General features: G+C 69.1%; 56 protein-coding genes and 11 pseudogenes (2 of these 67 cut by a window edge). 26 read left to right on the top strand and 41 right to left on the bottom strand.

Annotated elements, in window-relative coordinates; genetic code table 11:
- Both AAFF41_RS02495 and AAFF41_RS02490 read right to left on the bottom strand, forming a co-directional pair.
- On the bottom strand, positions 1 to 466 hold the 5' portion of the coding sequence (locus AAFF41_RS02495) for a PaaX family transcriptional regulator (RefSeq protein WP_319752226.1). Its footprint begins 395 nt before the window's first position; the window shows 466 of its 861 coding nt (coding positions 1-466); its start codon is at positions 464 to 466; its stop codon lies off the left edge, out of view.
- Between the two features lie 362 nt (positions 467 to 828).
- Complete coding sequence (locus AAFF41_RS02490; protein WP_343323367.1) at positions 829 to 984, bottom strand: hypothetical protein; 156 nt, start codon at positions 982 to 984, stop codon at positions 829 to 831.
- Positions 985 to 1,138: 154 nt separating this feature from the next.
- Between AAFF41_RS02490 and AAFF41_RS02485 the strand changes: the two are divergent.
- Together AAFF41_RS02485 and AAFF41_RS02480 are read left to right on the top strand one after the other, a co-directional pair.
- Positions 1,139 to 1,982, top strand: a pseudogene (locus AAFF41_RS02485) (RNA-guided endonuclease TnpB family protein); the annotation flags it as partial.
- Positions 1,983 to 2,703: 721 nt separating this feature from the next.
- Positions 2,704 to 3,363: an MSMEG_1061 family FMN-dependent PPOX-type flavoprotein gene (locus AAFF41_RS02480; protein ID WP_060894529.1), complete on the top strand. Its 660-nt coding sequence runs from the start codon at positions 2,704 to 2,706 to the stop codon at positions 3,361 to 3,363.
- A 443-nt stretch (positions 3,364 to 3,806) separates the two neighbouring features.
- Here AAFF41_RS02480 and AAFF41_RS51355 read toward each other — a convergent pair whose 3' ends face one another.
- Positions 3,807 to 4,466 carry a transposase gene (locus tag AAFF41_RS51355; RefSeq protein WP_425526272.1) on the bottom strand — a complete coding sequence of 220 codons (660 nt, stop codon included), beginning with the start codon at positions 4,464 to 4,466 and terminating at the stop codon, positions 3,807 to 3,809.
- Between the two features lie 519 nt (positions 4,467 to 4,985).
- Between AAFF41_RS51355 and AAFF41_RS02470 the strand changes: the two genes are divergently transcribed.
- Positions 4,986 to 6,224: a hypothetical protein gene (locus AAFF41_RS02470; protein ID WP_343323366.1), complete on the top strand. Its 1,239-nt coding sequence runs from the start codon at positions 4,986 to 4,988 to the stop codon at positions 6,222 to 6,224.
- 40 nt (positions 6,225 to 6,264) lie between these two features.
- Positions 6,265 to 7,137, top strand: a pseudogene (locus AAFF41_RS02465) (IS5 family transposase); the annotation flags it as partial.
- A 21-nt stretch (positions 7,138 to 7,158) separates the two neighbouring features.
- On the opposite strand, the gene AAFF41_RS02460 reads toward AAFF41_RS02465, so the two are convergent.
- Together AAFF41_RS02460 and AAFF41_RS02455 are read right to left on the bottom strand one after the other, a co-directional pair.
- On the bottom strand, positions 7,159 to 7,851 hold the full coding sequence (locus tag AAFF41_RS02460) for a VOC family protein (protein WP_343323365.1): 693 nt from the start codon (positions 7,849 to 7,851) through the stop codon (positions 7,159 to 7,161).
- Positions 7,852 to 7,922: 71 nt separating this feature from the next.
- A complete protein-coding gene (locus AAFF41_RS02455) occupies positions 7,923 to 9,380 on the bottom strand; it encodes an NF041680 family putative transposase (protein ID WP_343323364.1) in 1,458 nt (485 codons plus the stop codon).
- A 300-nt stretch (positions 9,381 to 9,680) separates the two neighbouring features.
- On the opposite strand from AAFF41_RS02455, the gene AAFF41_RS02450 reads away from it, so the two are divergent.
- The gene (locus AAFF41_RS02450; protein WP_425526228.1) at positions 9,681 to 10,130 is read left to right on the top strand and encodes a transposase; all 450 of its coding nucleotides are present in this window, start codon (positions 9,681 to 9,683) and stop codon (positions 10,128 to 10,130) included.
- Between the two features lie 51 nt (positions 10,131 to 10,181).
- Here AAFF41_RS02450 and AAFF41_RS02445 read toward each other — a convergent pair whose 3' ends face one another.
- From AAFF41_RS02445 to AAFF41_RS02405, 8 genes and pseudogenes are all read right to left on the bottom strand, one after another.
- Positions 10,182 to 11,168: a YihY/virulence factor BrkB family protein gene (locus tag AAFF41_RS02445; RefSeq protein WP_343323363.1), complete on the bottom strand. Its 987-nt coding sequence runs from the start codon at positions 11,166 to 11,168 to the stop codon at positions 10,182 to 10,184.
- A 64-nt stretch (positions 11,169 to 11,232) separates the two neighbouring features.
- Positions 11,233 to 12,987 carry a complex I subunit 5 family protein gene (locus tag AAFF41_RS02440; RefSeq protein ID WP_343323362.1) on the bottom strand — a complete coding sequence of 585 codons (1,755 nt, stop codon included), beginning with the start codon at positions 12,985 to 12,987 and terminating at the stop codon, positions 11,233 to 11,235.
- Positions 12,987 to 13,334 (bottom strand): sodium:proton antiporter, encoded by a 348-nt coding sequence (locus AAFF41_RS02435; protein WP_143610796.1) that lies wholly within the window; start codon positions 13,332 to 13,334, stop codon positions 12,987 to 12,989. The genes AAFF41_RS02440 and AAFF41_RS02435 overlap by 1 nt, the downstream gene beginning before the upstream one ends.
- A complete protein-coding gene (locus AAFF41_RS02430; RefSeq protein WP_319752195.1) occupies positions 13,334 to 14,071 on the bottom strand; it encodes an MnhB domain-containing protein in 738 nt (245 codons plus the stop codon). Before AAFF41_RS02430 ends, AAFF41_RS02435 begins: the two co-directional genes overlap by 1 nt.
- Positions 14,068 to 14,328: a Na(+)/H(+) antiporter subunit B gene (locus tag AAFF41_RS02425; RefSeq protein WP_319752196.1), complete on the bottom strand. Its 261-nt coding sequence runs from the start codon at positions 14,326 to 14,328 to the stop codon at positions 14,068 to 14,070. Before AAFF41_RS02425 ends, AAFF41_RS02430 begins: the two co-directional genes overlap by 4 nt.
- A complete protein-coding gene (locus tag AAFF41_RS02420; RefSeq protein ID WP_343323361.1) occupies positions 14,321 to 14,773 on the bottom strand; it encodes a monovalent cation/H+ antiporter complex subunit F in 453 nt (150 codons plus the stop codon). Before AAFF41_RS02420 ends, AAFF41_RS02425 begins: the two co-directional genes overlap by 8 nt.
- Complete coding sequence (locus tag AAFF41_RS02415; protein WP_319752198.1) at positions 14,770 to 14,952, bottom strand: hypothetical protein; 183 nt, start codon at positions 14,950 to 14,952, stop codon at positions 14,770 to 14,772. The genes AAFF41_RS02420 and AAFF41_RS02415 overlap by 4 nt, the downstream gene beginning before the upstream one ends.
- 476 nt (positions 14,953 to 15,428) lie before the next feature.
- Positions 15,429 to 15,605: pseudogene (locus AAFF41_RS02405) on the bottom strand (helix-turn-helix domain-containing protein); the annotation flags it as partial.
- A 9-nt stretch (positions 15,606 to 15,614) separates the two neighbouring features.
- Between AAFF41_RS02405 and AAFF41_RS02400 the strand changes: the two are divergent.
- The 5 genes and pseudogenes from AAFF41_RS02400 to AAFF41_RS02380 all read left to right on the top strand — a co-directional run.
- Positions 15,615 to 15,824 (top strand): annotated as a pseudogene (locus AAFF41_RS02400) (IS200/IS605 family transposase); the annotation flags it as partial.
- A 292-nt stretch (positions 15,825 to 16,116) separates the two neighbouring features.
- Positions 16,117 to 17,295: an AI-2E family transporter gene (locus tag AAFF41_RS02395; RefSeq protein WP_319752199.1), complete on the top strand. Its 1,179-nt coding sequence runs from the start codon at positions 16,117 to 16,119 to the stop codon at positions 17,293 to 17,295.
- 743 nt (positions 17,296 to 18,038) lie between these two features.
- A pseudogene (locus AAFF41_RS02390) lies at positions 18,039 to 18,500 on the top strand (HAD family hydrolase); the annotation flags it as partial.
- Positions 18,501 to 18,990: 490 nt separating this feature from the next.
- Positions 18,991 to 19,170 (top strand): CBS domain-containing protein, encoded by a 180-nt coding sequence (locus tag AAFF41_RS02385; protein ID WP_425526094.1) that lies wholly within the window; start codon positions 18,991 to 18,993, stop codon positions 19,168 to 19,170.
- A gap of 154 nt (positions 19,171 to 19,324) precedes the next feature.
- Positions 19,325 to 19,552, top strand: a complete 228-nt coding sequence (locus AAFF41_RS02380) for a DUF6480 family protein (RefSeq protein WP_319752200.1) — start codon at positions 19,325 to 19,327, stop codon at positions 19,550 to 19,552.
- A 231-nt stretch (positions 19,553 to 19,783) separates the two neighbouring features.
- On the opposite strand, the gene AAFF41_RS51350 is transcribed toward AAFF41_RS02380, so the two are convergent.
- The 3 genes from AAFF41_RS51350 to AAFF41_RS02370 form a co-directional block, all read right to left on the bottom strand.
- On the bottom strand, positions 19,784 to 19,918 hold the full coding sequence (locus tag AAFF41_RS51350; RefSeq protein ID WP_351522796.1) for a DUF6233 domain-containing protein: 135 nt from the start codon (positions 19,916 to 19,918) through the stop codon (positions 19,784 to 19,786).
- A gap of 180 nt (positions 19,919 to 20,098) precedes the next feature.
- Positions 20,099 to 20,782 (bottom strand): PP2C family protein-serine/threonine phosphatase, encoded by a 684-nt coding sequence (locus AAFF41_RS02375; protein WP_343323360.1) that lies wholly within the window; start codon positions 20,780 to 20,782, stop codon positions 20,099 to 20,101.
- Positions 20,740 to 20,979 (bottom strand): hypothetical protein, encoded by a 240-nt coding sequence (locus AAFF41_RS02370; protein ID WP_343323359.1) that lies wholly within the window; start codon positions 20,977 to 20,979, stop codon positions 20,740 to 20,742. Before AAFF41_RS02370 ends, AAFF41_RS02375 begins: the two co-directional genes overlap by 43 nt.
- Before the next feature lie 364 nt (positions 20,980 to 21,343).
- Here AAFF41_RS02370 and AAFF41_RS02365 point away from each other — a divergent pair, with 364 nt between their 5' ends.
- On the top strand, positions 21,344 to 21,898 hold the full coding sequence (locus tag AAFF41_RS02365) for a hypothetical protein (protein WP_343323358.1): 555 nt from the start codon (positions 21,344 to 21,346) through the stop codon (positions 21,896 to 21,898).
- Between the two features lie 63 nt (positions 21,899 to 21,961).
- Positions 21,962 to 22,498, top strand: coding sequence for a hypothetical protein (locus AAFF41_RS02360; protein ID WP_343323357.1), 537 nt, complete (start codon positions 21,962 to 21,964; stop codon positions 22,496 to 22,498).
- A 319-nt stretch (positions 22,499 to 22,817) separates the two neighbouring features.
- On the opposite strand, the gene AAFF41_RS02355 is transcribed toward AAFF41_RS02360, so the two are convergent.
- The 6 genes and pseudogenes from AAFF41_RS02355 to AAFF41_RS02325 all read right to left on the bottom strand — a co-directional run bounded on the left by AAFF41_RS02355 (position 22,818) and on the right by AAFF41_RS02325 (position 26,965).
- Entirely contained in the window at positions 22,818 to 23,108 is a 291-nt protein-coding gene (locus tag AAFF41_RS02355) for an N-acetyltransferase (protein ID WP_319752204.1), read from the bottom strand.
- 468 nt (positions 23,109 to 23,576) lie between these two features.
- Positions 23,577 to 24,065: a transposase gene (locus AAFF41_RS51345; protein WP_425526093.1), complete on the bottom strand. Its 489-nt coding sequence runs from the start codon at positions 24,063 to 24,065 to the stop codon at positions 23,577 to 23,579.
- A 1,144-nt stretch (positions 24,066 to 25,209) separates the two neighbouring features.
- The gene (locus AAFF41_RS02340; protein WP_319752205.1) at positions 25,210 to 25,386 is read right to left on the bottom strand and encodes a hypothetical protein; all 177 of its coding nucleotides are present in this window, start codon (positions 25,384 to 25,386) and stop codon (positions 25,210 to 25,212) included.
- Between the two features lie 85 nt (positions 25,387 to 25,471).
- Positions 25,472 to 25,597: pseudogene (locus tag AAFF41_RS02335) on the bottom strand (Rieske (2Fe-2S) protein); the annotation flags it as partial.
- Between the two features lie 176 nt (positions 25,598 to 25,773).
- Positions 25,774 to 26,242: pseudogene (locus tag AAFF41_RS02330) on the bottom strand (NAD(P)/FAD-dependent oxidoreductase); the annotation flags it as partial.
- A 411-nt stretch (positions 26,243 to 26,653) separates the two neighbouring features.
- Positions 26,654 to 26,965, bottom strand: coding sequence for a DUF3040 domain-containing protein (locus AAFF41_RS02325; RefSeq protein ID WP_343323356.1), 312 nt, complete (start codon positions 26,963 to 26,965; stop codon positions 26,654 to 26,656).
- A 235-nt stretch (positions 26,966 to 27,200) separates the two neighbouring features.
- Between AAFF41_RS02325 and AAFF41_RS02320 the strand changes: the two genes are divergently transcribed.
- Together AAFF41_RS02320 and AAFF41_RS02315 are read left to right on the top strand one after the other, a co-directional pair.
- On the top strand, positions 27,201 to 27,674 hold the full coding sequence (locus AAFF41_RS02320) for an SRPBCC family protein (RefSeq protein ID WP_319752208.1): 474 nt from the start codon (positions 27,201 to 27,203) through the stop codon (positions 27,672 to 27,674).
- 1,090 nt (positions 27,675 to 28,764) lie between these two features.
- A complete protein-coding gene (locus AAFF41_RS02315; RefSeq protein WP_319752209.1) occupies positions 28,765 to 29,214 on the top strand; it encodes an ATP-binding protein in 450 nt (149 codons plus the stop codon).
- A 191-nt stretch (positions 29,215 to 29,405) separates the two neighbouring features.
- Here AAFF41_RS02315 and AAFF41_RS02310 read toward each other — a convergent pair whose 3' ends face one another.
- The 4 genes from AAFF41_RS02310 to AAFF41_RS02295 all read right to left on the bottom strand — a co-directional run bounded on the left by AAFF41_RS02310 (position 29,406) and on the right by AAFF41_RS02295 (position 33,603).
- Positions 29,406 to 31,013, bottom strand: coding sequence for a carboxylesterase/lipase family protein (locus AAFF41_RS02310; RefSeq protein WP_343323355.1), 1,608 nt, complete (start codon positions 31,011 to 31,013; stop codon positions 29,406 to 29,408).
- Between the two features lie 15 nt (positions 31,014 to 31,028).
- Positions 31,029 to 31,664, bottom strand: coding sequence for a GOLPH3/VPS74 family protein (locus tag AAFF41_RS02305; protein ID WP_319752211.1), 636 nt, complete (start codon positions 31,662 to 31,664; stop codon positions 31,029 to 31,031).
- 113 nt (positions 31,665 to 31,777) lie between these two features.
- A complete protein-coding gene (locus AAFF41_RS02300; RefSeq protein ID WP_319752212.1) occupies positions 31,778 to 32,437 on the bottom strand; it encodes a response regulator transcription factor in 660 nt (219 codons plus the stop codon).
- On the bottom strand, positions 32,434 to 33,603 hold the full coding sequence (locus AAFF41_RS02295) for a sensor histidine kinase (RefSeq protein WP_343323354.1): 1,170 nt from the start codon (positions 33,601 to 33,603) through the stop codon (positions 32,434 to 32,436). Before AAFF41_RS02295 ends, AAFF41_RS02300 begins: the two co-directional genes overlap by 4 nt.
- Before the next feature lie 185 nt (positions 33,604 to 33,788).
- On the opposite strand from AAFF41_RS02295, the gene AAFF41_RS02290 reads away from it, so the two are divergent.
- Positions 33,789 to 34,082 (top strand): hypothetical protein, encoded by a 294-nt coding sequence (locus AAFF41_RS02290; protein ID WP_319752229.1) that lies wholly within the window; start codon positions 33,789 to 33,791, stop codon positions 34,080 to 34,082.
- A gap of 682 nt (positions 34,083 to 34,764) precedes the next feature.
- Here AAFF41_RS02290 and AAFF41_RS02285 read toward each other — a convergent pair.
- From AAFF41_RS02285 to AAFF41_RS02270, 4 genes and pseudogenes are all read right to left on the bottom strand, one after another.
- Positions 34,765 to 34,979, bottom strand: a pseudogene (locus AAFF41_RS02285) (IS256 family transposase); the annotation flags it as partial.
- A 153-nt stretch (positions 34,980 to 35,132) separates the two neighbouring features.
- A complete protein-coding gene (locus tag AAFF41_RS02280) occupies positions 35,133 to 35,768 on the bottom strand; it encodes a dihydrofolate reductase family protein (protein WP_343323353.1) in 636 nt (211 codons plus the stop codon).
- Complete coding sequence (locus tag AAFF41_RS02275; RefSeq protein ID WP_319752215.1) at positions 35,768 to 36,274, bottom strand: SRPBCC family protein; 507 nt, start codon at positions 36,272 to 36,274, stop codon at positions 35,768 to 35,770. Before AAFF41_RS02275 ends, AAFF41_RS02280 begins: the two co-directional genes overlap by 1 nt.
- A 3-nt stretch (positions 36,275 to 36,277) precedes the next feature.
- Positions 36,278 to 36,619 carry an ArsR/SmtB family transcription factor gene (locus tag AAFF41_RS02270; RefSeq protein ID WP_319752216.1) on the bottom strand — a complete coding sequence of 114 codons (342 nt, stop codon included), beginning with the start codon at positions 36,617 to 36,619 and terminating at the stop codon, positions 36,278 to 36,280.
- Positions 36,620 to 36,857: 238 nt separating this feature from the next.
- Here AAFF41_RS02270 and AAFF41_RS02265 point away from each other — a divergent pair, with 238 nt between their 5' ends.
- Together AAFF41_RS02265 and AAFF41_RS02260 are read left to right on the top strand one after the other, a co-directional pair.
- Positions 36,858 to 37,052, top strand: a complete 195-nt coding sequence (locus AAFF41_RS02265) for a hypothetical protein (RefSeq protein ID WP_343323352.1) — start codon at positions 36,858 to 36,860, stop codon at positions 37,050 to 37,052.
- A 42-nt stretch (positions 37,053 to 37,094) separates the two neighbouring features.
- Positions 37,095 to 37,442 carry a hypothetical protein gene (locus tag AAFF41_RS02260; RefSeq protein WP_343323351.1) on the top strand — a complete coding sequence of 116 codons (348 nt, stop codon included), beginning with the start codon at positions 37,095 to 37,097 and terminating at the stop codon, positions 37,440 to 37,442.
- A 119-nt stretch (positions 37,443 to 37,561) separates the two neighbouring features.
- Here AAFF41_RS02260 and AAFF41_RS02255 read toward each other — a convergent pair whose 3' ends face one another.
- The 4 genes and pseudogenes from AAFF41_RS02255 to AAFF41_RS02240 form a co-directional block, all read right to left on the bottom strand.
- Positions 37,562 to 37,846, bottom strand: a complete 285-nt coding sequence (locus AAFF41_RS02255) for a hypothetical protein (RefSeq protein WP_343323350.1) — start codon at positions 37,844 to 37,846, stop codon at positions 37,562 to 37,564.
- 87 nt (positions 37,847 to 37,933) lie between these two features.
- Entirely contained in the window at positions 37,934 to 38,494 is a 561-nt protein-coding gene (locus AAFF41_RS02250; protein ID WP_343323349.1) for a hypothetical protein, read from the bottom strand.
- A 999-nt stretch (positions 38,495 to 39,493) separates the two neighbouring features.
- A pseudogene (locus tag AAFF41_RS02245) lies at positions 39,494 to 39,801 on the bottom strand (transposase); the annotation flags it as partial.
- Between the two features lie 117 nt (positions 39,802 to 39,918).
- Positions 39,919 to 40,287, bottom strand: coding sequence for a hypothetical protein (locus tag AAFF41_RS02240; protein ID WP_319753395.1), 369 nt, complete (start codon positions 40,285 to 40,287; stop codon positions 39,919 to 39,921).
- A gap of 555 nt (positions 40,288 to 40,842) precedes the next feature.
- Between AAFF41_RS02240 and AAFF41_RS02235 the strand changes: the two genes are divergently transcribed.
- Both AAFF41_RS02235 and AAFF41_RS02230 read left to right on the top strand, forming a co-directional pair.
- Complete coding sequence (locus AAFF41_RS02235) at positions 40,843 to 41,703, top strand: LPXTG cell wall anchor domain-containing protein (RefSeq protein WP_343323348.1); 861 nt, start codon at positions 40,843 to 40,845, stop codon at positions 41,701 to 41,703.
- A gap of 183 nt (positions 41,704 to 41,886) precedes the next feature.
- A pseudogene (locus AAFF41_RS02230) lies at positions 41,887 to 42,455 on the top strand (hypothetical protein).
- A 323-nt stretch (positions 42,456 to 42,778) separates the two neighbouring features.
- Here AAFF41_RS02230 and AAFF41_RS51340 read toward each other — a convergent pair.
- Complete coding sequence (locus tag AAFF41_RS51340) at positions 42,779 to 43,018, bottom strand: RICIN domain-containing protein (RefSeq protein WP_415926028.1); 240 nt, start codon at positions 43,016 to 43,018, stop codon at positions 42,779 to 42,781.
- Positions 43,019 to 43,603: 585 nt separating this feature from the next.
- Between AAFF41_RS51340 and AAFF41_RS02225 the strand changes: the two genes are divergently transcribed.
- Positions 43,604 to 44,227: a hypothetical protein gene (locus tag AAFF41_RS02225; protein ID WP_343323347.1), complete on the top strand. Its 624-nt coding sequence runs from the start codon at positions 43,604 to 43,606 to the stop codon at positions 44,225 to 44,227.
- A gap of 18 nt (positions 44,228 to 44,245) precedes the next feature.
- Here the strand turns inward: AAFF41_RS02225 and AAFF41_RS02220 are convergent, their stop codons facing one another.
- Complete coding sequence (locus AAFF41_RS02220) at positions 44,246 to 44,470, bottom strand: hypothetical protein (RefSeq protein WP_415926029.1); 225 nt, start codon at positions 44,468 to 44,470, stop codon at positions 44,246 to 44,248.
- 194 nt (positions 44,471 to 44,664) lie between these two features.
- Between AAFF41_RS02220 and AAFF41_RS02215 the strand changes: the two genes are divergently transcribed.
- From AAFF41_RS02215 to AAFF41_RS02195, 5 genes and pseudogenes are all read left to right on the top strand, one after another.
- Complete coding sequence (locus tag AAFF41_RS02215) at positions 44,665 to 45,576, top strand: ADP-ribosylglycohydrolase family protein (RefSeq protein ID WP_343323346.1); 912 nt, start codon at positions 44,665 to 44,667, stop codon at positions 45,574 to 45,576.
- A gap of 76 nt (positions 45,577 to 45,652) precedes the next feature.
- Positions 45,653 to 45,940, top strand: a pseudogene (locus AAFF41_RS02210) (transposase); the annotation flags it as partial.
- A 595-nt stretch (positions 45,941 to 46,535) separates the two neighbouring features.
- A complete protein-coding gene (locus AAFF41_RS02205; protein WP_343323345.1) occupies positions 46,536 to 48,596 on the top strand; it encodes a glycosyltransferase family 39 protein in 2,061 nt (686 codons plus the stop codon).
- A 270-nt stretch (positions 48,597 to 48,866) separates the two neighbouring features.
- On the top strand, positions 48,867 to 49,007 hold the full coding sequence (locus tag AAFF41_RS02200) for a hypothetical protein (protein ID WP_319753388.1): 141 nt from the start codon (positions 48,867 to 48,869) through the stop codon (positions 49,005 to 49,007).
- Positions 49,004 to 49,282 carry a hypothetical protein gene (locus AAFF41_RS02195; RefSeq protein ID WP_319753387.1) on the top strand — a complete coding sequence of 93 codons (279 nt, stop codon included), beginning with the start codon at positions 49,004 to 49,006 and terminating at the stop codon, positions 49,280 to 49,282. The genes AAFF41_RS02200 and AAFF41_RS02195 overlap by 4 nt, the downstream gene beginning before the upstream one ends.
- Before the next feature lie 65 nt (positions 49,283 to 49,347).
- Here AAFF41_RS02195 and AAFF41_RS02190 read toward each other — a convergent pair whose 3' ends face one another.
- From AAFF41_RS02190 to AAFF41_RS02175, 4 genes are all read right to left on the bottom strand, one after another.
- A complete protein-coding gene (locus tag AAFF41_RS02190; protein WP_319753386.1) occupies positions 49,348 to 49,572 on the bottom strand; it encodes a hypothetical protein in 225 nt (74 codons plus the stop codon).
- Between the two features lie 193 nt (positions 49,573 to 49,765).
- Positions 49,766 to 50,320, bottom strand: coding sequence for a dihydrofolate reductase family protein (locus AAFF41_RS02185; protein WP_319753385.1), 555 nt, complete (start codon positions 50,318 to 50,320; stop codon positions 49,766 to 49,768).
- Between the two features lie 96 nt (positions 50,321 to 50,416).
- Positions 50,417 to 51,145 carry a helix-turn-helix domain-containing protein gene (locus AAFF41_RS02180; protein WP_319753384.1) on the bottom strand — a complete coding sequence of 243 codons (729 nt, stop codon included), beginning with the start codon at positions 51,143 to 51,145 and terminating at the stop codon, positions 50,417 to 50,419.
- Between the two features lie 1,179 nt (positions 51,146 to 52,324).
- A complete protein-coding gene (locus AAFF41_RS02175) occupies positions 52,325 to 52,891 on the bottom strand; it encodes a dihydrofolate reductase family protein (protein WP_343323344.1) in 567 nt (188 codons plus the stop codon).
- An 803-nt stretch (positions 52,892 to 53,694) separates the two neighbouring features.
- Here AAFF41_RS02175 and AAFF41_RS02170 point away from each other — a divergent pair.
- Positions 53,695 to 54,204 (top strand): hypothetical protein, encoded by a 510-nt coding sequence (locus AAFF41_RS02170; protein WP_319753382.1) that lies wholly within the window; start codon positions 53,695 to 53,697, stop codon positions 54,202 to 54,204.
- Positions 54,205 to 54,423: 219 nt separating this feature from the next.
- Here the strand turns inward: AAFF41_RS02170 and AAFF41_RS02160 are convergent, their stop codons facing one another.
- Positions 54,424 to 54,426 carry the final stretch of a cupin domain-containing protein gene (locus AAFF41_RS02160; RefSeq protein WP_343323343.1) on the bottom strand. The gene runs 498 nt beyond the window's last position, so 3 of the gene's 501 nt are visible here — the last part of the coding sequence; its start codon lies off the right edge, out of view; the stop codon is at positions 54,424 to 54,426.

The raw sequence follows: 54,426 nt of genomic DNA, 5'->3' as shown, positions 1-54,426 counted from the left end.
CGCGCGCCGGAGCCACCCACAGGCCGTTCAGCAGTGGGCCGAAGCCCGCCCAGATCAGCCGGGAGCGTAGGTCGTGCCGCTCGCGGCTCCATGCCTCGGGCAGCGAGAAGCCCACCATCGTCCACCGGCCGTCCCAGTCCCGGTTCACCGCGCCGGTCTGCCAGATACGGTCCCTTCCGTCCGTCAGCACCTGGACGGCGTGCGGTGTCAGCCCGAAGTAGGTCTTCCGGCCCTGGCGACGACGCTCCAGCAGGCCGCGTTTGACCATCCGGTTCAGGGTGGTCCGCACCGCCTCCTCGGTACTGCCCAACCTCCCGAGAGCGGCGATCACGCTCCCCGACGACACGGCGATCGGCCGCCCCAGCACATGAGCACCGAAGAAGGTCAGCATGAGGGACTGGGTACGCGGCTCGGGACCGCTCTCGGCGGTCGGTCCGGCGGCGACATCGACACTGGTCACCGGCACAGCGTAGGCCCGGGGCGAACGGGCTTTGCCAACGCCCAGAAAATGTGTCATTTCTGTGACGGCAATCGAAGAATAGCCCGATATTGGCGATCTAGGCACGGAGGTGGCAGGCGGGGGGATGGCCGCATTCCGGTGGACGGCCGTCCGACCGGTGGTCGTCTCCGCGAGAGCGGAAGCACGCGGCGCTCCAACGTGCCGACCCGCGATTGATCTTGGGGCGCGTCGGTCTGCCGGCTCGGCAAGCGGGTGGTTCAGCAGGCCGTGGCGCGGACGTACACCAGCTCGGTGCTCGCGTTGTGCCGGGTGGGTCGTTCTGCGGCGCGATCGGAGACCAGGGGGTCGATGGCGAGGTGGGTCTCGCCCTAGGTCTCGCGGCGGCCGGTGTACCACTGGAGCGGGCGCCACCGGCGGACCTCGGCGCTGGCGTGCTCGACGCGGATCCGGCACAAGGACTGGCGTCGTTTCATCTCACGCCGGCCGTACCGCTCGGCGACCGGCCCCTCGTTCGGAGCCTTCATCTGTTCCCTCCGTGGATACTCCGTCCTTCAGGGCGGAGAGGAATCGGACTCCTGCGGAGTAGGGCAGGGAAAGATGATCCGCCGTCAGGGCGGATCGTCGTTCGCGGCCAACTTCCCGCAGATAGCCACTAGTTGATGCGACAGTTTGTGAGTTGTGACCACTTACGTGAAGCGGGCGTATCGGTACCGCTTCTGTCCGACGGATGCGCAGGCGGCCGAGCTGTCGTGCACGTTCGGGTGCGTGCGGAAGGTCTACAACCTGGCGCTCGCCGCGCGGACCCAGGCGTGGGTGACCCGTCAGGAGCGGGTGAACTACAACGCCACCTCCGCGATGCCGCTTCAGCAGGCCTGCGGCACCTGTAGACGGTGTTCACCCGTTTCTTCGGTAAACGGGCCAGGTACCCGCGTTTCAAGTCGCGCATGACGTCGCGCAGGAGTGCGGGGTACACCTGTACACGAACCTGCTGACCCTCTCGACCGGGGAGAAGATCACCAGCCCCCGGCACGAGCGCCGGGACCGTGCCGCTCCGGCCAGGCAGCAGCGTCGTCCGGCGAAGAAGGAGAAGGGCTCGGCGAACCGGGCCAGGGCCCGGCTGAAGGTCGCGAAGATCCATGCCCGGATCGCCGACCGGCGCCGCGACAGCCTGCACAAGCTGGCCACTCGGCTCGTTCGTGCAAACCAAACGATCGTGATCGAGGACCTGGCCGTGCGCAGCATGGTCAAGAACCACCGGCTCGCCCGTGCCATCAGTGACGCGGCATGGGGCGAGTTCAGGAGCATGCTGGAGTACAAAGCCCCGTGGTACGGGCGCGAGGTGATCGCTGTGGACCGGTGGTTCCCCTCCTCCAGGCTGTGCTCCGCCTGCGACACCCTGCGGGAAACGATGCCGCTGCACGTCCGCACGTGGACGTGCGACTGCGGTGCGACCCACCACCGCGACGTGAACGCGGCGCACCTCGTTGGCCAGGCCGCGGTAGCCGTCGTCGACCTCGGCTCACACGCCGGGGTGCTGGTGGAACTGCTCGGCGATGCCCTCGGTGCGCACGGAGGCCTGGTCGTGCATCCGGCCTGGGCGCCGGGCTCCGGACCACGGGGTGCGGCCCTGGCCGTCGCTGATCGTGGTCGTCTTGACGATCTTCTGCCTGCGCTTGCCGGAGACGAAGGCCCGTCGGCCGGGCCGACCCGCCCGTGGGCGGCGACCTGGGTCTCCATCCCGTCGATCCGCAAAGTGACGTCCTCGGCCGCGGCACAGGCGAACACGTCCTCCAGGGTCCGCAGCCGGATGCCGAGCCGGTCGGGGACGGCGAACCCACGGTCCGCCGGCAGCGGGCGGACCTCTCCGATCGCCCGGCCGATCGTGGAAGACCTCACCTTGTAGAGCCCGCCCAACGCCTCATGGGTGAGCCCGGTCGGCAGATGGACCGATGTCACCAGGGGTCGGTCGCTGAAGACCAGTTCGTACTTCGGCCCAGCCCCGCCTTCCGTCGACGGTCGCCCTCACGTCGCCCATGACGCCCGGACTCACAGCGCGCCACCCAGCGGGGGCGAGTTCCGCGGCCAAGGCGCCCTGATGTCGGCGCGACAGCCCGCAGAAGACAGGCGGGACATGGCCGTTCGGGCCTGTTGATCGTCACACGCCAGACAACTTGCGCGGCCGTCTCTACGTCCCCGCCCCGCCGACCAAGATCAATCGATGTCGGCTCGTTAGGGTCGGAGGCATGACGACACCCCTTGCAGGCAGTGCCTTCGACTCGCTCCGCCTCGACGCCGTGCCCGACCAGGAGGCGCTGCGCCGGGCGTACGAACTCCCCGGCGACGCGGCCGTGCGCAAGCAGATGACCGAACTCACCGAACACACACGGCGGTTGATCGGCTGCTCATCGCTGGTCCTGGTCGCCAGCGCGGACGCCGAGGGCAACTGCGACGTCTCGCCGCGCGGCGGCCCCGCCGGGTTCGTCGCCGTCCTGGACGCACGGACGGTGGCGATACCGGACGCGACCGGCAACAAGCGGCTGGACACCCTGCAGAACGTCATCGCCACCGGGCGGGCCGGGCTGCTGTTCGTCATCCCCGGGCGGACCACCACTCTTCGGGTGAACGGCAGGGCTGTCGTCTCCACCCGCCCGGAGCTGCTGTCGCAGCTGACCGCCGTGGGAAAGCCGCCGGCCAGTGCGCTGGTGCTGGGGATCGAGGAGGTCTACCCGCACTGCCCCAAGTCGCTGCTGCGCAGCGGGGCCTGGAAGCCGGAGCAGTGGCTGCCGGCCGACGCCCAGCCGACCTCGGCCGAGGTGACGCTGGCCCAACTGCGGATGCCGGAGCTGACGATCGCCGACATCGAGCAGGCGGAGGCGGACTCGCTGAAGTACCGGTACGAGTAACGGGCCGATCTGCGAGTGAACACCAGCCAGCCGAACCCCCAGGCCGGCACGCCCCAAGATCAATCGAGGGTCGGCCCGCAATCTCCAGTAGACGTGCTCGGGGGACGCCATCTCATGGGCCGTACGTGTCTCCATCGACCGGCGGGGATCTCGGTCTGCCGGAGCGCTCGGGGCTCGCGAACTGCTGAGAGATCGGCCCCTGCCGGCGCGCTGGAGAGAGGAAACCTGACCCGCTGCTGCTGGTGGGAACGGATCTCAGACGAGGGATCAAGGTCCCGGAACCATCGAAGGTCTCCGGCTGGAAGGGCGGGCGAGGCGGAACCGGTCCGACGACAGGGATCAGGGGCCCAGAAAGGAGGCAGGCTTCCACCCTGCGCAGCGGAGCCCTTGCACTCACGCGCCGGCTCACCAATGACCCGTTGAGTCACCGCTACTTCTCCTCCTCAGTTGTTGTCAAGCCGCAGTGGTGACGGTAGTTGGGGCGTGGCAAGCGGGCCGAGAAGAAACAGCACAGGCAGGCCGTGTTCGCCCTGGCTCGACGACGTGTCAACGTCCTGTTCGCCATGATCATGACGGACAGGGCGCTGTCCGCCACGTCCCTGAAGCCAGCCCGGCACCGGCAGCAGCGGACGGACCACGGCCCACTCCGCGTCCGTCACGTCGGTGGGATAGCGCCGCTCACGCGTCCCGTTGTCCGCGGCGTTCCCGCACCGGTGAGGGAGACAGTCACACGATGGGGCGACCGGACTGGACCCCGTCGGCGCGAGGGCGTACGAATGCGACAAAGCCTTGGTCTTGATCCGCCGCGTCGGCCGCCGATCGCGAGTGTTGAGCCGATAGGAGAGTTTCGAGGAGTACTTCGAGCCGGGGCGCTTCAGGTGCCAGTTCGCCTCCCGCAGGCGCCTGATGCCGGTTTCGAGCTTCCGATGTACTTTCGCTGCCAGCATGACCAAGAACTCTTTGATCTTCGTGGGCGTTTCCGAGCATGGGTGGACTACGCCGCGCCGCGAGTGCCTGAGGACCTTGATGAAGGAGACGCGGCCCAGATCGATCGCGTTGTCGTCGGCCAGACCTACGATGATCCGCGCAAGGCGGTGATGCACAGTCAGGGGTGCGCCCAGATCTCCTGACGCACCAGATCCGGGTCACCCGAGCGCAGGACCACGACCGGCCCGCGCTGGAACGTCTTGATCTGACGGAACGCCGACTCCGCCTCCCATATCGCATGGTAGGGCCCTGCCGACTCTGCCGCAGGATGGCTCGATCGAGCCTCGTCTGCCGATAGCACCGATCAACGCAGGTCGGAGCAGGCGAACCGCCCTCTGGAACCCAGCAGGTTGCGTTGGACTTTGGTTACGGTTGACGCGTAGATACTTTGGCGAATCGCGCTCGGAGCTTCCGAGTGCACCGTCACCGAATGGTGTCGGTATGGAATCTACTGCCGCCGTGAGTGCACTTGCGGTGTGTCACTGGCGGCTATTCGGGTGAGGGCCTCTCGGTTGAATTGTGATCGCAGCTGGGCGTGTTGCCTTCCCGCCGATTGATCCGACATGAATCATTTCTGTCGGTGTTCCGGTACCCCTTACGGGAACGACACTCGCGATCCGCCCGAAGGAGCCCCGATGCGTCAGAGAATCTCTCGTATCGCCCCGATTCTCATGGGACTCACCATCGCCGCTTTTGACGTCGTTACGCTGCCCGCTGCCGCACAACCTGCCACACCGGCTCCGGACCTGCTCGGCGTGTCGCAGTCGGCTACGGCGCCTACCAACCCAGGGCTCGGCACTCCCTCCGCCGAGGCAAGCAGAACCACTAGTGGCACCAGTCGGGCGTCGATCGTGAACGTGACCAGCTGCAGCGAGAGCGACCTGCAAGCCGCGATCGGCTCTGTCGCGACAGTGGGCGGCACGGTCAACCTCAGGCCCGGCTGCACTTACACCCTCACCGACACCGTACCGCCCAATGACGATAACGGACTGCCGGTCATCAAGAATAGCGTTACGATCAACGGATGCGGCGACATCATCACCCGAGCCGCAACCGCGGCCAATTTCCGTTTCTTCGAAATCGACGGCCCTAATGGAAACCTCACTCTCAACACCCTGATCCTCAGCAACGGTCATGCGTCCACTGGCCTTGGCAACGGCCGGGGCGGTGCGATCTGGCTCAATGGCGCCGGTTCCACACTGACGCTGAACAACTCCAGCCTCACCACCAACACCGCCGACACCTTTGGCGGCGCCATCGACAATGACAATGGCGCGGTGAGCGTCAACAGGAGCACGCTCCATAACAACAAAGCGAGTGCCGGCGGGGCTGTGTTTGTCAACCCATTCGGAGGTTCCGGCACGGCGACCTTCGACAGAAGCAGGATCACCGGCAACCACGCAACCACCCTGGCTGGCGGGATCGCTGCCGCCGTCGGCACGAAGGTGACGTTGACCAGCACCCGTATCACCGGAAACGACGTCACCGGTAACAATGCGCAGGGTGGCGGCATCGCGCAAGCCGGAACCATGACGCTGAAGAGAAGCGAGGTCATGGGCAACACCACCACTGGTGCCAATGCGCAGGGCGGCGGCATCTTTAACACTAGCGGCACAGTGCAGCTCACCAGCAGCCCCGTCGCCGGCAACACCACCAACGGCACGAACTCCCGCGGTGGCGGCATCTTCAATACGGGCTCCGGCTCGGTGGCTCTCACCCGTAGCCCGGTCACCAACAACCGGGCGCTGGGAACGGGAGCAGACGGTGGCGGCGTTTTCAAGGTCAGCGGCACGGTGACGCGGGACGCCAGTCCCATCGTCCGTAACCGGCCCAACAACTGTGGTAGCCCCAGCACTGTACCCGGCTGCTCCTAAGGGTTTCAGAAGTGGATCTTGATATGTCAAGATCCACTTCATGAGGAGGCGCGATCTGACGAATGCGCAGTGGGCGAAGCTGGAGCCGCTGCTCCCGGTCGGAAGGAAGCCTGGACGGCCACCGGTGCACCCCAAGCGACAGCTGATAGACGGCATACGCTGGCACCCGTGCCGGTGCTCCCTGGCGGGACGTGCCCGAGCGGTACGGCTCATGGGAGAGGGTCTACGGTCGGTTCCGGCGTTGGCAGCGAGACGGCACGTGGCACCGCATCTTCGAGCAGCTGCAGGCCCGGACCGACGCCGAGGGACTGATCACCTGGGACGTCTCGGTGGACTCGACCATCGCCCGCGCCCACCAGCAGGCGGCGGGTGCCCGCAAAAGGGGGATCTACAGGTCGAGCCGACCGGTGGTGTCTTCACCGAGCCCGACGACCACGGGCTCGGACGCTCCCGGGGCGGGCTGAGCACCAAGCTCCACCTGGCGGTCGAGCAGGCCCAGAAGCCGATGTCACTGGTGATCGCGGCCGGGCAATGCGGTGACTCCCCGCAGTTCCAGGTGGTCCTGGGCCGAATCCGGGTGTCCAGGCTCGGACCTGGCCGCCCGCGCACCCGGCCGGACAAGGTTCGTGCCGACAAGGCGTACGGCTCCCGCGCGAACCGCACCTACCTGCGCAAGCGTGGTACCCACTGCACGATCCCGGAGAAGCGCGACCAGATCGCCAACCGCAAGAAGCGTGCCTCCCACGGTGGCCGGCCATCGCAGTTCGACAAGGCCGACTACAAAGAGCGCCACGCGGTGGAATGCGGAATCAATCGCCTCAAGCGCCACCGCGCGGTCGCCGCGAGATACGACAAGCTCGCCGTCCGCTACGAGGCGACCGTGCTGGTGGCAGCCATCAACGAATGGCTGCGAGCAGCACGGTCGAAGGAAGTTTCAGCCGTCTCGACCCTGCCATGTGGTCACGCAGGCTTCGTTCCCCTCCAGGTCGGCAAGTACCCAGAAAGCGGGGGCACGGGTCGCGGACACAAGTCGGCCTCCAGCCGTCAGTGCGGTCTCGATCCGCCGGGGTGCCTCGTCATGCGGAACACAGACGTCGAAGTGGATGCGATTGCGCTGTGGACGCGCCCGGTCCATCTGCTGGAACCAGATGGCGGGGCCCTGCCCGACCGGGTCGATGAGCGGATCCTCCGGTCCCTCGGCACCCGCCTCATCCGTATAGCCCAACACCGCCTTCCAGAACGGCCGAATCCCGGCGATGTTCAGTGCATCGATCGCGATCTCCAGAAGCTGGACGGACCGCAGTGCCCCCGTTCCGATTTCGGGCTCTGCCAGAAGCCCGGACCTGTCAGCGGTGGCGGAGATCTGACGCGCGAGTTCGACATCCCGGGTAGTAACCGCTGCGCGGTCCAACGACTGCAGAGTGAAGACGACCCGATCGGGGCGGACATCGACCCGAAGGTGCCGGTCGGCGTCGTCGCCGCACACCGCGACAGTGTCCGCCGCCAAGCTCACCGCCTGAGCCAGCGATCTGACCCGGACCGACGTTCGCAAAGTGCCCAGCAAGAAGCGCCACCCGCAGTCCTGGACCGCCTCTGATGCTTCGTGCCGACTCAATATCTGCTCCATGGCCGCATCCTTGCAGCCTTCGCTGTCAGCCCCGCCTACACGTACTTCTGAAACAGGCCCTAGCTTGATCTTTAACCCGTGCGGCGGGGTCGTGGGGTGGTTGACTTCTTCGTTCGCTGGTTCGCCGATGGTGTTTTGCGGGGTGTGTGCACGTCGTGGCGGTGTGTGGGTCGGGTGTTCTTTCGGCCCGGTGGCCGTCCGGGGCCGGGGCGGGAGTGTTTCGGTGCTTGGGCCGGACAGGCGGCTTGTGGGCGGATGTGCCGAAAGTCGCGGCGGACTCGGGCGGGGGTGAGCCTGTCCGGCGAGGTTGGTCTCTCCCAGGGCCGACGCAGGTCGGCTGCCAGCGGGCGGGCGAGCCGCAGTTGGGTGTAGGCGGCGAGGATCAGCCAGGTCCACCGGTCCGCCGCCTCGGGGGTGCGGATCTTCGGGGAGGTCCAGCCGAGGGTCTGCTTGAACAGGCGGAAGGTGTGCTCGATGTCGAAGCGTCGCAGGTATGCCTGCCAGAGACGGTCGGCGTCCGCCGGTGTGGCATCGGTGCCTGACCACCACAGCCAGACCGGCTTGGGTGTTGCGCCGCTGGGCAGGTGGGCGATGTCCAGGCGGATCACTGTTCCCTCGACGATCGGGAGGGTGCCGTCGGCGGCTGCCCAGGAGGAGCGGTGGGTCAGCTTGGGGTGGAGCCGGTTCCATGAGCGGGCGGTGGCTTGGCCGTAGAGGCGTGTGTCGGTGACGGTTTCGGTGTCCGGGGTGCCCCAGGTGTCGGGCTGCCCGAAGACGAACTCGCCGCCGTGCCGGGGCGGCCGGCCCTGGGTGTGCGGGAGCCTGGGTGGGACAGCCCTGCGCAGGACGCGGTCGGATCGCATCCGGGCCAGCACCTGCACGGGCAGGTCTTTGAGGAGGAAGCCGAGGCGGGGTGCGTCGTATCCGGCGTCCGCGACGATGAGGATGTCAGGGTCGCCCGTCTGCCACTGCCCCGCGGTGATCAGTCGCTGGAGCAGATCGCGCAACTGCCGGGCGGTGACGGTGGCGGTGTCGTCCCCGGGCGTCAGACGCAGTGCGTCCAGCGGTGCGGTCCATGAGCTGCGGCCGGGCTCGAGCGCGCAGACGATCGAGTAGGGCCAGCCGGGGACGGGGATGTGCTGGTCCTTGCCCCGGCCGTAGGTGTGGCACAGGATCCGTTGTGGTGAGGTGTGGGCGTCGGGGCGTAGCCAGCAGGTGATGTCGATGGCCAGGACCAGCCGGCCGTCGGCAGCCCGTGGCAGTGGGACTTCGGCCAGTGCCCGCCGCAGCCGGCTGGCATCGATGCGTCCACGGGCCAGGGCGGCGTAGAGCCCGCCATGGCCTCGGCGGTGTTCGCCCACCAGCGACAGCTCAGCCAGCGACCTCACCGGTCCGTCGCCGCACAGAACGGCATCGGCCAGCTCGAACAACGCGTCCGAACGAGCGGTCAGACAGGAGTAGAACTCGCCCCGGAAGCATGACAGTTGCGCCAATGCCTCCGATCGGGCCTCGTGATGCAGCAGACTCATCCTCACGGCCTTCGTGCTGGACGTGTGTGTTCCTTGGTCGGAGCACATGTTCAGCCGAAGGCCGCTTCCGTGTACGCCGGTTACCGAACCGAGTGATCAAGTTCGACGCACCATTCGACGCCGGATGTTAAAGACCAAGCTAGTACTCCAGCCGGACTTCTGTATTTCTCCTGGTCAACGGCCTGGCGGTGGGGAGTGTAGCGAGGATTGGGCGTGCGGGGGACGGTCATGGGCCGACCGTCCCACCGACGAGTGCCCGCGGGCATGTAATGACAGTGCGACGAGCAGTCCGTTGTCGTGATCCACGGTGTACCGACGAACACCTGGCACCTGGAACTCGAAGAACTCTTTCTGCAGACCGGAGCCCGCTTCTGCCGTGTAGAAGCCCGGCGGCGGATGCGGGACTACGTCCGCGGACTGCTCGGCCCGGTGGGCCGAAAGAACAGCCGGCAGCTCGCCGAATACGCCGGCCACGCCACCCCGCACGGCCTGCAGCACCTGCTCTTCCACAGCCGCTGGGACGCCGAGGGCCTGCGCGACGACCTGCAGGCCCACGTGGCCGAACAATTCGGCTGTGCAGACGGTGTGCGGATCCTTGACGACACCGGCTTCGTGAAGAAGCGCACCACCTCCGCAGAGGTGCAGCGCCAGTACTCCGCCGCGACACCCCGTGGAGCCTGGCGACCGATCGTCGGTGTTGGGGCCCGGGTTCCCCATGAATACGGCTTCGGTCCACAGGGTGTCTGCTGAGAGCGCGTAGTTCCCACGTGTGCTCGGCTGCGTTCTCGGTCGCGAGCGGCGTCAGTCCATACGGCGGTGGTCTTCCTTGCTCCAGGCGCGGGTGTCACGGGGCGGAAGGTACGGCTCTTCACCCTTCGGAAGTCCGCCGATGACGGCACGCTGGCGGGCCAGTTCCGCGTCGAATTCGAGGCCGAGCAGGACCGCGATATTGCTGAACCACAGCCACATCAGGAAAACGATCACGCCGGCGAGCGTGCCGTACGTCTTGTTGTACGACGCGAAGTGAGCCACGTAGAACGCGAACCCCGCCGAGGTGAGCATCCAGACGAGCAGGGCCAGCACACTGCCCGGAGTGACCCAACGGAAGCCGCGGCCCTTCACGTTCGGCGCCGCCCAGTACAGGATCGCGATCATGACCATGACCAGGATGACCAGCCCCGGCCACTTCGCGATCGACCACACCTTCAGCGTGGCGTCTCCGATTCCGAGCGCCGCACCGGCCGCGCGGGCCACGCCGCCAGTGAACACCACGATCAGTGCGCTGATCACCGTAAGGACCAGCAGCACCACCGTGACACCGACCCGGATCGGCAGCACCTTCCACACGGGACGTCCCTCGGGCATGTCGTACACCACGTTGGCACTGCGGATGAACGCCGCGATGTAGCCGGAGGCCGACCACACCGCCAGCACGATGCCGACCACGGCCACGATCGAGCCGAGGCCGCCGGGCGCCTGTAGCTGCCGTACCGCGTTGCTGATGATGTCCCGGGCCGAACTCGGCGCCAGTTTCTCGATGTTGTCCAGGACCTGCTGGGTCGCCGACTTGCCGGCGATGCCGAGCAGTGAGACCAGGACCAGCAGTGAGGGGAAGAGCGAGAGGACCCCGTAGTACGTCAACGCTGCGGCCCGGTCGGCGAGTTCGTCCTTCTGGAATTCCCTGATCGTGCCCTTGAGTACCGCCCACCAGGACCGCTTCGGCAGTTTGCTGGGCTTGTCCGGCCTAGGCCGCTCGACCTGCTGTCCGGGTCCCGATGTCCGTGCCATACCACTGGGGTATCCCGACCCGGCTCGATCATGCGTCGGCGTCGCCTCTGTCGCCTTGGTCCGCTCAGCCGTTCAGGACGCCCGGCAGGGCCAGCGCCGCCAGCAGCGTCGTGCCCACCAGCATCCACGCCACGTAGTCGCCGATGTGGCCGGACTGCAGGCGTCGTAGCGGAGCCATCCATGACGGTTCGCCGAGCGGCTTCGTGCGGGTCACTGCGAACGTGGCCAGGCCGAGGGCCAGTAGGGTCGAGGTGAGACCGAGGAGTAGCCCGGCAAGGGTCCAGTGCGGCGATGGGGCGGCCTCGCCGGACACGGCGCGCCCGACCGCGGCGGCGAAGCCGGGTACCGCGCCCACGGCGAGGGACGCGACGAGCAGCACGGCGGGGACCGCGGTCATGGTGTCCGGTACCCGGCTCAGCCGGTGCCGAGTCTCCGGTTCCTCTGTGATGCCGGTGGTCTCGTACGACGACTCGTCGCCGGGCTGGGCGCCGAGGCCGAAGAACACCCGCGCGGCGACCCGGAGTACCGCGCCCGCGGTCACCGCCGACACGGCGACGAACAGCACGGTCAACGGGCCGCCAACCGACTCCTCCAGCACCGCCTTGCCGAGCCCGATGCCGAAGGGGGGCAGACCGGCGAGGCTCAACGCGCCGACGACGTACAGTACGGCGACTCCGCGCAGCCTGCGGGCTCGCCCGTGCAGGGCGTGTTCGTCAACCGAGCCGTACCGGTCGAGGAGTACGCCGGTGCAGGCGAACAGAGCGGCTTTCACCCCCGCGTGGCCCAGGATGTACAGCGCGACCCCGTCGTCGGCCTCGGGACTGTGGCTGCCGATCCCGATTCCGATGAGGAAGAGCCCCATGTGGGCGACCGTGGAGTACGCCAGCAGCCTTTTGATGTGCCGCTGGTACCAGCACATGACCGCGCCGACCGCGGCGGTCAGTACGCCGAGGACGACGAGGGCGCGTTCCAGGTCGGACGCCGGGATTCCAGCGGGGCCGGAGAAGACCGTCCGGTAGATCCGCCAGACGCCGTAGGCGCCGAGTTCGACCATGACGCCGGACAGCAGCATGCACACGGGCGTGGGGGCGACGGCGTGTGCGTCCGGCAGCCAGAAGTGGAACGGCACGGCCGCGGCCTTCACCAGCAGGCCGGTCAGGACCAGCGCGAAGGCCGCGAGGGTGAGGGCGTCGGGGCCGCCGTGCCGGTCGAGACCCTGGCCGATCTTCACCATGGCGAGTTCGCCGGTGCGCGCGTACAACAGACCGATGCCCATCAACACGGAATACGCACCTAGAGAGTTGAGGACACCAAAGGACAACGCGCCCTGCACCGCCTTCGCCTCCTCGACGCGATGGCCGGTCAACGCGTACGCCACGACACTCATCAACTCGAAGAACACGAAGGCGTCGAACAGGTCCCCCGCGACCGCGAAGCCGCACATGCCGCCCTGGAAGAGCAGCATCAGGGCGGGGAAGGAGCCGGCGTGGCGACGGGGCGCTTCGTCGAAGTAGCGCCATGAGTACGCCAGAGCCGCCACGGTCAGGAGCGAGGCGAGCGCGGCCATGCCGAGGCCGGGACCGTCCCCGACGAGGACGATCCCGACGCTCTCGCCGCCCTCGGGGGTCCAGCCACCCACCCATTCGGTCAGGGGCGGCGAGGAGTTGAGCAGGAGGACGATCGCGAGTCCGGCCGTTCCCGCGGCGAAGGCGCACCCCACCGTCTCGGCGGCGACGCGGGGCAGGCGGTGCCCGCCGGCGACGAGGAGAGTGGCTCCGAGCAGGGGGACGGCGACGAGGACCGGCAGCAGGTGGTGCATCAGCCGCGCAGCTCCGAGAGTTCGTCGGGGTCGACCGTGCCATGGCGCTTGGAGATCTGGAGAACCAGGGCGAGCAGTACGGCGGTCACCGTCGCCCCCACGACCACGTCGGTGAGGGCGAGGGCCTGGACCACCGGGTCCACCACGGGGCGCGAGCCGGGCTTCAGGTCGGAGAAGACGGGCGCGGTGCCGCCGTTGCGATAGCCGACGGCCAGCAACAGGACGTAGGTGGCGGACTGGCAGACCGCGAGACAGCCCACGGCGTGGATGAGATTCCGGCTGGTCGCCAGCCCGTAGCAGCCGACGAGGAATACCCAGGCGGCGACGAGATACGGCAGGACCGACATCACTTCCCGTCCCCTTTCTCGATCTCCACGGCCTGGTCCAGGAAACGGGCGAGCAGCACGACGACCGCGCAGGCGACCTCCATGCCGATGGCCGCGTTCAGCAGCGGGACGGTGCCGCCCGACGACAGGGTGTTGAACGTGCCATAAGGAAGGAAGTTGGCGAGGACGGCGGTGCCGGCGACGGCGCCGGCGAGGCCCAGCACGAGGTAGGCGGAGGCCGCGAGCGCGTCGCCGGCCTCGTAGGAGCCGACCGGGCGGATGCGCTCCAGCGCGCGGTAGTCGGCGCCCAGGTAGAGCAGGTGAAGGGCGGTCGCCACCACGACACCACCCTGGAAGCCGCCGCCCGGGCTGAGCTGGCCGTGCGCGATCACGTAAAGGCCGGTGAGGACGGCGACGGGCAAGACGACGAGCGCGTACCGGCGTACGGGGAGCGCGACCTCCTCGGGTTCGGGCTCGGCGCGGTGCTCGTCGCGGGTCTGGCGCAGCAGGACGACGGTGCCGAGGACGGACGCGAAGAGGATGCTCATTTCGCCGAGGGTGTCGAAGGCGCGCTGGTCGAAGTTGACGGAAGCGATCGTGTTCGCGGTATGCCGGGCGAGGGAGGCCCGCACCACCCGGTCCCCGTACGGGTGCCGGACCCCGCCGAAGCCCGGCAGACAGAAGCAGGCGGCGACCAGCAGGGCCGCGAGGCCCGCACCACCGACGGCGAGGACGATCAGCCGCACCCGCCGGGTCACCGTTCCTTCTCCTTCCGTCGCTGCGGCCGCCGGACCTTGCGCACGGACAGCATCACCAGCAGGGGAGTCAGGGCGGAGCCCACAGCAAGCTGGGAGAGCGCCACGTCGGGGGCCTGGAGCACGGTGAACAGAACGGCCAGAACCGTTCCGAGTACCGCCAGCACGAGTGCTTGCCGCGAGGGATCACGGGTGGCCACGGCGGCGGTCGCGGACGCGGCGACCAGCAGCAGCGCCACGACGATCAGCGGATCATCCACGCGGGCTCCTCGTGAAGCCGCCGGACAGGGCACGGGACGCGGTGAGGTTCCCGCCGATCAACAGGGCACCGACGACCAGGAGTTTCACCAGCGCACGGCCTGGACCCGTGGCCACACACACGGTGACCACGACACCGCCACCGAACGCCGCGACCGCGTACGTGAGCCCCCACGCCCGCGGCGGATCTTTCGCCAGATCCTCGGCGAGCAGCCGGGCGAAGACGAGGGTGCCGACCGGCCCCAACAGGGCCAGGGGCAGGGCGAGATCGACGTACGACGGCCGGTCGTAGCCCTGGGCCAGGAGCAGCAGAGCAGGGCAGGTCAGCGAGGTGGACAGGTTCTGTGCCACGACCCGGCGCCGCAGCGGTCCCGTGGCGACGCCCCAGACCGTGGCTCCGACGCCCACGGTGAGCGCGGCCGTCGCGGTGAGGGTCCAGCCGTTCACCACCTGCTCACCGCCCGCCGCACACCCCACGCCGCGACCGCCGCGACCAGCGCGGCGGTAGCGCCCACGAAGAGTTCCAGGGTGGTCACCGCACTGATGAAGACCAGCCACAGCAGGGCGAGAACGGCCCACCATGCCAGGATCTCGCCCGCGTCGAGCAGCGTCGTACGGCGGTTCACATGGCACCTCCACCGATGAGACCAACTCGCCCTATTTGGTTGGTTTCTTCCGTCGTGTCATCCAAGCATCGCTGTTCCTCCACCAGGTGGCGACGCGCGATTACCTGGCATCCGAAGTGCCCTGAGAGGGCGAAAGGAAACCGGTCACAAAGAGGCGGGGGGTCTCAGGCCGCACCGCGCATGACTTGACGTGGTCACGCTCCGGCAGTGCCTGGAGACCGGGTTCGACGGCCTCGCGGTCGACGAGAGTGTCGAGAGCCGGGTCGGGCGTCCCGAGCGTGTCGCTGAAGGAGCACCCGCCCTCGCTGCCGGGTAGCCCGCGTCCAGCGAGAGAGCGGTGACACTCTCATGGGCCTCCAGCCCGACCGGACGTCCTCGTGTTGGCCGCCGCGATGGGGACGGTAGCGCTGGGTCTGGGAGCGGTGCTACGGCGCAGACGCCCACCGTAGGGGCACCAACTAGCGGGAACTTCAAACCTTGAGCTGCGCGGACTGCATCCCGTACCCGACGCTCGTCTTCGAGACGTGCCGGTAGGCGTCGCGGCGTTCCTGCAACGCCCCGTTGTAGAGGGAGCGGTGATCCCGCAGCATTTCGGACAGCGCCTGAGCCTGCCGGACGGTAGGCCGCATGAGGAAGTTGTACGCAGGGATCACCCCGACGCCCTTCGCGTGCACCACCCGCCGAAGGTCGCCCTGTTCACGCTCGTCAACAGCCTCAAGGGAGCGAGCTCCCGTTACCTGCGCGCGGAGTACACCGGCCGGATTGGCACGGGCTCGGTGTTCTGGTCCCCGTCCTGCTTCGTGGGATCCTGTGGCGGCGCACCGCTGAGCATCGTCAAGGGCTACATCGACAGCCAGACGCGGCCAGCCTGACCGTCACCACAAAGACGCAGAGATCTCCGGCGCTTCGCGCCTCCGGGCCGGGGACCGCATTCCCGCCCGGCCTCAAGACCGGGATTCCCTGCGAAGAACAAGGGATGGACGCGGTACGAGCGGAGTGCCGGGGTACACGGGAGCGGTGCCACCAACCCGTCTCGGACGAACTGCTCGTGGGCGACGGCACAGGGTGAGTGTCACTGCCAGGGCCATGCACGGCGAGAGGCGGCCGGGGGTGTTCAGTGGTGACACCTGCGCCCATTTGAGGCAGTCGAGGAGAGGCGTCGCGATGTCTGCGCAGTCCGAACCCGATTCCGCTCGGGAGGAGCACGGTGCGGTGGAGGAGACGGGCGTGAACGGCGCCGACCCCGGCCCGACGGACGCCGCACAGGCGTCTTGGAAGGCGCCCCAGGAGCCGCCGCATCGCGATCCACGCGGCGGTCGTAGGCGGTCATGGGTGACAGTGGGGTTCGCTCTGAGCCTGGGCGCGAGCCTGGCGTGGCTCGCCGTTCAGACCGTTCTGCGGGTCAGTTCGATGCTGACCCTGTTGCTGCTGGCCGTGTTCATCGCGATCAGTCTGGAACCACTGGTCGTGTGGTTCACGCGCCGTGGTCTGCGGCGCGGCTGGGCCGTCGCGATCGTGCTGACGGGGTTCGTCGTGGTACTCGGCGGATTCCTGGCGCTGGTCATTCCGCCGGTGGCCAAGGAGATCAGCGCGCTGGTGGACGCGGTGCCCAACTGGCTGGAGCAGCTCCACGACCACCAGTCGGCGATCGGTCGTCTGGAGGACCGCTACCACCTGGTCGAGAGGGCCAAGCAGCAGATCGGCTCAGGAAACGGAGCGAGCGGTCTGGCAGGGGGCGTACTGGGCGCCGGGCGGATGGTCCTGAGTACGGTCACGTCCACGGCGATCGTGATCACGGTGACCCTGTACTGCATGGCGGCCCTGCCGACCATCAAGGAGTTCGGCTACCGCTTCGTGGCGGCCAGTCGCCGCGAGCGGGTCGAGGGCGTGGCCGAAGAGATCATGAACCGGATAGGGAAGTTCATGCTCGGCAACCTCGTCACCTCGGGGATCGCCGGTGTAGCGACCTTCGGCTGGTGCGCGTCCACCGGTGTCCCGTACGCCGCCGCGCTGGGCATCTTCACCGCCCTGATGGACCTGATCCCGATCGTCGGCTCCACTCTCGCCGGAATCGTCGTCAGCCTCGTCGCCCTCTCCGTGTCCCTGCCGATCGCGATCGCGACCGCGGTCTTCTACGTCGTCTTCCGGGTCGCCGAGGACTACCTCATCGTGCCGAGGACGATGAAGTTCGCCGTCGATGTCCACCCGTTGGTCACCGTGCTTGCGGTGCTGGTCGGCGGAGCGCTCCTTGGCATCATCGGCGCCCTCGTCGCCATCCCGGCGGCCGTCGCCGCCGGCCTGATCCTCGACGAGTACGTGTTTCCCAAGAAGGAGCGGGAATGACGCCGCGTCGACGGAAGACGTTCCCATAGAGGGTGGCCCGACGGTCGGGACCGATTCCGTCAGCCACAGATGACCAGTTGCGCGCCTGCTCCCGATCCACGGTTCTGGCCATTTCCGCCGACGGATGCGCTCCGTTTTTCCTCTGACGTCGGCGGGTGGGCGGCTCCGGTGCGGGACTCAGGGCGCGGGTGCGGCGCCGGTGCCGGCACCGTGTGCGGTGCATCTGTCCGGACGTGATGCCGCGAGGCGGCGGTTCGCGCGCAGGCAGGCGGCCAGGGAACGGAACGTGGTAACTGTCCGTGATGCCGCCCAGCGACACGCCACCGCCGCCGAGCAGCCGGAGGCGTCGTCGGAGATGCGTGACCCGAAGATTCCCGGCTCAGAGGTCCCCGACACGAACGAGGCCGGAACCGAGGGGAAGGGCGCCCCACCCTCTGTCCGTCCACGTCCGGGGCACCCGTGCCCGACGAGCCGCCCGACTGACGCTCCACGTGCCCAGGAGCCTAGGCGGGCGACGAGGAAGGGACGCCCCGCGATCGTTGTGAAGTGAGGACACGAGAGGGGTACTCGCACCCGTGTCATGTCAGGGATCGGTCCGCCTACTGACAGCTGACAGGAGCCGCCCCGTCGGCCTTCGGCCTTCTGCGGACGGCCTTCCCCACCGACCGGCCCTCCGATGACGTGCCTCAGGAGCAGGAGGTCGACGATCTGTGGCTCACGACCAAGCGGTGACGAGCCGGGGGACCTACGCCACGTACTTCGAGCGGCTACCGGCGCTGGACGAGGCAGGCGACCTGCTGCCGCACTGGCCGGGCGGGGCTGGAAGATGATCCTCCTGGCGACCTCGGCGAGTGGCGCGGAACTATCCGCGCTGCGTGGCGCCATCGACGCGGACGACGTCATCCTCGGGGCGGCCGGTGCAGACGACGTCGACGACGGCAGACCCGCCCCCGACCCCGCCCGGCAGGCCGGGTGGCCGGCCGGTGTGCCCAGTGAACGAGCCGTGTTCGTCGGCGACACGGTCTGGGACATGAAGGCCGCCGTGCGGGACGGGGTGGTCCCCGTGGCGGTGCCCACGAGCGGACCTGGAAGCGGCTGCCGCCCGCGCGTCGTACCGAGATCCCGCCGACCTCCTCAGACACCCGGACGCCGGCGTCTTCGCCGACCGCGAGTCAGCAGGGGAGACCACAGTCCCGAGCCGTTGACCGAGCGCAGCGTCTGGTCGTACAAGGTGGCTCTGCGCCTGGCTACCGCTTCGTGGAGGCGCGGGCCCGGTCGCGGACTGTTCCGGCCCCGGTCTGCGGGGGCCATGCCCAAGTGGCCATGTCCCAGGCCTTCCCGGACGACGGCGCCTATTCCAGGACCGCCCGAACTGATTCGTGACGCCTGCGGCTGCTCGCGGGCGTCACTGGAGCTATGGGCTATGGGCTATGGGGATGGGGTACGGCGTTGCGGATCGTCGGCCTCGCGGGCTCGACGATGCCGCTTTTCATCGTTCGCCGCCACTCCGACAACCCAGGCATCCTGAGCTCCGTCCGCGCGCTCCTGGTGACGGCGTTGGGATCTATCGACTACGGGTACCCGGAGACCGAACAGCGGCGAAAGCACCCCGCACTACACGGAGGGAGGGTTCCATCACTCAGCGTGTCAGCCACGATCTGGTCACGGTGAAGCGACGACGACCTCGGCCGCGCGGTGGAAGTGCGCGAGCATTCGATCCGCCGTGTACCGGTCGTCGATGAAGCGCAGCACGCGGTGGGCATCGTCACCATCGGAGACCTGGCCATTGAACGCGACCCAGAGTCCGCTCTCGGCGACATCAGCGCTGCGCGGCCCGACAAGCAACGCGTCCTCCTCCATACGATGGTGGTGTGATGCCTGGAGACTCGAATCGATCGGCCTGCTCTGCGCCACTCCAACGTGGTCGGGCCCCACGCCCACCACGCCGCCCCACGGCCCGCTGAACATCCGTTAAACCCAACGACGTGACCAGCCCACGAAGAGCTGGGCCCCGAGAGGAGCGTGCGCCATGACGACTCCTGACCCCGACCCGACGCGAACCCCGGACATCGAGCCGGGCCGCGGTGTGTCACCCGGTGAGACACCGCCCGCCGAAGGGGGCATCTATGGCATCTCCCATCCGGAGCCACCCGAGCAGGGCAAGGCATGGGGACCGATGGCACTCGTCCTGATCATGGTGGTGGTGGCACTGATAGCGATCGGGCTGATCGCCATGGTGGTGACCCTGATCGGATAAGGCCTCCTGCACATGCTGAGAGACGCGCCAGGCCTCGTCGGGGACGTGGCTGCCGGTCCGCGCTCCCATCCGCAGCATCACTCCGGCCTTCACGCAAGAAGCGGCCGCGCCCGTGGCGTAGAACGAGCCCCTCTGCGAGGAACGCGATCACGGCCGCGACCTCCCGGGCATGGCTCGGGCGCCTCAGCGGCACACTGGCGACCTGTTGGCCGCGCTGAACGAATCCGTGGCTCAGGCCAAGGCGTCCCGCCGGCAGTGCGGGCAGGCCGGCGCGCCGCCCTCGGTAGGCGCGCGCAGCGCCGTGTCGCTCCTGACGCCCTTGGAGCGCTTCCCCGCGTTCCGGCAGTCGCCGGTGTTGGGGGCGATGACGACGGCCGACCAGTTTCAGCAGCGTCACTGGTAACCATGCCCAGCCGCCTGCCTGTCTGCTCACGCCCGCGCTTTCCCTCGCCGGTGGGAGTACAGGGAGACGGTGGCCATGGGTTGGCTGGCCGGGAGTTGGGATGTGGCGCCGGTGCGGAGCCGGGGGGAGTTGTTGAGGCTTTTCTAGTGGGTGCGGGGCCGAAGGAGCTGGTGCGAGGGGGTGTGTTCGATGATCAGGATGGCGGCGTCGTCAGCGGGAGGTCCGCCGATGTGGGCGAGCAGGTCGTGATGGATCCGGTCCAGCAGATCGTCGGGGCCTGTGGCGGGGAAGGACGCCACCCGCTCGGCGAGCGGATAGAACGCTCTGGCCGGTGAGCGGGCCTCGATGACACTGGTGTCTGCCACGTCGTCCATGTTCCGGCTGACGCTGTCGTCAAGGGCAGTGACCAGTTCAAGCAGAGAGGCGCAGCGGTGAGTGCCCTCGCGGAAGGCACTCAGTACCAGGGAGGCCTTACCGATCGCGGCGAGGCCGTGGCCCCGCACATCGCCGATCACCACCCGGGTCGCGGCATGCCCGGCCCGGCCGACCGCAAAGAGATCACCCCCGATCTCCGCTTCGTCCTCCGCGGACAGGTACAGCCACGCCACCCGCAACGGCCCGATCCGGCGCGGCGGAGGCCGCAGGAGAACCCGTTGCGTGGTCGCCGCCACCGAGCGTGCCCGGCTCAGCGCACGTTCACGCCGCTCCGTGACGTATCGCAGGAAAACTGTCAGGGCGGAGAGGACGAGCAGCGCGAGGATCTGCGCCGTGCGGTTGGCCGTGGTCAGTCCGCCTTCGAGCGCGGCGACGAGCACCAGGGCCGCCACCGCGAGGGCCCGACGAGAGCGGTCCCCCGCGTCCCGGAGAGAGAGGCGGTGAGCGCGGGCGCGATGACCAGCAGAGGCCCAAGATGGACGTCGGCCGGCGTGTAGAGATCCAGCACGGTGATCGCCACGATCAGTACGAGCGGGATCGCCACCAGCCCGCCGTTCGATGGCTCCTCCAGGAGGCGATCACGCGACAAACGCCCACGCCGGACACCCATGCGCCCGTTCTGCCCCGACGCGCTCCCACCGAGGCGGCCCCACGAGCAGCGAGTCTCCTCCGGCAGGTGAGCACCGCGTTCCAGCAGCCACTCGGGAGGCGGAGGCCACCGGGCCTCGCCCCGGCGCCGCTCCCCGATCGTCATACAGTGATCGATCTGGGCGAGACTCGCAGTCGCCTGCAGTACGAGCACGCACCCGCGCTACCGCAAGCGGCGTTGCGGACCCCCGCACGGCTGGTACGCCTGCCGGTGACTCCTCCCTGTATCGCGGTTTCAACGGAAAAGAATCGGAAATTCACAATAGAGAGGGATATAAGACGTTCACGTTAGGGGGTTCTGCCCTATGTCGACATCGACACTTCTGGCGATCATCATTGCCATCGTGGTGGTGATCGCCGTGGCTGTGGCGGCGTCGATGGTCATGCGCCGCCGGAAGCTGCGTGAGCGTTTCGGCCCGGAGTATGAACGCACGATGGGGGATGCCGGCAGCCGCATGGCCGGCGAGCGTGAGCTCAGGGCCCGCGAGAAGCGGCATGACGCGCTGGACATCAAGCCGCTGGACAGCAGTGTCAGGGATCGGTACACCCGGGACTGGGCCAGCGCGCAGGATGAGTTCGTGGACCGTCCAGAGGACGCCGTGCATGACGCGGACCGCCTGGTGACCTCCTTGATGCACGAACGCGGTTACCCGACCCAGGACTTCGATCAACAGCTCAAAGACCTCTCGGTCGAGCACGGCCGCACACTCGAGCACTACCGGGCCGCCCACGATGTCGAGGCGCTCAGCAACCGACACGAGGCGACCACCGAACAGTTGCGGGGCGCCATGGTGCACTACCGGGCCCTGTTCGACGAGCTGCTCTCCGACGGCGGCGGACCCCGCCACGCCCGAGCCTGAACGGCTCAGCGAACGGCCCGTCGCCCCGATCCGTAAGCCCAGGTGTCCGGGAACGGAGGAGATATGCAACGCGAAGGCATACCGGACACCGCCGCCGCGAGCGGCCGGTCCACCGACGACCTCGCCCAACCTCGCGACAGGTCCACGCCGGAGGGCGCGGCGAGTAGGCAGGCCGAAGTGCCGACCTTCCCTGGCGAGAGCACGAACACGTCGAGCAAGCCCGCCGAAGGTGAGGCTGGCGGAGCCGTCTTGGGCCCTCGGGACGAGGCGGGAGCCGACTCCGGCACCCAGCGCCAAGCCACCGCCCCGGGCGCCCACGCCGAGGACGAGGCCCTCCAACTCCTTACCCCCGAGGATGAGGAAGGGTTCCGCCTGCGCTGGCAGGAGGTGCAGAACAGGTTCCTGGACGACCCGCGCGGCGCCGTGCACACTGCCGATGCCCTCGTCGCCGACGTGATGCAAAGGCTGGCCGCCACATTCGCCGACCACAAACAAGAACTGGAAGGACAGTGGAGCCGGGGCGAACAGGCGAACACCGAGGACCTGCGTCTGGCACTGCGCCACTACCGGTCGTTCTTCAACCGCCTGCTGGTCACCTGACGCTGGGTGGCAATGATCACCACGATGCATCCGGCGAGCGTCGCTAACCCCCAGGCCAGTGGCGTTCCGTTTGCTGATTCTCGCTCACCGCGGCACTCCCTTCACGTGGAGGGAAGCCTGCCATCCAGATCAGCAGGCCACCAGGCCATGCTGCCCCTTACGCAGCCCGCGCCGGGGCCCCTGGATCCTTTCGGTTGCATACCAGGGCTCGCCGAGCTGCAAGCGGGGAAGGGCCGTTGACGCTGACAGATCAGCGCGTATCCGGCCTGTGTGGGCCCGACGGTGCCCGGCGGATCAGCCTCAGTACCGCTGGTACCGCTCAACTGTCGGCAGGGGCAACGACGACGGACCGAAGGTGGGAGCAGGTCCCTCCCACGGCCGTCTTGGGGATGCGCATGCGGTGCAGCAGATCGCGAGTGAGGCGTTTCTCAAGCGTGGTGTGCCAGGTGACACCGGGATGCTGAGAGCGCAGATGCGACAGCGCCCTGGTGCCCAGCCCGCAGTCGCGGAACGGTTCGTCGAGGACGACATCGGTGATCACGCCCTCGGCGCACTCCTCGCACGCTCGATAGGTCACCCGCCCGACCACCTTGCGAATGTGTACCAGCAACAGGCACTCCTCGCCCGCGCTCTCCAGAGCGGATGAGGGCAGCAGTTCGACGCCGCGGTAGGCCAGAAGCCTGCGATGCCACCGGCCCCCTCGTCGTCCATGGCGCCGATGCCTGCCCCCGGCCTGCCGTTGCGAGGAGCCCTCCCGTACAGGCCGACCGTGTGCGTTGCTCATGGCATACATCTGGTTTCCCTTCATTTCATGGCGCCTGCCCCCAGTCCTCGGGCTTCATGTCACGACGCCAAGAACGCATTACTTCCCGTGCACGACCCTCGCTGGGGCGCCAGGTGGGCTGTTTCAGCTGGTCAGAGCCTCTTCGGCGGTGGAGTGACAGGGGAGGGGGCATCAATGCCGACGGTTCTCAGGACGCGCTGGACGGATTCCCGCACGCCCGCCAGGCGCAGCCGGTTCGACGGTCCGGTGGGCGGCGATGAGCACGTTGATGCCACTGGAGTCCATGGGTGTCGGTCACAACTTCCTCGACCGCGCTCGCTGGGCTGACAGGTGGTGATCCCGGCAGTACGCCGTTTCTACGAGGTGCGCGGAGGGTGGCGGGCTGAGAGCTGAGCGCCGGGCGGTTCGTGAGCGGCTGCGAAGAGAGGCGGCCGAGCGCTTCGTCCGCGGCGATGCCACAGCCGTCGTCGCCCATGACCTGCGGGGCACCACCGCCCACTCGGCGCAACGTGGGCGGAGGGCCTGGACTGGGGCGGTCCGCAGGCACCGGCGTCGTAGTGTCCGGCCGGGGCGGCCCGTGATGGGCGGGATGCCGTCGGCGAGAGCGAGGGTCTGGGTGACGTCGTTCACGTTGGCCGCGGTGGTGATGACCTTGAGCGGGGTGCCGTGTCCGTCGCCAATCAGGTGGTGATTGCTGCCCGTCTTCCGCCGGCCGACCGGTGACGGACCGGTGTCGGGGCTCCTCTTTAGGGCACTCCGCCAGCAGTTATGGGTGCATGTCACAGCGGGGCAACAGACTCACCGGAGCGGGCTGAAAGGCTTTGACGGGGGCACTCGGGTTTCTGCGGCACCGATGGGTGCCGCTCTCCGAAGGAAAGAGGAACTCGTGTACATAGGTCTTGGTACCGTCGTCGTCATCATTGTCATCGTCGCTGTCGTCATGATGTTGCGTCGCCGCTGAACCGTGCCTCCCGCGCCACACGATCACCCATGACTACAGCCCGCACCGGATTCCCTTCCACGGATCCCCGGGCGGGCATGGTCACGATCGGTGGAGGACGGCGGGGGCGCAGTGGGAGCTGCGCAGTCTGCTTGGCACATCGAGCCCGTGCACACTTTTGTCCGCGGCTCGGCAGGTGGTGGCGCCCGCGCCCGGTATCCGGAGGATCGCATCTCCGCAGGCACTGGGGGCCTGTCGGCCGCCGCATCACAACGCGTGCGCCGACGGCGACGTGCGCCTTTCCAGATCAGGCAGTCTCGTAATCGTGCTCGTAATCGTGCGCCCGACCCCCTCTCCACTCCACCCGCACTGGATCGTCGAGGACGTCCTCACCGAACGCCAGACCGGCGCGGCGCAGGAACTGCACGACCTCGTGGTCTGAGTGGGCCAGGCCGACGTCCTCACCGCGCACGATGACCGGACGACCGCCCGCCTTGAGCGGCCGTGCACGACGATCGGCGCGCTGTCATGGTTCCAGCGTGTGGCAGTACGACTTCCTATGCCACATCGGATCTCGCCCAAAGGCGAGCCACGCGCACCGGCGCCACTACCGGTTTCAAGCCTGTGCCGCCCGGAGCTCTCGCCGTTCCACCAACAGCATGAGGAATCGCTGCAACGGGACACATGGTCGGCGGTGGGTTTCGTCGCCGTGGCTGCGCAGCAGTTCCTTCACCTTGGCGACGGCGAAGCCCCAGCCCTGCTCGACGGTGGGTTGGGCGGGAATGGCGAACGGCGAGCATCGCCGCCAGCGCGGGGCCGAGGAGGCCCGCCAGGTTGTAGGTGGTGGAGTCGCTGCTGAAGGCGCGTGGGAGGGCTCGCTCGGGAGGAATTCGGGGAGGAGTTCGGCGAGCAGGCTGGTGAGTCCCCGGTGACCAGGGGGCGCAGCAGTCGGCCGCGAGGAGTGGCGCTTCCTGCGAAGGGGGCCGGTCAGTCCTCGCCCCGGACGATGTTGCCCTCCGCGCTCGTGGACACCGCGGATGGGGATCCGCTGCTCTCCACCGCGCGGACGCACGTGCGTATGCCCTCGCCACGGCGGTCATGGGCCTTCGACCAGCCGGTCCTGGCCACGTTCAGGACTTTCTGCTTGGCGGTGTGCGCGGTCACGGCGCTTCAACTTCTCTCTGCGTCAGGCTCTCGATGGGGTGGGCACCGGGTTCCCATCGAGAACGGCAGTGAAACGCCGTGTCGTTCAGATGCCGCGTTTCTCCATCGGCCGTACGGCGGGGCCCTGGAGGATCTGTCCGTCCTGGGCGGAGCGGGAGCCGTGGCACGGGCATTCCCATTCCTGTTCCGCACGGTTGAAGGCCACGATGCGGCCGAGGTGGGTTCAGCGGGCCGAGACCGCGTGGCGCTGACCGTTCTCGTCGCGGTGAACGGCGCCCCCAGCCGCCGAGCCGATGGCCACGTAGGTGTGGCGGCTGCGGGCGGGAGCGGTGCGGCGAGGGGCACGGTGTCGTTGTCCTGCGTGGCCCACCGTTACGTGAGTGTGAGGCGCGGGAAGTGGCCCTCGGCCCGCAGCTTCGGCACGCCCCGGGGGTCCTCGGCATACCTGAAAGCCGCCGCCTCCTCCCACTCGCAGTCGATGTCCAACTCCTCGACGATCTCGGCGGCGTGCCGGATCGCGGCGCTCTGCGAGTGCGCGTACAGTCGTGTGCCCTCGGGGCCGCGGGTGCGGCGGAGATGGTCGTAGACGAGCGTGTACAGGGCGATCAGCTTCGCCGTCGTGCGAGCGGTGACCCCGGCGGCGAGCCGTCCGGCCTCCAGTACGGCCACCTCGCGCCCCTGCCTGGCCAGTTTCCAGGCCGTACTGAGTCCCGCGATGCCGCCGCCGACCACCGGCCACGTCGACGCAGAGGTCACGCGACGGTGGGGGAGCGGGTGGCTCGCTGGGTGGTGCGGTCTCCAGCCAGTACGATCCCTTGATTCCCGCCTCGGCGTTCCTGGCCGCCGAATTCCCCATGGCGACGGGATACCCGAAGCCACGCCAGGAGCAGCAGCACCGCTTCCTCCACGGGACCCTGCGTGGCCGCTTCACCGAAGCGGACGCCCGCGCTCGGGCTGCCGAGGGCCGGTGCGATGGTCCGCCCCTCCTTGAAGAGGTCCCCGGCTGCTGGGATCCCTGGCCGTGTGTTTCCGGAGCCGGGGCAGGACGGGAGCCACTTCCCGCACGTGCTCGCGCTTGACCGCCGCCCGCTGCTCCCAGAACCGCAGGCGGTACAGGTACCGGCGACGCCCGCGGCGTCGGTACCGGCCGCCGGGATCGACGGAGCGGCACCCCGAGCGCCGCAGATCCGCGTGATTCCCCGCTCGTGGATTTCGTTGCCACGCAACTGGGCCTGCCGCCGTGAACCGGCGGCCGAAGACGAGGAGTTCATGGTCGTGACCTGCTGCGGTCCTCGGCCCTGCTGGGATGGCGCAGCAGCCGCAAACCCAGTAGGAGGGTGACGGGCCACAGCGCGGCGAAGCACCACGGGGCGACGAGGTTGGTGGCGAGGATTCCCGTGACGAGGAGGAGCAGCGAGGCACACGTCAGGACCGACAGGGGCAGGCATGGCCGGGAGCCGGGGTGGCGCATACGCCGGGCGAGGCGTCGATCCTGGCGGAGTGCTGCTTCGATACGCAACAGGGAGAGGCGTTCGTGCGACGCCAGCGCGACATCCTCGGGGTCATTGCGGTTTTCCACGGTGAGCGCCTCATTCGTCCTGGCCTGTGGCGCCGGACCACTGCGCCCTGGTGGGCGCGGGCGTCCTTGGTGCTGATGACCGGACGGATTCCCCGCAAGAGCCGACCGGCGCCTGCCAGTGGCCAGGTCGGGAGTCTTCGGGGCGCTTTTCCGGGTACTCGGGGTCTCGCACACGCCGCAGCAAGCCGGTCCGTTCCTGAGGCCGGCCCCGGCGAGGAAGCACTAGGAGGGACTCATGAGTACGGTCAAGGAAGCGGTCGACGTGGAGGTTTCGCTGCGCACGGCCTACGACCAGTGGACTCAGTTCGAGGAGTTCCCGCAGTTCATGGAGGGTGTCGAGGAGGTCAGGCAGCTCGACGACCGACACAACCACTGGATCACCAAGATCGGTGGGGTGCGGCGCGAGTTCGACACCGAGATCGTCGACCAGCTGTCGGACGACCGGATCACCTGGCGTTCCGTGGGAGGCGACACCCGGCAGAGCGGATCTGTCCGGTTCGAGCGGTTGGACGACACGCACACCCGGGTCGAGCTGACCATGGACGTCGAACCCACCGGTGTCGCCGAGAAGGGCGCGGACGCACTGGGCATGATCGACCGGCGGGTGAAGGGGGACCTGCACCGTTTCAAGGACTACGTGGAGCGCGAGGGCGGCGGCGCCGGCTGGCGTGGACGCATCCGGCCCGGAGACCCCGGCCCCCTCCTCTGACGGCGCGACCCCGTGGCGCGCTTGCGTGAGCAGGCGTCCCGACCGTTTGCCCCGCCCCGGCCGAAGAGCGCCGGGGCGGGGCAACGAACGATTCGGGAGCCAGCGGCTGTACGTCCCTTGGGGTGCGAGGCGCCGATCGAGGTGCGGCTGGGGACGACGTGCACGGACTCCGCCTGACCAATTCGCCGACGACGCGGAACCCGGCGGGTCCCCCTCCTCGCCGCGGCTCTCGACGGCGAAAGGCTTTCCACCGGTCGAGGAGCGGAGGTCGTACAAGTGGGCGTCGATACGCCGGAACCGGCTGAGACCTGCCGCGATTCTCGGTGAGTAACGCCACTGCGCGGCCTGCGTGGAAAGCGGGGTACGAGGTGGGCCCAGGCAACGCGGGAAGCGGGGGACGAAGTGGACTGTGGTCGGTTCGCGCGACATGCCATGCCAGTGAGATGACGGACATCGATGTCGACCTCGCCGCCGTCAGCTTGTGCGACGCGCCCGCCACCGACCGCGAACGTCGTGCGACGAGGGCGTTCACGCCGGGGATGAATGCATCTCAACACTGCTCTGACGTGCAACCTCAGAGTGGGCGTTTCTGCTGGACTTCAGGCCAGGGAGCACGTCAATGGTGTGCCTCCGCTGGCACGACGACCGTGCGCGACTGGCGACGGTTTCGGCATCGCTCTGCTCGCGGACCGCGCGTCCGATCTGTCGCGCGCCCGGTGTGAGGCGTACTCCGACTACGTGCCGGAAGACACCCTCGCTCGTACTGCGGCGACGGCAGAGCCGGGACGGCGCTGACGGGGCGTGTCTGGGGGTGCCGGGCGGCAGGGCTGAGTCGACGTGTTGGGGGTATCCGAAGGTCCAGGCGCGGTGCCTTGAGAGAGGAGTGTCAAGCCGGGCACGACGGAGGGCATCAAGCAGGTCGCCAGGAGACCCCAGGGGCGATGGCTCCAGGAGTCCCCAGGGGCGACGGTTGGCCGAACAGGCGCGTGGAGCCGCTGCCGACCCGCGGTGCCGGGCCCAAGTTGGATGCTTGCCGAGGAGGCTTGGTGGCCATCGCTGACCGCACTCACCTCAACGAGGAAGGATCGCCATGGAAGGTTCGTCGCTCCGGGCAGTGGGCTGGGCGCGCACGCTGCCCTTGAACAGCGAAGTGAAGACAGCCCGTGACTGGGCGCGTGAGCATTTGGAGGCGCTGGGCTGGACCACCGCTGCTCCGCAGACGGTGGACGCAGTACTGCTCACCGTCTCGGAGCTGGTGACCAATGCGCACCGGCACGCCCACAGCAGCGCACAGTTGGTGATGACCTGTGACGACCATTGCCTGCATGTCTCCGTGCACGACAGGTCCGGCGACCTGCCAGTTCCTCGCGAGGCCGGCACGGAGAGCCTTGGCGGGCGCGGCATGCTCCTCGTGGACGCCATGGCCGACACATGGGAGTCGCACCCCTGTCCCCACGGGAAGTCGGTCAGCGCATGTTTCCGCGCGCCCGACGCCAAGACGCACGAGGTTGACGCGCCGGCGCCGTCAAGGCACCAATAGATCTCCTCTGCTGCTCGGGGCGCCTGGCAGCGGTCGCTGTTCGCTCGTCCGGGAGAGGTCATGACGGAGAAGACCGAAGGCCTGCAGGCCAACCGGTTCTGCAAGGTGTGTGGTGCACCTGGACAGCAGTCGATCAGGGCGTGACGGTCTTCGACACCGGGCCTGAGCCGAGCCGGGTCACGTGTCCGTGGTCATCCGAGGGTGTTCCAGAACGCGCAGTGGTGGCGGTGCCCCGCCGTGCGGGTGGGGACGACGTGGTCCGGCGCCAGGGACACCACCGTCTGTCGGGGCCAGCGTGGCAACGGCGGACCGTTCGGGTCGGCAGCGCGGGCGAAGCGGGACCAATAGCCGATCATGGTGTCGGCGAGCCGGTGCTGCGCGGCTGTCAGGTGGCGGGGGCGGCCGCCCAGGTCGAACAGGTAGGGCAGTTCGCTGGCGTGCGGGGCGCCGAGCGGGAAGGGAGGTGTGCCGGGGGTGAGCGGCGGCGCGTGCTCGTCGGCGAACTCGTAGCGCCAGACGGGCACCTGGGCGCCGAGCAGGCCGTCGGTGCGCGCCGTCGGGCAGGCGAAGTTGGCATCTCCGATGACCGCGCCGAACACCGGTCCCCCGTCGGTGCGGTGCACCGGGTACTCGCGGACGATCTTCTTCGCCTGACCGGGGGAGGGGAAGAAGGTGGCCGCGACGTCGGGCCAGGTGTCGGGGGTGACGGGATGGCCGGCTTGGACGATCCCGGCGGCCCAGCCGTTGCCCTCGTCGTGGTTGTTGCCGATGAGCACGGGGACGCGGTGGAAACGACCGGCAGCGATGGCCGCAGCGGGGTCACTGGGCAGCAACGGGGTGCTGTACGCGGGCTGTTGATCGGTGTCCTGGGCGCTGAGGAGATGGGCGACGTCCACGTGTCGCAGGCAGGCCGTCACGTCGCGGGCGGCGCCGCAGCCGACCTGTGCCGCGAGGGCCGCGCCCTTGGCGCGTGCCGCGTTCAGGGGGATGGAGGACGGGGCGAAGGGCCGGTCGGGGCGGCCGGTGCACGGGCCGCTCTCGATGATCGCCCGGTCGAAGAGTCCCGCGGCGGCGGGTGAGGCGAGCTGGGCGCAGACGCTGTAGCCGCCGGCCGACTCGCCGGCCAGCGTCACGTTGTGCGCGTCGCCGCCGAAGGCGCCGATCTCGGCGCGGACCCAGCGCAGCGCCGCCTGCTGGTCGGCCAGTCCGAAGGTGCCGGAGCCGGGCAGGCCGCTGTGCGCGAGGAAACCGAGGACGCCGAGGCGGTAGTTGACGGTGACGACCACGACGTCGCCGCGGGTGGCCATGCGGTGGGCGTCGTACGAGCTGCCCGCTCCGGTGGTGAAGCCGCCGCCGTGGAGCCACACGATCACCGGCCGCGGGTGTGCCGGTCCGGCGGTGTCCGGTGTCGTGACGTTCAGGTGGAGACAGTCCTCGTCGGTGCTGCCGCCGGGCACCTCACCGGCCGGCTGCGGACAGGCGCTCGCGGGCCGGGTCGCGTCCCGTACCCCGGACCAGGGGGCCGGACGGCGGGGCGGCGTCCAACGCAGCCGGCCGACCGGGGGTGTCGCGTAGGGGATGCCCTCGAAGGTGCGGTAGCCGTCGCGGGCGGTGCCGCGGACTCGGCCGTCGGGGGTGCGGACCGTCGTGCTGATGGCGGCGAACTGGGCGGGCACCGACGTGCGTACCGTCGTGGCGGCGGGCCCGGCGGGCTCTGTCGGTGGCGGAGCCGACCAGGCCGTCGCGAGTACGGCGGTCAGGGCGCAGCCCAGGGTGGTCAGGACGCGGTGCATGTTCATCGTCTCCCGGTTCGGTCAGCTGCCGCCCATGCCGCCCTGTGCGGCGATCATGGTCATCGGCAGGGTGCGTACTGCCTTCTCCAGGCCGGGCGCGAGGGCGCCGAGGGATCCCGCGCACGCGTCGATACGGGCCCGGAAGGTCCTGTGGTCCTGGCGTGACACGGCCGAGCGGATGCCGCCCGCCGCGGCCAGTGCCAGCAGTGCGGCGTCGGCGACGGGGATCTCCCGCACGGGGCCGTCCCCGTACAGCGCCGCGGACACGCGGGCCCGCACCGCGGCGGGCACGGCGTGGTCCGTCACCGTCGACCGCCGGGTGCCGAAGCGGGTGCGGGGTGCCCTCACGGTGAGGAGCCCCGCCACGGCGAGCCGGTCCTCCACCTCTGCCAGCGTCCGCCTGCGGTGGCGGCGCACGAGCTGCTTCCAGCCGTGCCCGGCGGCGTCACGCAGAATCCCGTCCAGGACGGGTTCGCCGGTCGGTTCCGTGCCGGACACGGTGACCGTGCGGCCGTCCTCTCGCAGCCGGCCACGCAGCGCGAGGTCGATCAAGGCGGCGGCACGGACCAGCAGCTCCGTGCGGGAACGGTCGTAGGGGCCTTCGGCCGCGTCGTCGTGGGCGAGCAGATACATGAGGCAGGCGAGGTCGTCGTTCACACCTCGACGCTATGGCCGAGCCCCCCGGCCCCGGATCGGCCACGGGAACCGACCGGCACTGGGAACGCAGGAGGACCGCGGCCCGGTCTCCTCCTTGAGGAGGAGGTGGTGCCTCAGGGACGGCGCGGCTCCACGAGGCCGTGGTCGTAGGCGGCGACGACGGCCTGGACGCGGTCACGCAGGCCCAGTTTGCGCAGCACCGCGGTGACATGGTTCTTGACGGTGGCCTCCGACAGGTGCAGCCGCTCGGCGATCTCCGCGTTCGACAGCGCCTGCCCGATCAGGGTGAGCACCTCCCGCTCGCGTCCGGAGAGCTCCCGCAGGGAGGGCGGCGGCCCCGGGTCGGGCGTGGTGCGCAGGAACCGGTCGAGGACGCGGCTGAGCACGGCCGGTGCCAACAGCGCGTCGCCGCGCGCGGTGAGGCGGATCGCGTCGACGAGTTCGGCGGGGCGCATGTCCTTCAGCAGGAAGCCGCTCGCCCCGGCCCGCAGCGCGGCGACGACGTGCGCGTCCACGTCCCAGGTGGTCAGCACGAGCACCCGCGCCCGACTACCCGACTCCACGATCTGCCGGGTCGCCTCGATGCCGTCCACGCCCGGCATGCGTACGTCCATCAGCACCACGTCGGGCGCCAGTTCCCGCGTCAGCCCCACCGCCTCCCGGCCGTCGGACGCCTCACCGACCACCTCGAGATCGTCCCGGGCGTCGATGATCAGGCGGAATCCTGTACGGACCAGGGCCTGGTCGTCGGCCACCACCACCCGCAGCGTCATGACACGTCCTCCACCGGCAGTTGCGCTGCCACCTCGAACCCGCCTCCGGACAGCGGACCGGCACGCAGACTGCCACCCACGAGCCGCGCGCGCTCCTTCATCCCCACAAGACCGCGTCCCACCCCCGCGGCGGCCGAACGGCTGTGCGGCGTACGCCCGTTGTCAACCACCGTGACCTTCACGCACTGCCCTTCGACGGCCACGCGCACGCTCACCTCGTCGGCGCCGACCGCGTGGCGCAGCGTGTTGGTGAGGGCCTCCTGGACGATCCGGTACGCCGCCAGATCCACCGCGGCCGACAGCCCGTCGAAGGCGCCCTCGCGGTGCACGTGCACGGTCATCCCGGTCGCGCGCACGGTGTCGGCCAACTCGTCCAGGCACGCGAGCGAGGGCCCCGGCTCCCGCTGCTCCCCGGCTCCTTCCTCCTCCTCACCGGGCCCGAACGCCCGCAACAGCAACCGTAGTTCGCCCAGCGCCGAGCGGGCGCCCGTCTCAATGGCCCGCAGCGCCTGACGGGCCTGTTCGGGCCGCTGGGTGAACACATCGTCCGCAGCACCCGCCTGAATGACCACCACCGACAGAGTGTGCGCCACCACGTCATGCACCTCGCGCGCGATGCGCGCCCGCTCCTCCACCACGGCCCGGCGCATCTCCACCCTCGTCCGTTCCTGCTGCGCCCTGCGCCACTGCCCTGCGGTCCACGCCAAAACCACCGTCAGCAGATAGACCGCCAGACCCGCCGTACCGCCCGCCCCGAACGCCAGCGGCGCCGGCAGGCACATCGCCGCCAGCGCCCCCACCGACACCCGCCGCGGCCTGATGGCCGACAACACGCACAACGAGACCTGCGCCGCGAGCAGCGCCCCCGTCAAGGTCACCGCGGGCAGCAGCGCCCACACCGCGAGCCCTGTCGCCGCATTCACGGCCAGTACGGCAACCGGGGCACGCGCCTGCCATCTCAGGGCACAGACCTGCACAACGACCAGGCCCACGGCCACGAGCAGTCTCCAGCCGCGCTCCGCGCCGGCGACGAGCACCGAGGTCCCGAGGACAGTGAGCACCAGACCGGCCGACCCCCACCACAGCGCTCGGGCGGCGCGGGGCGACACCTCTCCCCGTGCTTCCCCGGCGAACACGTCGCCCGACTGTCTGCTGCTGCGATCCATGCCCCGACCCTAACCAGGCTCGCGGGCCTGGCCGCTCTGGAGACCATCGCCTCACGATGGCCGTCGAGGCCGGCAGCTGTGGGCTGGGCCAACGGAATGTGGAACAGGCACTGAGCTTGTTCTTCATGGTCCGAGCTGCCTTGAAAGCGTGCGCCGAGGCCCGACCGGACGCTGAGTAGGTGGGCATGGCCAAGGGAATGGGGCGGCGCCCCAAGGTGGACCCGGACAGCGGCGTCGAGGACGTGACGCTGCTCGTCTTGGAATGGCTCGGCGAGCAGGGTGTCGGTGCCATGATCCGGGTCGACGCGGAGCGCATGCGTGACGGTCGGCCGGCGTGGACATTTGCCGCTTCCGGTGGGCCGCTGGACGGCGGGATGAGGGCCGACGGGGCCTCGGTCGCCGAGTGCATGGGCACGGCACTGCGTCGATTGCGAGAGCCGGGCTGGCCGTTCCCTTCCGAAGCCATGTTCGGCGTCTGAGTTGGTCGCGTTCGGCGATGGTCTCCGGGCGTCCGACTGTTCGTCCGGAGAGCGCATGAAGGTCGGTGAAGAAGTAAGAGCACTTGCCGTGGTGCGGGCTCTCGATGACCACGTGCGGAGGCAGCTCGGTCCGTGGCAGGATGCTGGCATGCTGATCCGAAAGGCCGATGCCACGTAGGCGTCCGAAGGGGCTGCGCGCCAAGCGTTGGCGGCCCAGAAGAGGTATTCCTGTTCGCCGGGTCCGCGGTGTGTCTGCGGCCACTCGGGTAGCGATCCGGAAGCTGGAAGAGGACCGGCTATGGCCAGGGGCTGTGGCTGCTGCCCTGGCCGAGTGCCAGTGGTATCTGAACCAGCCAGGGCGTGTGCTGCCGGATCCAGTGATGGCCTGCGAGTGCTGTGATCCCCTCGTGGCGCGAGACCGCCTGGAGGACGTGCTGCTGTGGCTTCCCCGCGGTGCTCGAGAAGACCTTGGCAGACTTGTCTCCAGGCTCGATTCCGCATTCGATCGACGGACTGTTCCCCTCAGTCCTCACCTCATTCTGGCAAGTTCGTGGGGTGCGTGCGGGTGGTGGCGTCGGCGCTTCCTGAAGAACTGAGAGGCCCGGTTGGTTCCTCGCCGCTCAGCCCCGCATGGGCTGCTCGGCGCGCCGCGAGGAACAGTCAAGACCTGTGGATCAGCGTGTCAGGCGACTTGCTGATCACCACCCTCTGATTCGTCGGGTCGTTCGATGAGCCTGCCGTTCTTGAATACCGCGTCGGCACGGACCAGCGCGACGAGGTGGGGGTGCGTTGACGGCCCGCCACCGCGTCTGTGCTGATTCGACGAGCTCGAACGCCATCGCGAGCACCGGCGGCGCGGGAGCCGGGCCCCTTGGTGACTCGCTGGCGAGGCCTGAGTGGGCGAGGAAGTTCCACGACAACGCCGTGAGGTCCCCCCGGAGGAGCGTGCGGCCGAGATCGCGGCCCGAACGTTCGCCCTTCCTGACGCTGAGAGCGTCGAGGATCTCACCGCGCTGCTGACCTCGGGGAGGAGCGCGGAGGCCGAGACAGTTACCGCTCCCGGACTGCGTAGGTCAGGTGGGTCACACGCTGCGTCGGCTCCGCGCGGACCGGCTCCAGGGCCACGCGGCCCGCGTCCACGCCCTCGAACAGGCGGATTCCGGAGCCGAACAGCACGGGTGAGAGCGCGATCGAGAACTCGTCGATCAGGCCGGCGTTCACGTACTCCAGGATCGTTGCGCCGCCGCCTGCGATGCGGACATCCCGGTCGCGGGCGGCCTCGCGGGCCTGGTCGAGCGCGGTCTCGATGCCGTCGTTGACGAAGTGGAAGGTGGTTCCACCCGGCCGCTCCCAGGGGTCACGCTTCTCGTGCGTCACGACGAAGACCGGCGTGTGGAACGGCGCCTCCTCCGGCCACGCCCGCTCGCCGAGGTCGAACATGCGCTTGCCCATCACGCTCGCGCCGGTGCGCTCGAACGTCTCCCGCGCGATGTCGTTGTCGTGCCCTTCCTCGCCGCCCTCGCCGAGCTTCAGGTTCTCCCGGAAGAACCGCTGGGGGAATATCCACTGCTGCAGCTCCATCCACTGCGCCATCCAGCGCTGCGCATCCGGGTCATCCCTGCGCTCCTCGGGCGCGATGAACCCGTCCAGCGACATCGTCACGCTGAAGAACACCTTGCCGGCCATCAGTCCTCAACTCCCTTCGGAACGATCTCGGTGACGTAGGCAGCCAGGTTGCCCAGGGTCTGCCGGCCGCCCTCGATCGCGTGGTACTTCTCGACCGCCTCGTCGCGCAGCTCCTTGGTGGGGAACACCGTGCGCATCTCGATCCGGGTCGCCGCGCCGTCGGGCGCGAACGTGAGGACCGACTCGAAGGCGTTCGGGTCGCCGCGGGACTCACCGTGCAGCAGCGCGATCCGCTCCGGCGGGGCGATCTCGGTCCAGGAGATCCACTCCTGGTAGTCCGTCCCGTCCGGTCCGTGCATCACGAAGTCCCACTCCCCGCCGACGCGGAACTCGAACGCCCGCGTGGTGGTGGTGAACCCCTCCGGTCCCCACCATCGCGACAGGTGCCGGACTTCGGTGAACGCCTCGAACACCAGCTCCCGTGGGGCACTGATGACCCGGGAGATCACGATCTCACGGTCGGCCGTCGCTGACTGCTTCGGCGCGTCCCGTCCTGTCGCTGCCATCGGTCACTCCTCCTGGCTTGCCTGCTTGAGGTCCTGCACGTACGCGTCCAGCCGGTCGAAGCTCTCGTTCCAGAACCGCTCGAACCCGCCGGTCCACTCGTGGACCGGCCGCAGCCCGCGGGCGTCAAGGCCGTACAGGCGCTGCTTGCCTGCCTTGCGGTCCCGCACCAGCCCGACCTCCCGGAGCACCCGCAGGTGTTTGGACGCCCCCGGCTGGGTCATCCCCAGCTCCCGGGCCAACTCGGTCACCGGCCGCTCACCCGCCCGCAGCAGTGCCAGGATCTCCCGGCGCTGCGGCTCGGCGATCGCGTTGAAGACGTCCGACGTCGTCGCTGCTCGTGCCATGGGCGCCATCGTATGCCGATATCGGAATACGTCAAGCCGAAGGACAGGCGGGTCCTGTCAGATGACGGTCGTGACCCTTGTCAGCGGCTGCGGAAACGCGTCTCCCGCAGACGGCACGCGCGACGGCGGCGGGCAGGGAGCGAGACGGGTGAGCAGCACGCCGACGGCTGACGAGTGAGCCGCCACCGGCTCGTGGCCGACGCCACGGTCGGTGTCATCGCCAACGCGATGCCGAGCCGTGACATCCGGCGGGCTGGTCGCGAGCGCGTCCGTGTTCCCCACCGCCGAGAAGGCCGGCACAGTGGTCCGGCTGACGGCCGCCGTCGGAGCGCTCGGCGTGGGCCGCGTGCTGGTGTCCACCGACACCTTCGGGGTCTGCGCGGTGGTCCTGCGGGAGTCGCGCCGCCGCGCCGAGGCGGGCGACCCGCGGTAGAAGCTGCGCACCAGCAGGCACGCCACGGCCACCAGCAGCGCCGTGGCCACCGCCTGGTGGGAGAACTGGGCAATCAAGGAAGCAGAAGCGCGGGCTCGCGGCGTAGAGCAGCACGGCGAGCCCACCCGCCGTGCCGGAGCCAGTGCCGCGTCGCACCAGCGTGAACAGCGCCATGACCAGCACCGATCGCGCCAGCAGAACCACCAGGATCTGCGCGCCGACCAGCGGCATCCCGGTCAGCCGGTGCACGCCTGTGGTGGCCAGCTCGAGGCCGGGATAGAACGACGGCACCGCCAGCAGGTCGTTGCCGACGACGCACCTGTCCCTCCCGACGAGGTCGAGCAGCATGCTGGGGCGGGTCGGACCAAGTCGGGCGCGGACGCCTGCTGAGGGCAGCCTGCGTACGCGTGATAGTTCGAGCCGGGGAAGGTTGGCCCTCATCCCGGCGCGCCCCCTGACGGTGCGGCGGTACACCCGAATGTCATGGTGGCGGGAGGGGTCGGCAGGAGTCAGGTACAGGGCCAGTCCTGGCTGTCTGTCACCGCGCGCGCAATGCGACGCCACTGCTTCTCCCCGCCGGGCAGCGGCCAGGCCCAGGTCGGCTGTTCCGCGGTGTACAGGTCGTGAAGGAGGCGGACGAGTTGTGGGCCGGCGGTGGCAGCGCCGTCCGGGACCGCGGGGCCGTGGACGGCGCGGAGTTCGGCGAAGCGTGCCAGTTCGTCCTCGTAGAAGCCCACGGCTTTCTCGGTGCGCGTGGCCAGGTCATCGCGCGGGACCGTGCGGTGCAGCTGCATCAGCGGAGGCTCGACGGATTCGGCGACTGCCGCGGCGAACCGCGCGTGACCGTCCAGAATCAGATGGCAGTCCAGGCCGCTGACCCACTACAACAGGACGGGTGGGAGTGTTCCTTCACGGGCTTGCTTGCGGTACGCCTTGACCCGGCTGTCGTCGGCATCGGGCATCGGCCGCAGCGGCAGGACCTCCCATGAATGAGCATGGAGGAACCAGTCGATGTAGCCGTTTGGACGGCCGTCGACGAGTATCGAGCTCCAGTATTCGGCGTGCGAGGCGTCGGCGTGGCGCCAGTGCCGGAGCGGGCTCTCGCACGAGAGCAGCCACCGGCCCTCGTGCAACGGGCTGCCCGGCGAGTCGATGAGGTACTGCGCAAAGCGGTGGGCCCACCGTTCCGGGCTGCCCGCCAGGGCGCGGCCCGCATCGGCCCGCAAGGGCGGGACGAAGGAGCGGTACCCGTCGGTGCGCCAGAAGTCCACGCCCTCGTGTTGCTCATCGACCACCGCGAGCAGCACAGGCTGCGACATCTGGGAGACCAGCAGGTGCGCACCGGCCGTGAACACGCACAGACCCGGCTGGTGGCGATCCTGTACGTCCAGGGACAGGCCCATCCACGTGCCGTCGTCCCGCGTGACATCGCTGCGTTGCATGCCGAGAGCGTAGACGGCTGCTGCGGGGACCCCGATGGCACTCTGTCCGTCCGACATGACCCGCACACTCCACAAGCCGGTGATCCTGGCCGAAGACACGCGCTCGTCGAAGCTCCTCACTCCGTTGAGCACCGGACCGGCTGAGGCGACGAGCGGCCCTGACCGATTTCAGGGCTCTGGCCACAGTTCCGTGAATCCCCAGGTGACGAGCGGGAACGAGGGATCGTTTCGGCAGTGTGTTTCCCACCGTGTCGAGCAAGACGGTTGAGGATGTGCCGTTTCCCGGGATCGGTGTGCGAGTAGAGCATGTCAGCGACTCCTCCGGCGCCCGGGTGGTGGAGGCGGTGTCCACCGGGTCGGCCGGGCCGGTGCCCTGACTGCCGAAAGTAGGCGAGACGCGTGCGCAGTTCGTACCAACGCAGCCTGTACGAGCTGCCGTTGGGCTCGCGGCGGGTCGTGGTCCGGCTCCGGGTCCGCCGGTACTCCTGCGCCCGGCAGACGTGTTCCCGGAAGACGTTCGTCGAGCAGGTGCCGGGCCTGACCGAGCGGCATCGCCGCGCGAGCGTCGGGGTGGCTGCGGTCGATCGCGGTGGAGTTGGGCGGTCGTCCGGCGGTCCGACTGTGCCGAGGGCTGCGGCTGGCCGCGGGCCGGACCGGCTGCTCCAGCTGCTGACGGCGCCGGGCCGTGCCCCGCGGGTGCTGGGGGGTGGACGAGTTCTCTTTCGTTTGAGTCGCTCCACCTGGGCTGCGCGGGTATGTAATCGTGCCGACCCGCTGCTGGGCGTCGACGCGGCGCTGGAACTCCCGGGCGCGGTGCTGCTAGGGGCCGGGCGGACCGACCCGTCTGGGGTCTTTCTGGGAGAGAAGCCGGTTCGCGGGACTCCGGCCTCTTGAGCGAGGGTCTGGAGATCACAACGCTGGCCGCGGCGAAGCTGCCCGGACAGCACACGGTCCGTGGCAGCCCGGATGGCTTGTTCGTCGCGGGCGCGTTCCTCGTCTGGTCGGGTGTGGCTCCGGGGAGGACAGCGGGATGCGGCATAATCGGCGCCAGCTCAACGAGTCCGCGACTTCACGGCACAGGGTCTCGTAACCCAGCTGGTAGCGGTGCTTGAGATACAGCAGGCGCAGCAACGTCTCCACCGGCACCGACGGCCGCCCCGGCCGCTCGGGAACATCGCCCGCCACGGTGCGATGAATCGCTCGTCGTCCACGAACGCATCGACCCGACCCAGCTCGGCAGGTAACTGCTGTGCCTGCTCCGGCAGTACCTCCCACCAGGCGTCCTGCACTACCGCGACACGCGACACCGCCCCACCCCCGGCCGCCACGACCCGCCTGCACTGTGGCGGCCATGGCTCCACCCTCACCAGCTATTCCCAGAGGACAACCGAGAGAGAGCTCCGGGCTTCTTCAGGGGCAAGTAGCTAGGCGTCGAGGTAGTGGTAGTCCCCATCCGGGAGGCCGATCACCAGGCCGCCGTTGTGGACCCTCCACTCCCTCATGCCGTCGACGTCGTGGCTGACCAGAAACAGCCCCTGGGGCCTCTCGTCGTACTCGTCATCCTGATAGGAAGCCGGGATCTGGGCGATCTGACGCAACCTCTCCTCGAACCAGTCGAGGGACACCGCGCGGATGTAGCCCCCGTAGAAGGCCCACCTGGCGCCGTTGTACTGCCGAGCGGGGAAGGCCCAGCCGCCGCTGTAGGTGCGCTCCGGATCGTCTGCTTCCACGATCTCCTTGATCTGGGCTAGCTGTTCGTCGTCACACTGCACCCAGCCCCTGACCGAGACCATGGTTCCCACGGCGGTTGCTCCTCATTCGTGTGGCGCCCTGCCCTGGCGCACGGTTCCTCTGCGCTTGCACGCTAGGGGTGACCTGTTCGGTCGCGCAAAGGGATTGACAGGTGGATCAGCCGCCTCGGGCGAGAGCGCGCCGCCTCCATCCGGTCGGCCCTCGCGATTTTGCGCGGGGCCCGGGTGAGTATGAGAACGGCCAACGCGTGATCATCAGGGGTTGTGTGGACTCCTGACATCAGTGGAGGCGACATCCGCGGTCCCGTCATCCAGACCGGCGCCATCGAGGGCGACCTCCACTTCGGTTGACGCGTCCCCCGCTGATGTCGCGTCGCCGACGAGACGAGTTCCTGCCGGGGAGCGACTTTCGTGATCAGCGGTTGGTGGGTTGCCCTGGGCTGTATGAGGCGTTGTCTTCTGGAAACAGCGCCGATCCGTTGGAGACCGCTGCTCGCCGAGGGGTGAGCGTACAACCCTGGGCACTTGTGGGGTGTCTTCTCGGCGTACGGCAAGCAACGTCCTGATGTTCCCACCCACACCGTGAGGACCGCTTCCATGAAGTTCCGTCCGGCCGTGATCGCGGCCGCCGCCTCCGTCGCCCTGTTCGCCGGCTCGCCCGCAGCCTGGGCGGCAGAGGACCCTGGGTCTCTGCCCGCGTGCACCGACGTGTCGACCGCATACGGCGGCTACGAGCAGGACGAGGTGACAGCCTCGGTCGACGTGGGGGCCACCGTGCTGATGGCGGGCGGCGACTGGCAGCCGGCCAGGGGCTCCGTGACGAACGTCGGCAAGCGGGATCTGCCGGCGGTCGTGGCGAGTGCCTACCCCTGGCTTCAGACCGAGGACCCGGAGCTGGCCGACATGAGCGACTTCGTGAAGGTGGAGGCACGGACCGCGGACGGCGGGTGGCAGCCGCTGGACGGCTCCGGCAGGATCGACGCGCCTCCGTTGAAGCCCGGCGAGACGAGGACGTACGAGCTGCGCGTGCGCGTCGTCAAGGACGTCCCGAAGACGCTCGGGGGCTCCGAATTCGCCTTCACGGGCACCTTCGCGGACGTCTACCGCTTCCCGGACACCGGCAAGGAAGTCGCCTGCGCGGGCGTCGCCTACGGCAACGACACCTTCCGGATCCAGCAGCGGACAGCCACCAGCCCGACCCCGAAGCCCACCACCGCGAAGCCGACGCCGAGCGCCACCAAGCCGACCTCGACGCCCTCACCGACGGACTCGGCAACGGCCGCCCCGACGTCGCCGCCCGCCACCACGTCCGCTCCGCCCGCCGCGCCGTCGGACACCCACGGGGAGATGGCCGAGACCGGCACCTCGAACGCCACCGTCCCCCTCGCCGTTGGCGCCGGGGCTCTCGCCGTGCTCGGCGTGGGAGCGGTGCTGTTCGCCCGCCGCCGCAGGGGCTGACCAGCGAGGCCTGGTGGCCATGGGCGTCTGCGAGGCTCGGAGCATGCCATTCGGGATCGTCACGGCCGATGTCGGCGACCTCCACCGGGTCCTGGACGACCACGCCCGCTACTGGGTGCTCCTCTGTAGCTCGTCAAGGGAAATCGGTCTGCGGCGGGGCGGGGTGCCGGGCAGTATGGCGGGGTGTCTGAGCTGCTGTGGGATGACGTCGTGTACTTCTTCGACCCTGACCTGATGGAGTCACTGCTGGACGTGCGTGTTCCTGATACTCGATGGAGGACTGGCAGGCGGTCCTCCATGTGATGGGTGAGAGCGGCTGGAAGTGCCAGTGCTCCGAGGGTGATGCGACACTGCCCGTGCCCCGGGCGGAGGCAGTGCTCTCCCGCCCGACTGACGCGGAGTGCCCTGAGCTGTGGGTCTCGTCGGCGGACGAGGTGCTGGCGATCTTCCGTTTCCACGCGACCGAAGAGCTCGACCTCGATGTCGATCTGCGGGAGCTTCAGGGCCGGGAGCGACTCGATGTGTTCTGCGGTTTCCTACGGGCGATCGGGTGGCGGCTGGGCAAGCCGTCGCTGATGGATCCGGAGGGCGACTACGGGCATCCCGTGCTCGGGTTCGATGTGGAGAGCGATCGGATCGCTCTCCTGGCCCACGGCGCCCACGGGCACCGCGGGGGCCCTCGCGGCGTCGGTCGACGAACACCTCCAGGCGCTGCACATGGCCGTCCCGCTCGTCCTCGCGTACGGCGCTGACAGCCTGGCCAGGATCTCTTCAGACGCGTCGGGAACCAGGAAGTCGCCCGGGTGGGTCAAAGCCCACGCGCACCGCTGCGCCGCCGCCAGGACCTCCTTCGCGTCCAGCCCCGGGGCCGGCCTCTCCATTGGAGCTTCCTTGGGGGGCGGGCGGTGCCGGTCGCGGGAGATGCTCGTGTCGCCGTTGGTCGGACCTGGCTCAGCGCGACCTTGCCGGAGCTCTGGGCCGTACGTCGACGTTCCAACTCGTCGAGGTGCATTCATTCCCCACCTGAGCCGTCTCGTCGACGTATGACGTCGTTCCCCGGTGAGGTACCGGTCGCTCAGCCGATGGTCCACCGCTGAGTGCGCGCATTGCGGTCACACGTCGTCGTCCCGTACAGGCCGCCAGGGGTCTGGTAGAGGCAGAGGCGGGTCGCCGTGCTTCGGACCATGACGGCACTTCCCACCGCGGGTTGGACGACCTGCCACAGCTGGTTGTTCCCACCGTTGCACCCGTTGGCGTGGACGTCCCCGGCCGAGTTGCTGTCGAGGCAGTGGCCCCATCCTCTGAATCTTCGCAGGGAATCCCGGCCTTCAGGCCGGGCGGGGATGCGATTCTCGGTCCGGAGGTGCGAAGCGCCGGAGTTCTCTGCGCCTGCGGGGCGGCGGTCAGGCTGGGCGCTTCTGGTTGTCGATGTAGTCCTTGACGATGCTCAGCGGTGCGCCGCCGCAGGAGCCCGCCCGCGAAGGAGGACGGGGAGCAGAACACAGGCCCGGTGCCGGTCCGGTTGATCCGGCCGGTGTACTCCGCGCGCAGGTAGCGGGACCTGACGGAACGTCTGCTGCGCCTTGCCTTCCTCCGGCCGCTGGCCCGCCCCGACGGCGTGGCGCTGCGTGGTACACGTACGCCGCGCACTCCAGCCCGAGGCCCGCCAGTTGCAGGAGCTTGTCGGCGGTGAGCTTGCCGCGCCTCGACGTCGCGTTCGACATGGACACCCTGAACTCCACCTCCGGCCCGTCCTCCAGCCGCTCTACGTGGGCCCTGGGAACCGTCACAGAGCCCTGGCCGGGGTAATCGCGCATGGTGCGTTGACGAGGACGTCATTCGATCAGGTGGAGAGCTTTCCAGATCCTTGAGGAGCGCACGATCACTCTGTTCTTCTCTTGTGGCCAGTTCCACCACGCAGGAGGAGTCAAAATCCGTGCGCTTTAACCGTTTTCGTGCTGCCGTCGCCGTGACGGCCGCCGCCTTTGCCTTCACCACCGGGACGGTCGCAGCAGCTCAGCCTGGGCCTGGGCAGCATGGAACGCAGGCAAAGCACCACACCCCTCTGAAGCTTGCCAGTGAGTCGGCTCGGCTTGCCCGTGCCATTCTGAACAACAAGGGAATCACCTACGCGGGGGCGCACGAGGGCGGCAGCGACCGCGCCTCTCTCCCGCGGCAGAACCTGGTCGACACCGCGAACGGGCGCCTGGCCAAGACCAGTCCGTGGGGTCACAAGAGGGGAACGCGGGTCGCCCTGAGCGCGCGGATGCTCAACGGTGTCCTCAAGCTCAACACGCAGTACCACTTCAAGTTCCAGGTCTCCGAGTTCGTTGGCGGCCGTCACAGCAGTGGGTCCAAGCACTACCAAGGAAGTGCAGTGGATGTGACCTGGATCAACGGCCGTCATGTGGGCAAGGGCGCCGCCCACCATGCGCTCATGACCGCGTGCCACAAGCTGGGGGCCGACCTGGTCCTCGGTCCCGGAGACCCGGATCACGCTAGGCACGTTCACTGCCAGTGGTGAACCGACTCCTGATCCGGCTCACCTCGTGGCGGTGAAGGGCGGCGGCCCGAAGCCGGCCGTCGTCCGGTCGACGGTATCCCGGTGCCAGGTCACCGCCCACTGCAGCCCGAGGTCGGCCAGCACCTGAAGCTTGTCGGCGCTGAGCTTGGCGCGCCTCGACTTGGTGTTCGACAGGAACACCCCGAGCTTGACCTCGGTCCCGTCATCCAGCCGCTCTACGTGAGACGGGGCGGCATCGAGCATGAGTGGTGGGTGGTCTGTCGGGGAGGTGGCCAAGCCAAGAGGCCCCGCCCGGGAGAATGATCGCGCCGTTCATGTATCCGGGTGGCATGGGTCAGCCGGCGAGGCCGAGCCGCGGACGCCGTCGATCAGGCCACTGAGCACGCCCGCACCGAAACCGGGGTGCGGCGGCGCCGCCACGCTGCGAAACTGCCACGATGATCACCATGCCTGCCGCCGTGCTGGACTCGTTGCACGGACTCGCCTTCGGGGACGCATTCGGCGACCGGTGGTTCGCCATCCTGCGCCGGGACGGCCCGGCGGCCCTGGAGGCGCGGACGCTGCCCGCGGAACCGCTGTGGCGGTGGAGTGACGACACCGCCCAGGCGGTCGTCCTTGTCCAGGAACTTGCCGTTGGCGGCGGCACCGTCGACCAGGACCGCCTCGCCCGGCGCTTCGCGGCCGCCTACGCCGGCGACACGCATCGCGGCTACGGAGCCTCGATGCATGACGTGCTCCGCCGGATCGGCGCGGGCGAGCCCTGGCGGGAGGTGGTCGCTGGGCAGTTCGGCGGCCAGGGCTCCTGGGGTAACGGCGCAGCGATGCGCGCCGCGCCGCTCGGCGCCTGGCACGCCGCCGATCTCGACGCGGCCGCCGAGCAGGCCGCCCGCCAGGGCGTGGTCTCGCACCACCACCCGGAGGCGGTGGCCGCGGCGGTGGCCGTCACCCTTGCCGCCGCCCTGGCAACCCGTGGCCGGGGCGAGCCCGCTCCGGCCCGCCCGGACTTCCTCCACGCCGTCGCCGAACGCCTCCCCGACAGCGACGTCCGGTCGGGAGTGCGGGTCGCGGCCCGGATGCCGGAGCGCACCTCGGTCCGGCACGCTGCGGAGGTCCTGGGCTCCGGCTACCGGATGTCCGGGCCCGACACCGTCCCGTACGCCCTGTGGTGCGCGGCGAGTCACCTCGACGACCTGCACGAGGGCCTGTGGTTCACGGTCGCCGGACGCGGCGACATCGACACCACCTGCGCCATCGCGGGCGGGGTGATCGCCGCCCGAACGGGAGTCGCCGCCCTTCCCCCTGCCTGGCACGCCGCCCGCGAACCGCTGCCCCCGCTCGCGTCGGAGTGAGCCTTCCCCGGGTGCCTGCCTCAGCGCAGGCTCGGCGTTGCCGGGGAGTCCACCGCACTACAAGTTCCAACTCGGAGAACTCGACGGCGAGCTGACGGCGTTCAAGGAGCGGCCGCTGGACCACACCGTCTTTCCCTACGTCTTCCTGGTCACGACCTACTGCCAGGCCTGGGTGAACCACCGGAGCGTGTCCCCGGCGGTGGTCATCGCGACCGGGATCTCCGCCACCGGCCACCGCGAGATTCTTGGGCTGATGGTCGGTGACAGTGGGTCGAAGCCGTTCTGGACGACGTTCCTGCGGTCCTTACGGGCCCGTGGCCTGGACAACGTCCAGTTGGTCATCCCCGACAGCCACACCAGACTCCCGCTCACGCGTGCGAGAAGTGCTCCCGTGCAGCGGCGCCCCTTGCTCTGTCATGCGTCACCGCACGCTGATGCCGACACGTACGCAAAGGCTTCGATAGCCACGACTGCACTGTAAAGCCCACCACTGACGACGGCGCTGCGTCGTGAGCCGGTGGCTTCGCCGCGCGCACCGGTGCGGTGCTTGCCCGCCGCGGATATCTCGGCGTTGTCGGCGGCAGAGGGTGCAGGGGCTCCAGCGGACCAAGTCTGTAGGCTTCGCCGCGACCCGCGGCGCTGTCTCACGGCCACCGCCACGGCCGCGCTGCTCGTCGTCGATGTCTGGTTCGACGTCACGACGCCTGGCCCCGAACCGGCCACCGCGGTCGTGATGGCCGTGTGCGCGGAGCTCCCGATGGCCGCCCTGTGCACCGTACTGGCCGTGCGCGCACTGCCGTCCCGCACCCGTGACAAGGCACCTGAGACCGACGGATCCGACCTACAGGTCAACGCGGCTACCGGATTCTCACCCAAATGACAACTTTTTCGAGGCATCCAGATTGTCGCCGCAGATATCTAGCACTTCGACAGCGTGTTGCACTTGGGAGGGTTTGTCCATGGCCGGTACCACCGCGGAAACCATCGCCTCGGCCTCGCCGATAGGCGTGCGGCTGTTCAGCCGCAGCTCAGGGGCCGGACGGGGCGCGGCGAGCCGACCCGGCTGGGCGCGGGTCGCGTACGGGGCGATCCTGCTGGCGGCGGTGGTGCTGTTCAGCTGGGACATCCAGAACAGCGGCTATCACGCGTTCTACTCGGAGACCGCGCGCAGCATGACGCAGAGCTGGAAGGGCTTTCTCTTCGGCTCGTTCGACCCGGGCAACACGATCACCATCGACAAGCTGCCGGGCTTCCTGTGGCCGCAGGCCCTGTCCGCGCGGATCTTCGGCTTCCGCCCTTGGGCGCTGACCCTGCCCCAGGTGATCGAGGGCGTGCTCGGCGTCGTCGTCCTGCACCGCGCGGTGCGCCGCTGGGCGGGAGAGAGCGCGGCCCTGCTCGCCGCGGGCGCCTTCGTGCTCACCCCGGCGATCGCCGGACTGTTCCGCACCGAGGTCGAGGACCCGCTGTTCACCGTGTGCGTGCTGCTCGCCGCGAACGCCGGCCTGCGGGCGGCCCGTGAGGGCCGGCTGCGCCCGCTGCTCGCGGCCGGGGCCTGGATCGGCCTCAGCTTCCAGGCCAAGATGCTGGAGGCCTGGGCGATCCTCCCGGCGTTCGGCCTGCTCTACGCCGTGTCGGCCCCGGTGACACTGCGCCGCCGCCTCGCGCATCTGGCGGCGGCGGGCGCGACCTGCCTCGCGGTGTCGGCGTCCTGGGTGCTGCTGGTGACCCTGACCCCGGCGCAGGACCGGCCGTTCGTCGACGGTACGACGGACAACTCCGCGTTCAGCCAGGTCGTCGGCTACAACTTCCTCACCCGTTTCTCCAGCCTCGGCGTCAGCGCGAAGTCCACCGGAAGCGTCGCGGCGCAGAGCATGGCCGGAACCGATCCGGTGCCTCACACCGGACAGACGCTCACCGAGTGGGCCAAGATGTTCGGGCCCTCGCTCACCACCCAGATCGGCTGGCTCTATCCGATGGCCGCGCTCGCCGCGGTGTGCGGTCTGGTGTGGCTGCGCGGCCGGCCGCGCACGGATCCGTTGCGGGCGGGCTTCCTGTTCTGGACGGTATGGCTGGCCACCTACTTCCTGGTGTTCAGCGCCGGCGCGGTCGGCGCGCACACGTACTACATGGGTGTGGTGGGCGTTCCGATCGCCGCGCTGTTCGGCGGCGGAATGGTGCAGTTCTGGCGGGCCTGGCGGCGTGGCGACCGGGCCCGGCTGTGGGCGCTGCCGACGGCTGTCGGGTGCACGGTCGTGTGGTCGGCGTTCGTCGCCCACCAGTTCCCGGCGTTCCTGCCCTGGCTGGCGCCCACCGCGTTCGTCCTCGGCGCCGGCGCGCTCGCGCTGCTGATCCTCTCCCGCGTCCGCGCCGGGATGTCGGCCCGGGCCGCGGTGCTGGGCGTCGGGCTCGGCATCGCCGCGATGCTGCTGCCGTCCGCCGCCTGGGCGTCCTCGGTCCTCACCACCCAGTACGGCCACTCAGGCATGGGCGCGGCCGGCCCCGTCTTCGTACGGCACGGCAGCAAGTACCGCAACAGGGCCACCTGGTCCTCCTCCCGGGGCAAGACCGCCCCGGTCCGCTCGCCGTTCAAGGGCACCGGCCACGAGGGGCTCACTCGCGAGGAGCAGCGTCTACTGGAGTACACCCGGGCCCGCCAGGGCCGCGCCACCTTCGTCTTCGCGACGACCAGCTGGCGCGCCGCCTCCCCCTACATCCTCTACGCCGGCGCCCCGGTCCTCCCCATGGGCGGCTTCACCGGCGCCGTCCCGACCCCCACCGCCGCCGGTTTCCACCACCTGATCGCCACCGGGAGGGTGCGCTACGTCGTCCTGGGCGGCGCCGCCACCGACCCCGGCACCGTCAACGCCGCCTGGGTACGCGGCCATTGTGCCTGGGTACCCGGCCAGACGTTCCCTCTCTACGACTGCTCGAAGCAGCCCGCCGCGCACAAGTCACAGACACGGCACCACCGTCACGCGAGGAAGGCGGGCCGGGCCAGGGCGCCGAAGTCCAGTACGTGAGTCGTGCCGTCGACACCTCGTGCCGGTCCGAGGCGAGATGGCCGCCGCCGTGATCTCCTCGGGCCGGTGCACCGGGAAGGGCTTTCCCTCGAAGCCCTTCCCGGTGAGCCAGAGGTCGGCGCGGGACATCGGTGTGTCGACGACGCTCGGGGCCACGCAGTTGACCCGGATCCCCGGATCACGTCGGCGTCGAAGTCGGTGGCCAGCGCTTTTGGCCGGCATCAGCATCCCTGCGGTTGTCGTGAACCCCATCCACGCTGGTCACGCCGCATGTCGGTACTCGTGCAGGATGCCGCCGAGCTGTTCGTGTCGACGTATGTCGAGGCGGGTGATCTTCTCCGGATCGGCGAGGGGTGCGGGCAGCGGGCGCAGTGGGGCGGTGTTCGCGATGTCCTGTCCCAGACAATGTGACCGTTGCGAAGCAGTCGCACGCCGACAGGGCCTCGGACTGGGAGCGCAGGAAGTCCGCCCAGGTGCTGGAGGAGCGTTCGGGTGCCGGGTCGACTCCGCTCTCCGTCAAGATCTCCCATAGCGTGGAGGCGGCCACCTTCACCCCCAGGACGAGCGGCTCACCGTGGACGCGCCGGTACCCCCGGCTGGGATTCCCCCGCGCCAGGCGCAACACCAGGGCACGGACGGGGCGCACGGTGCGGGGCCGGGCTGGGTGCTTCGGCCTGGACGCCTGAGCGTGCCGACGTCTGACCAGGTCGCGGTGCCAACGCAGCACCGTGTCCGGGCGTACCAGCAGCCGTCACCTCCGCACCACGTCGAAGGGCAGCCGGTACCGCAGCGCCGCTGGGAACGCCCGGTCGCGCGGAGTGAACCGCACCTTCCCTGTGCGGAGTTGGTGCTCCAGCACCGTGATCTGATGGCGCAGGGGGAGGATCTCCGCGTCCTTGTCCCGATCGCTCATCGGCAACAGGTGCAGTGTGGCGAACGCGTTCCGCACGCCCATGCAGGTCAGTCGCCGCAGCACGGTCGATCATCATGCTGCGTTGATCGTCAGCCGCGCGAGGACGCCGACTCGCGCGGCCTCGGTCGACATCGACGGCACGCCACACACCCGCTCCCACCGATGGGATTTTCGGCAGGGGCAGCGTTCCGCCTCGACATGGACCAGCGGATCGATCTCCTGCCCGTCCTTGTACCAAGCCTGCGCCGAGCAGCGCTCAGCGCGTCGGACGGTAGGTCGCGATGATCACTCCGCTGCTCGTCGGCCGGGCGCTCACCAGCTGCAACTTCTTCAGGGTGGCGTCGTCGGCGAACAGCTTCTTGCGGCCCTCGCCGGCCACCACTGGGTGGATCAGCAGCACCAGTTCGTCCAGCAGGTCCTGCTCCAGCAGCGAACGCACCAGCGTCGGGCTGCCTGCGACGGTGATGTCCTTGCCCTCGCCCGCCTTGAGCTCCTCGATCGCGGCCGCCGGATCGCCGTTGATGAGCGTGCTGTTCGCCCAGTCCTCGACACTGTCCAGAGTGGAGGAGACGACGTACTTGGGCGAGTCGTTGATCCACTTGGCGAAGCCGGCGTCCTCCCCGCTGGTCACCGTCGGCCAGTACCCGGCCCACTCGGTGAACGTCACACGGCCCAGCAGAATCGTGTCGGCCGTCTCCAGCGTCTCCCCCAGCGCCGCGCCCATCTCCTCGTCGAAAGCGAACTGCCACTCGTTCGGCGACTGGGCGACACCATCGAGCGAGACGAACAGACCCGAAACGACCTTGCGCATGATTCCTCCGTGATGAGTTCGGGGTTGTCTGCCCGGCCCCGGCCGGGACAGCCCTCCAGCCGGGACGAGCCGACCCCGTCGGCTACGTCAGGAAGACTATGCGGGCACCGAGGAGGAGGGCTTGTACAGAAGCGACAGCGGCTCCGCCCTGTCCGGAGCGCTCAGCTGAGTGGCGGTCCGGCCGATGTACCGGTTCAAGGACCGTGCCAGGTGCGGCTGGTCGAAGTAGCCCAGCCGGTACACGACGTCCCGGGCCGGCGCACCCTCCTGGATCAGTACCGCCGCCTGGCGGGCACGGTGGATCTGCCTGATGGTGCCCCGGGTGAGGCCCGTCGCCGCGACGAAGCGCCGCTGGAGGGTGCGCTCGGAGACGTCGAGGGTGGCGTCGTCGAGCGCCGCGGGCACGAGCGGGTCGCAGGCCACGATGCCCTCACGCACCATGCGCCGTACGAACGCCTCCGCGTTGTCGTAATCGGGGACGTGCCAGGCGGAGCCCTTCAGCCAGACGGATCGCCGCGTCACGTCTGGGATCTCCGCGTTACCGCCCACGAGCCGGCTGATCGGTACGTGCGGCATCGAGGTGCCAAGGGCGAAGCTGATGCCGAAGAACGTGGCGTCCTTGGGGACGGGGGCCGGGCAGGCATGGGACTCCGGGCCCAGTACGGCAGCCCGCACCTGGCCGTCGTGCTCCCAGAAGACGAGCTCCCAGTGCGATGTCGCGATCGACGTCATCCGACCCACGTCGTCACTGCGGCTGCGCCACACCCGCTCGATGTACGGCAGCTCCGACGGCCGGCTCTCGATCTCCAGACCCAATCGGATCAACCCCCGTTCACCGCTGCCTGAGCCGCCAGTGTGTCACGTCGTCCGGACGGCCAGATGGTGGTGCTGACGCGTTCGTTGCCGTGATCGGTGATCTGCGGTGGGACGCGAAGTGAGGGTGGCGGCCGGTGTGCGCGGTGATGAACTCCCACATGTCGCGGTGGCAGACCAGGATCGCTGACGAAACACGTGCGGCCCGCTGCAGCAGTGCGCTGTGGTCCTTGGTGACATCGGGTGCGCCGACGCCCTGTGCTGTCGTGGCCTGCTGGGCCTGCCAGTCTTCGAAGGCGGCCGTCAGTGCTGTCAGCTCCTGGCGGATCTCGGTGAGCTCCTGGTGCTTGTCCGTCCAGGGGCGGTGGCCTGTGCGTCCTGGGCGTCTTTGAGACCGGTGAGGACGGCGCGCAGGGTGGAGAGTTCGTCGGCCAAAACGGTGCGAACAGCCTGCCGCACCTGCTCCTCGAGGCCAGCCGGCGGCGCCTCGTCCTCCGTGCCGGCGCGCTGAGCGGGCACTGCGGGGAGCGGCCCGGCAGGCGGACGATCAGTGTCTGCCGCGGCGGGGCCGCCAGCAGCCGCAGGGGGCAGCGAATCACCCGCAGCGGTCTCGCCTGAGGCGACGCCGGGGGAGAGGGGGACGGCGTACGAGACGGCAGCGGCCGCCGGTTCGGCGGCCTCCACCAGCGGGGCCGTTGCGTCGGTTGCCATCCCGGGCTGGGCCGCGATCGCGTCTTTCCATTCACCTTCTGGACTTTTTGTCGCAGAAGCGTGATCGCTGCGCGTACGTCTTCGTTGAGTTCGTCGCGGCTGGCCGCCAGCCGGTTCTTCGTGTCCCGCAGGTCGTTTCGCGTCCGGGGGAGTTCGGCGAGCACGGTGTCCGTGGAGTCACGCTGGGCTGCCTGGCCACCGGTTTCGAGCTTTTCGATTCCCTTGTTGAGTGCGTCCTGCACAGTGCCACCGGTCGGCGTCCGTGCCCGCCCTATCAGCAGATCGCGTCGGCTGGGAACGCGGGCCCACCCCGGGGCTGACAGTTACGACACCAACGGCTGGGCGTACGAAGTTGGGGCAGCGACCGTCTCCCGCGGCTCGGAAGGCCGTTTCCTGGCACCCCTGCTGGGCGGTTCCGCAGCCCACCCGCGGCCGTGTGCTCGCTATCTCGCACCTGTACGACCTGTGTCCTGGCCGAGATCAGCGTTGACTGGCAGGCTTGGTCGGAAGTTCGGTGCGACTTCCCCGGCAGGAGTAGACGATCTCCACTGAACCGCCGGGGAGAGCACGTTCGCGCTGGAAGGTCAGCCCGGTGTCGGGCCTGAGCACGGGTGTCAGTTGCGTCCCACCGCCGAACAGCATCGGCAGTACGACCAGTTCAAGGGTGTCGAGTGCGCCAATGGCATGAAACGTCCCGATCGTCTGCGGGCCCCCGATGAGGTGGACGTCGCCACCCTGGTTGGCCGAGCGGAGCTTCTCCAGCAGCCGCATCGGGTCACTGTCGGTCGTGACGTGATCGGGGGTGCCGTCCGGACGGCGTGAGCCGAGCACGAACACGTCGAGGTCCGGCCACGGCCAGCGGTTGTTGGTCAGCGCGGGTTCGAAGGTGGTGCGCCCCATCAGCGCCGCCTCGCAGTCATCGAGGAACTCACGGATACCGTGGCTTTCGCCGGAGACGAACGCGGGGTCGGCGGTCAGGGCGGGCCAGCCGTTCGGCGTGGTCACGTAGCCATCGGCACTCATACTCATACGGGCGCGGATCTGCATGGTTTCTCCTTGGGACGTCCGTCGGCCGGCTAGGTGGTCGGCAACCCACCACCGGTCGACGAATGGACAACACTTGTTGATCACAGAGCTGCGGCCTGTCCGGATTCCGCTTCGCGGGTCGCGCCTCTCCCCAAGCGTCGAACGGGAGACCCACCGATCGACACACTGCCGAGAAGTTCTTTCTCGCCACAAGATCATGGACCTACGGTATTTGGTCCCCGGCCGCATCTCCCGCCTGCGGATCCCGGCCCCGCCCGGTCACCACCGGCCAGATGGCGCGCCACTGAGCGTCGGAGTGGCCGACTGCACCGTCTCGGGCGAGCCGGATTCGAACCGCGTCGCAAGATGGCCCTGCTCCGGCGACGCTCCGAGACCGCTCCACAAGATCTGTGCCAGAGCCGCCACTTCTCGTGAACAATCACGCGCCCCCGCACCGGCACAGCGACCGAATTTTGTCGCTGTGCCGACGAGATCACATCGTCGGGCTGTGCGGCCGCAGCGATCGATGGCCCGTTCCACGGTGAGCGGGTGACGTCACCTCTGACGCCGGTGGAGTACCAGGGCCGGACAGCCGCCGAGGAGATCAGTCGGGTGCTGCTCGTTGCTGGGTCCAAAGGATGAAGGCCCTGACGTCCTTCCGGTTCGGCGGCCCGCCGTCCAAGCAGTGCTCGGGGTGCGTGTGTCTGAGACTCCGTGTCTCAACCGAACGTGATCCGTTGATTTCTGCTGGTCAGACATGGTTTTGCTCGGAGTGAGGGAGACATGCGGCGTCTTGTATCCGCTTCATGACCGGGGGGTGCCCGGTGACGTCGGTGCTGGGAATGCTGGAGGAGCGGGAGGCGGCTGCCCGGGTGCGGGTGGAGGGCCTGCGGGAGGAAGCCGCGCGGTTGGCTGCGGTGTTGGAGGCCGCGGAGATCGAGCTGGATCGGCGGGTGATCGCGAGGGGGGAACTGGTCGAGGCTCTGGCCTTGTCCGCCTCCGAGACGACTGCCGTGACCGAGGCGGAGCTGGAAACGCTGCTCTCACCGATGCCGGGGTCGGTGGTGCCGCCCTGGCGGGACGGGCTGCCGGTGTCCGTGCTCGCGCCCGACCACCAGCGGATTCTGGCCGTGCTGGAGGAGCGCCGGTCCGCGGGCAATGGACCGGTGAAGGCCAGGGAGATCGCGGTGGAGCTGGGCCTCGGGACGACGCCGGCGAAGGTCGAGGGGGGTGCGTTCCAGGGCCAGGCGCCTGGCAGAACGCGGGTGGCTCCTCCTGGAGGCATCGGGGCCCGGAAGCCCGTGGCCGTGCCAGACGCCGACTCATCCGGGTGACCATCGACCACCGGATCACCGCCTCGTTGCTGGCCGGCAACGTCCCGTAGTCCCGGGCCAGACGGCGGGAGTTCATCAACCGTGCGAACGTGCGCTCTGCCACCCAGCGTCTGGGGAGCACCACGAACCCTGTCATGTCGTCGGTGCGCTTGACGATCTCCCAAGGTCAGGGCGAGTTTGCCCACGGCAGACCGGTGCCGGGCTTGCCGGGCCTGCGAGCTA

Source organism: Streptomyces mirabilis (genome assembly GCF_039503195.1).
Classification (GTDB): Bacteria; Actinomycetota; Actinomycetes; order Streptomycetales; family Streptomycetaceae; genus Streptomyces; species Streptomyces mirabilis_D.
The sequence above is the reverse complement of the archived record's forward strand: the minus strand, read 5'-3'. Positions and strand labels throughout refer to the sequence as shown.

Excerpts from the sequence above, each read along its gene's own strand:
- AAFF41_RS02300 (WP_319752212.1), bottom strand. The coding sequence starts at position 32,437 with ATGACGCTGCGGGTGGTGGTGGCCGACGACCAGGCCCTGGTCCGTACA.
- AAFF41_RS02445 (WP_343323363.1), bottom strand. The coding sequence starts at position 11,168 with ATGGCACGGACATCGGGACCCGGACAGCAGGTCGAGCGGCCTAGGCCG.
- AAFF41_RS02455 (WP_343323364.1), bottom strand. The coding sequence starts at position 9,380 with ATGAGTCTGCTGCATCACGAGGCCCGATCGGAGGCATTGGCGCAACTG.
- AAFF41_RS02275 (WP_319752215.1), bottom strand. The coding sequence starts at position 36,274 with ATGGCAGCGACAGGACGGGACGCGCCGAAGCAGTCAGCGACGGCCGAC.
- AAFF41_RS02470 (WP_343323366.1), top strand. The coding sequence starts at position 4,986 with ATGCGTCAGAGAATCTCTCGTATCGCCCCGATTCTCATGGGACTCACC.
- AAFF41_RS02250 (WP_343323349.1), bottom strand. The coding sequence starts at position 38,494 with ATGCAACGCAGCGATGTCACGCGGGACGACGGCACGTGGATGGGCCTG.
- AAFF41_RS02460 (WP_343323365.1), bottom strand. The coding sequence starts at position 7,851 with ATGGAGCAGATATTGAGTCGGCACGAAGCATCAGAGGCGGTCCAGGAC.
- AAFF41_RS02270 (WP_319752216.1), bottom strand. The coding sequence starts at position 36,619 with ATGGCACGAGCAGCGACGACGTCGGACGTCTTCAACGCGATCGCCGAG.
- AAFF41_RS02185 (WP_319753385.1), bottom strand. The coding sequence starts at position 50,320 with ATGCGCAAGGTCGTTTCGGGTCTGTTCGTCTCGCTCGATGGTGTCGCC.
- AAFF41_RS02315 (WP_319752209.1), top strand. The coding sequence starts at position 28,765 with ATGGAAGGTTCGTCGCTCCGGGCAGTGGGCTGGGCGCGCACGCTGCCC.
- AAFF41_RS02200 (WP_319753388.1), top strand. The coding sequence starts at position 48,867 with ATGTCGGTACTCGTGCAGGATGCCGCCGAGCTGTTCGTGTCGACGTAT.
- AAFF41_RS02365 (WP_343323358.1), top strand. The coding sequence starts at position 21,344 with ATGTCGACATCGACACTTCTGGCGATCATCATTGCCATCGTGGTGGTG.
- AAFF41_RS02440 (WP_343323362.1), bottom strand. The coding sequence starts at position 12,987 with ATGCACCACCTGCTGCCGGTCCTCGTCGCCGTCCCCCTGCTCGGAGCC.
- AAFF41_RS02295 (WP_343323354.1), bottom strand. The coding sequence starts at position 33,603 with ATGGATCGCAGCAGCAGACAGTCGGGCGACGTGTTCGCCGGGGAAGCA.
- AAFF41_RS02215 (WP_343323346.1), top strand. The coding sequence starts at position 44,665 with ATGATCACCATGCCTGCCGCCGTGCTGGACTCGTTGCACGGACTCGCC.
- AAFF41_RS02490 (WP_343323367.1), bottom strand. The coding sequence starts at position 984 with ATGAAGGCTCCGAACGAGGGGCCGGTCGCCGAGCGGTACGGCCGGCGT.
- AAFF41_RS02435 (WP_143610796.1), bottom strand. The coding sequence starts at position 13,334 with ATGTCGGTCCTGCCGTATCTCGTCGCCGCCTGGGTATTCCTCGTCGGC.
- AAFF41_RS02310 (WP_343323355.1), bottom strand. The coding sequence starts at position 31,013 with ATGAACATGCACCGCGTCCTGACCACCCTGGGCTGCGCCCTGACCGCC.
- AAFF41_RS02235 (WP_343323348.1), top strand. The coding sequence starts at position 40,843 with ATGAAGTTCCGTCCGGCCGTGATCGCGGCCGCCGCCTCCGTCGCCCTG.
- AAFF41_RS02240 (WP_319753395.1), bottom strand. The coding sequence starts at position 40,287 with ATGGTCTCGGTCAGGGGCTGGGTGCAGTGTGACGACGAACAGCTAGCC.
- AAFF41_RS02220 (WP_415926029.1), bottom strand. The coding sequence starts at position 44,470 with ATGCTCGATGCCGCCCCGTCTCACGTAGAGCGGCTGGATGACGGGACC.
- AAFF41_RS02175 (WP_343323344.1), bottom strand. The coding sequence starts at position 52,891 with ATGCAGATCCGCGCCCGTATGAGTATGAGTGCCGATGGCTACGTGACC.
- AAFF41_RS02380 (WP_319752200.1), top strand. The coding sequence starts at position 19,325 with ATGACGACTCCTGACCCCGACCCGACGCGAACCCCGGACATCGAGCCG.
- AAFF41_RS02255 (WP_343323350.1), bottom strand. The coding sequence starts at position 37,846 with ATGCAGCTGCACCGCACGGTCCCGCGCGATGACCTGGCCACGCGCACC.
- AAFF41_RS02290 (WP_319752229.1), top strand. The coding sequence starts at position 33,789 with ATGGCCAAGGGAATGGGGCGGCGCCCCAAGGTGGACCCGGACAGCGGC.
- AAFF41_RS02360 (WP_343323357.1), top strand. The coding sequence starts at position 21,962 with ATGCAACGCGAAGGCATACCGGACACCGCCGCCGCGAGCGGCCGGTCC.
- AAFF41_RS02280 (WP_343323353.1), bottom strand. The coding sequence starts at position 35,768 with ATGGCCGGCAAGGTGTTCTTCAGCGTGACGATGTCGCTGGACGGGTTC.
- AAFF41_RS02320 (WP_319752208.1), top strand. The coding sequence starts at position 27,201 with ATGAGTACGGTCAAGGAAGCGGTCGACGTGGAGGTTTCGCTGCGCACG.
- AAFF41_RS02395 (WP_319752199.1), top strand. The coding sequence starts at position 16,117 with ATGTCTGCGCAGTCCGAACCCGATTCCGCTCGGGAGGAGCACGGTGCG.
- AAFF41_RS02205 (WP_343323345.1), top strand. The coding sequence starts at position 46,536 with ATGGCCGGTACCACCGCGGAAACCATCGCCTCGGCCTCGCCGATAGGC.
- AAFF41_RS02480 (WP_060894529.1), top strand. The coding sequence starts at position 2,704 with ATGACGACACCCCTTGCAGGCAGTGCCTTCGACTCGCTCCGCCTCGAC.